We start from the raw sequence: 57,154 nt of genomic DNA, 5'->3' as shown, positions 1-57,154 counted from the left end.
GGCATTGCGCAAGCCTTGCTGGGCCAGGGCGATCACGTCCATATAGCCTTCAACCACGATGATTTCGTCGAGGTTGCGATTGTTCTTGCGCGCTTCAAACAGGCCGTACAGCTCCTGCCCTTTGTGAAACACCGGGGTTTCCGGTGAGTTCAGGTATTTGGGCTTGTCGTCCCCCAGCACCCGGCCGCCGAAAGCGATGATGCGGCCGCGACTGTCACGGATCGGGAACATCACTCGATCGCGGAAACGGTCATAGCGCTTGCCGGTCTCGGCGTTTTCCACCAACAGGCCGGCGTCGATCATGGCTTTTTGCTGCAGGGTGTCACTGCTCAGGTGCTTGTACAGATTGTCCCAGCCGGGCGGGGCGAAGCCGAGGCCGAAGTCGCGGGCGATTTCACCGGTCAGGCCGCGGCCCTTGAGGTAATCGACGGCGGCTTTGCGCTGCGGGTGGCTTTTCAGCGCCTGGCGGTAAAAGTCGGCGGCCGCGGTGAGCAGTGGGTACAGCGGCGAATCGGTGGGCTGCCGCGGTTTGTGCGGGCGGCCACTTTCTTCGCGGGGGATTTCCATGCCGGCGGCTTTCGCCAGTTCCTCGACGGCCTGGGGGAAGTCCAGGTTGTCGTGGTCCATGATGAAGCCGAGGGCGTTGCCGCCGGCGCCGCAGCCGAAGCAGTAGTAGAACTGCTTGTCGGGGCTGACGCTGAAGGACGGGGTCTTTTCCTTGTGGAACGGGCAGCAGGCGGTGTAGTTCTTGCCGGCCTTTTTCATTTGCAGGCGCGAGCTGACAACATCGACGATGTCGGTGCGGTTCAGAAGGTCGTCAATAAAGCTCTGGGGAATTAGCCCGGCCATGGCGTTCTCGTCATCACTGCGTGTAAAAGAGGGCCCGCAAAGTGCTCAAGGCGCGCGTATTGTGCGGCTCGATCAACTGTCGTCTGCTTGGTCTGTCAGGAAGTGTATCTGCCGAACATTCACTGACGTTAGTTCCGATCAGTGCCCGGCGTAGAAATGTTGCCCGGGAGTCCGGTCTTGGCCATGTGGGGGCCTCGGAAGCTCATCGGTGGGCGCAGCCGACCTGTTGATCGCCTGTTAAAAAATAAGTGTGCTCGTCAGTAGCCTTGTTAGGCTCGTCAGAAGAGACGTGCACCGCTGGCAAAAGAGCCAGTCCTGACGTGTGAAGCAGTTCGTTTCAGTCGCATGTGCGGCGTCAACGGTGAAGCATCAAGCGATATCCGCAAATGCCAACAGCCCGGCTGAGGGCCGGGCTTGGCAGAAGCTTGCTACGAACGTCTGTGTATTAGTACAGACGAACGGCGCGGCGCTGCTCGCGCTGAACTTTCTTGGCGTGACGCTTAACAGCGGCTGCTGCTTTACGCTTACGCTCAGAAGTTGGCTTCTCGTAAAATTCGCGGCTACGAACTTCAGCCAGAACACCGGCTTTTTCGCAGGAGCGCTTGAAACGACGCAGAGCTACGTCGAAGGGTTCGTTCTCTTTTACTTTGACGGCTGGCATCCAGAGCTACCTTCTTTCATTACCGGGAATCAACGTTCTCGTCGCAAAAAATTCGCGGCTGAGGTCGTCGGTTTTTAAGGGTTGCGGATGTTAACCCCTCATTGCCCGGAATGCAAAGCCTCTGATCGAAAACCGCTAGTCGGGAGGGGGAGTGGCGACTATTATGCGCGCCTTCGAATTCGGCCTCTACAAGGCGCAAACCCATGCTAGTTCTGGGATTAGAAACCTCGTGCGATGAAACCGGTGTCGCACTTTACGACAGTGAACGCGGGCTTTTGGCCGACGCACTGTTCAGTCAGATCGACCTGCATCGCGCCTATGGTGGCGTGGTGCCGGAGCTGGCCAGCCGTGATCATGTGAAACGCATGCTGCCATTGATTCGCCAGGTGTTGGACGAGGCCGGCTGCGTGCCGACCGAGATCGATGCCGTTGCCTATACCGCAGGCCCGGGATTGGTCGGAGCCCTGCTGGTTGGGGCCTCTTGCGCCCAAGCGCTGGCATTTGCCTGGGGCATTCCGGCCCTCGGTGTGCACCACATGGAAGGCCATTTACTGGCGCCGATGCTGGAAGAAAACCCGCCAGAGTTCCCGTTCGTCGCTTTGTTGGTTTCAGGTGGCCATACGCAGCTGGTTCAGGTCGACGCAATCGGTCAATACACGCTTCTGGGGGAAAGCCTGGACGACGCTGCCGGTGAAGCGTTCGACAAGACCGCGAAGATGATGGGCCTCAATTATCCCGGCGGTCCGGAAATTGCGCGGCTGGCGGAAAAAGGCGTGGCAGGGCGCTACACCTTCCCGCGTCCGATGTGCGATCGCCCTGGCCTGATGTTCAGCTTCAGCGGCTTGAAAACCTCTGCCCTGAATACCTGGCAGCAGAGCGTCAGCGCCGGAGACGACAGCGAGCAAGCCCGTTGCGACATCTCGCTGGCGTTCCAGCAGGCCGTGGTGGAGACTTTGACCATCAAGTGCAAGCGGGCCCTGAAGCAGGCGGGCATGAAGCGCCTGGTGATCGCGGGCGGCGTCAGTGCGAACAAGGCGTTGCGCAGCTCCCTGGAGAAAATGCTCGGCGACATGAAGGGCGACGTGTTTTACGCCCGCCCCGAATTCTGTACCGATAACGGCGCGATGATCGCTTATGCCGGTTGCCAGCGTTTGCAGGCCGGTCAGCATGAAAGCCTGGCAATCAGCGTGCAGGCACGCTGGCCGATGGAGCAACTGCCGCCGCTGTAACCGGCGAACGTGAACCGGGTTCACCGGGCGTATTTAAAAATGCCGTTCGCGCCCGGCAAACAGGTCGCGTAAATTGCCCCGGTGGCGCCAGACGATCAGCAGAGTGAGCACGCTCATCGGCACCAACGCCGCCGGCTCCTGCCAGGCCAGCAACGGCAGGGTCAGGGGCGTGGCGATCAATGCGGCCAGCGAGCTGGTGCGGGTCAGGTAGAACGTCAGCAGCCAGGCCAGGATGGCCAGCAGCGCCGCCGGTGGGTAGATCCCCAGCAGCATGCCGGCCGCCGTCGCAACGCCTTTGCCGCCGCGAAAGCGGAAGTACAGCGGGAACAGGTGGCCGAGCACCGCGCAGACACCGATCCAGGCTTGCTGTTGCAGCGACAGCCCGGAGAGATCGGCGATCAGCACCGGCAGCAGGCCCTTGCAGACGTCGCCGAACAACGTCAGTACGGCGAGTTTCTTGCCGGCCAGGCGCAACATATTGGTGGCGCCGGCATTGCCTGAGCCACTCATTCGCGGGTCGGGATTTCCCGTCAGGCGGCTGAGCAAAATGGCGAAGGACAGCGAGCCGAGCAGGTAGGCGAGAGTCGCCAGTAACCAAAACATGCTAACTATTCCGGGCGAGGACGCCCTGATTCTAACGGGGCATTGCGCCCTTGTCGTGCAGCGGAGAAGAGTGCTTGGACAGAGTGTTTATCGAAGGCCTGGAAGTCGACACCGTGATCGGGGCCTACGACTGGGAGCGCGGTATCCGGCAGTGCCTGCGTCTGGACCTGAGCTTCGCCTGGGATAATCGCCCGGCCGCCGCCGGTGATGACCTGACGCTGGCGCTGGATTACGCCAGCGTTTCCGCGCGCATCCAGGCCTTTTCCGAGCAGGCGCAGTTCCAACTGGTGGAAACCTTCGCCGAGCGCCTGGCTGAAGTGTTGATGAGTGAATTCCAGATTCCCTGGCTGCACCTCAAGCTGACCAAGCCTGGCGCCGTTCCGGCTGCCAAGGGCGTGGGCGTGGAGATCGAGCGCGGATGTCGCTAACTCAGGTTTACCTTGGTCTTGGCAGCAATATCGAGCGTGAGGCCCATTTACGCGCTGGCCTCGATGCGCTGGCGGGTTTCCTGACGGATCTGCGCTGTTCGCCGGTGTTTGAAAGTCAGCCGGTGGGCATCAAGAGCGGGCCGTTCTTCAATCTGGTGGTGTCGGCCTATACCGACCTGCCGTTGATGGAGCTGGACCGCCGACTGAAATTCATCGAGGCCGACAATGGCCGCTACGCCCCGGATCGCAAGGGCTTGCCGCTGGACATCGACGTGCTGCTGTATGGCGAGTTGGTGGGTAACTTCGATGGCCTGATTCTGCCCCGGGCCGAAATCCTGAAGAACGCGTTTGTGCTGTGGCCGCTGTCGTTGATGGCGCCGGGACGTGTGCATCCTGAAGCAGGCAAGACATTTGCCGCGCTTTGGCAGGATGCGCAAATCGATCAGGTACTGGCGCCGGTCGATTTCGAGTGGCGGAATCAGCCGTTAACGCCGGATGCGCTCTTGTAGGCTTTCAACGCCTTGAGCCGTTCGCGTTTCAGCGCTTCACCCAGCTCGGGGCCCTTGAATCCTTGCTCCAGTAGCGGTGCGACCGCGACACCCCGTGCGGCGAGCGCCGCGCCGCGCAAATAGTCCGCTTGTGGATAACTTCTCTGCTCAAGGCCTTTGCGGCCGCGGGCGTCCATCTCGCACGCCACCACAAACTCCTCAAAGCGCTGCGGGCGACGATAAACGTCAAAACTTTGCAGCAGCTCCAGCAGCGTCGAGGGCTTCAGCTCCAGCGCGCGATGGCCGTGGGTGTGATATTCGCCCACCAGTAACGCCAGTTCCTGGCAATCCCTTGGCACCTTGAAGCGCTCGTTCACCGCCTTGATCAGTGCCAGGCCGCGATGTTCATGAGCAATGTGCTGCGGCAATTTATCCACAGGCGTGAGGCCCTTGCCCAGGTCGTGCAGCAGGCAGGCCCAGCGCACGGTCAGTGGTTGGGCGTGGATGGCCGCCTGCTCCAGCACGCTCAGCGTGTGGATGCCGGTATCGATCTCGGGGTGATGGGCTTCTGGTTGTGGTACGCCGAACAGCGCGTCGATTTCAGGCATCAGGGTTTTCAACGCGCAGCAATCGCGTAGCACCTGGATAAATACCTGTGGCTGATCTTCCATCAGGGCGCGGGAAATTTCTTTCCAGCTGCGCTCAGGCGTCAGGGCTTCCAGCTCGCCTGAATTGCTGAGTTCGCGCATCAGTTCGAGGGTTTCTGGCGCAACGCGAAAACCAAGGCTGGCGTATCGCGCGGCAAAGCGAGCAACGCGTAGGACTCGGAGCGGGTCTTCGGCAAACGCGGGAGAAACGTGGCGCAGAATGCGTGCTTCCAGGTCGCGCTGACCGTGATAAGGATCGGTCAGGTTGCCCTCGTCATCTTCTGCCATTGCATTGATGGTCAGGTCGCGGCGGATCAGGTCTTCTTCCAGGGTGACTTCGGGACTGGCGTGAAACACAAACCCACCATAACCCCGGCCGCTCTTGCGCTCCGTGCGGGCGAGGGCGTACTCGTCACCATTTTTCGGGTCAAGAAATACCGGGAAGTCCGAACCCACAGGCTTGTAGCCCAGGGCGAGCATTTCTTCAGTGGTAGCGCCGACTACGACACGGTCGACATCGGTAACCGGGATGCCCAGCAGGCGATCACGCACCGCACCGCCGACTTTGTAGATTTGCATGAAAAAGCCTCCATTAGCGGCACAGGATAACGCCTGCGGCCCGCCAATGGAGGCTTTGCCGTTTCACAGATGGACGACGGCCAGGTCCAGGCGGCCGTAATCGTTGTCGCCGTGTTCGTTGCGGGGCGGAACGTGGTGGGTTTTCATCACCTGGTCGCCTTGCAGGGTTTCCAGGTGGATATCGAACCCCCACAACCGGTGCAGGTGCTTGAGGACCTCGTCAGTGGACTCTCCCAGCGGTTTACGGTCGTGCTGCTGGTGTCGCAGGGTCAGCGAGCGATCGCCGCGTACGTCGATGCTGTAGATCTGCACGTTGGGTTCACGGTTGCCCAAGTTGTACTGCGCTGCCAGGGTCTCGCGGATGGTGCGGTAACCCGGCTCATCATGAATCGCCGGTACCAGCAGGTCGTCCTTGAGGTCGTCATCCATGATGCTGAACAGCTTGAGGTCACGAATCACCTGAGGTGACAGGTACTGCAGAATGAAGCTTTCATCCTTGAAGCTGCTCATGGCGAACTTGATCGTCGACAACCAATCGCTGCCGGCAATCTCCGGGAACCAGCGCCGGTCTTCTTCGGTGGGGTGTTCGCACATGCGCCGGATGTCGCGGTACATGGCAAAGCCCAATGCATACGGGTTGATGCCGCTGTAGTACGGACTGTCGAAGCCCGGTTGATAGACCACGCTGGTATGAGACGTCAGGAACTCCATCATGAAGCCGTCGGTCACCAGGCCTTCATCGTAAAGGTCGTTCATCAGGGTGTAGTGCCAGAACGTGGCCCAGCCTTCGTTCATCACCTGGGTCTGGCGTTGTGGGTAGAAGTACTGGGCAATCTTGCGCACGATCCGCACGATTTCCCGCTGCCAGGGTTCCAGCAACGGCGCGTGCTTTTCGATGAAGTACAGGATGTTTTCCTGAGGTTCGGCGGGGAAGCGCGCATTGTCCTTGTCGCTGTTTTTGCCGGCGCGTTTCGGAATGGTGCGCCACAGGTCGTTGATCTGCTTTTGCAGATGCTCTTCACGGTCCTTCTGGCGTAGCCGTTCTTCCTCGGCGGAAATCGGGTACGGGCGTTTGTAACGGTCTACGCCGTAGTTCATCAGGGCATGGCAGGAGTCCAACAGGTCTTCCACCGCGTCGATGCCATGGCGCTCCTCGCACTGCATGATGTACTGCTTGGCGAACACCAGGTAATCGATGATCGAGCTGGCATCGGTCCAGGTGCGGAACAGGTAGTTACCCTTGAAAAAGCTGTTATGCCCGTAGCACGCGTGGGCCACCACCAGCGCCTGCATGCAGATGGTGTTTTCTTCCATCAGGTAGGCGATGCACGGGTCGGAGTTGATAACGATTTCGTAGGCCAGGCCCATCTGGCCGCGGGTGTAGGACTTTTCAGTGCTGAGGAAGTGTTTGCCGTAGGACCAGTGGTGATAGCCCAGGGGCATGCCCACGGACGCATAGGCATCCATCATCTGTTCGGCGGTGATCACTTCGATCTGGTTGGGGTAGGTATCCAGGGCATAACCCGCCGCGATGCGGCTGATTTCCCGGTCATAGGCCTGGATCAGTTCGAAGGTCCATTCGGACCCCGTGGATATGGGTTGGCGCTTATGCTCTTTGGCGGTCATGTCACTAACCTGCGCTGGAAGAGTTCACGGAAGACCGGATAGATATCGCCGGCCGAGACCAATTGTTGCTGGGCGAAGGTGTCAGCGAAGGCTTCGCTGATGCGCTCGTATTCGAACCACAGGGCCTGATGCTCACGCGGGGTGATTTCGACGTAGGTGTAGTACTGCACGAACGGCATGATCTGGTTGATCAGGATGTCGCGGCAAATGGGTGAGTCGTCATTCCAGTTGTCGCCGTCGGAGGCCTGGGCGGCGTAGATGTTCCACTCATTGGCCGGATAGCGTTCGGCCATGATTTCCTGCATCAGCTTCAAGGCGCTGGAAACGATGGTGCCGCCGGTTTCCCGCGAGTAGAAGAACTCCTCTTCGTCGACTTCCCGGGCGCTGGTGTGATGGCGGATGAACACCACATCGATCTTGTCGTAGTTACGCTTGAGGAACAGGTACAGCAGGATAAAGAAGCGCTTGGCGATGTCCTTGGTCGCCTGGGTCATGGAGCCGGACACGTCCATCAGGCAGAACATCACTGCCTTGGAGCTGGGATTGGGTTGCTTGACCAGCAGGTTGTACTTCAAGTCGAAGGTGTCGAGAAACGGCACGCGGTGAATTCGCGCGCTGAGTTTGGCAATTTCGGCTTCGATTTCCTGAATATCGCCGAAGTTGTCTGGCTCTTCCCGTTTCAGGCGCTCCAGTTCTGCCTTGGCATCCCGCAGTTTTGCCCGGCTGCTGCCAGACAGGGCAATACGCCGCGCATGGGCCGAACGCAGGGTGCGGATGATGTTGATCCGTGAGGGGTTGCCTTCGTTGCTGATCCCCGCGCGCACGGTCTTGAAGGTGTCGGTACCGGTCAGGTTGCGTTTGACCAGGTTGGGCAGTTCCAGGTCTTCGAACATGAATTCCAGGAACTCTTCCTGGGTGATCTGGAACACGAACTCGTCCATGCCTTCGCCGGAGTTACCAGCCTTGCCCGGGCCTTTGCCGCCCGCGCCGCCTTGGGGGCGCTGGATATGTTCGCCGCTGGTGAATTCCTTGTTGCCGGGATGCACGACAGTCTGTTTGCCGCCCCGGCCGTGATGCAGCACCGGTTCATCGATATCCCGTCCGGGAATGCTGATCTGTTCGCCATGTTCCATGTCAGTGATGGAGCGGCGGCTGACGGCCTCTTCGACGGCCTTTTTGATGTGGTCACGGTAACGCCGCAGGAACCGCTGGCGGTTTACCGTGCTCTTGTTCTTGCCATTGAGACGTCGGTCGATCACATAGCTCATGTAGGAGCCCTCCGGGCAGCTTCAAGTTACAAGCTTCAAGCGGCAAGCTGGAAGCTTAAAGACAAGCGGTCGATTGCCAGGCTGTCCGGCGTACCGGGAGCCTGGCATTGCACGCTTGTCGCTGCCTTACTGCGATTTGCGGACCCGCAGGTACCACTCGGAGAGCAGTCGTACCTGTTTGTCGGTGTAGCCACGCTCGACCATACGAGTGACGAAGTCGTTGTGTTTTTGCTGATCCTCCTTGCTGGCCTTGGCGTTGAAGCTGATGACCGGCAGCAGATCCTCGGTGTTGGAGAACATTTTCTTCTCGATGACCACCCGCAGCTTCTCGTAGCTGAGCCAGGTAGGGTTCTTGCCGTTGTTGTTGGCCCGGGCGCGCAGCACGAAGTTGACGATTTCGTTGCGGAAATCCTTCGGATTGCTGATGCCGGCGGGTTTTTCGATCTTTTCCAGTTCCTCGTTGAGGGCCACGCGGTTGAGGATCTCGCCGGTTTCCGGGTCGCGGTATTCCTGGTCCTGGATCCAGAAGTCTGCATACAGCACATAGCGGTCGAAGATGTTCTGGCCGTATTCGCTGTAGGACTCCAGGTACGCGGTCTGGATTTCCTTGCCGATGAACTCGATGTAGCGCGGTGCAAGGTATTCCTTGAGGAAGCGCAGGTAGCGCTCGCGGGTTTCAGCCTGGAACTGTTCCTGTTCGATCTGCTGTTCCAGCACGTAGAGCAGGTGCACCGGGTTGGCGGCGATTTCGTGGGGGTCGAAGTTGAAGACCTTGGACAGGATCTTGAACGCAAAGCGTGTCGACAGGCCGTTCATGCCCTCGTCAACGCCCGCGGTATCGCGGTATTCCTGGATCGACTTGGCCTTCGGATCGGTGTCCTTGAGGTTTTCGCCGTCGTACACCCGCATCTTCGAGTAGATGTTGGAGTTTTCCGGCTCCTTGAGGCGCGACAGCACGGTGAACTGGGCCAGCATCTTCAGGGTGTCAGGCGCGCAATGGGCCTTGGCCAGGGAGCTGTTGAACAGCAGCTTGTCGTAAATCTTGATTTCATCGCTGACCCGCAGGCAGTACGGCACCTTGACGATGTAGATCCGGTCGATGAAGGCTTCGTTGTTCTTGTTGTTGCGGAAGGTGTGCCACTCCGATTCGTTGGAGTGGGCCAGCAGGATCCCGGTAAACGGAATCGCCCCCAGGCCTTCGGTACTGTTGTAGTTACCCTCCTGTGTCGCGGTGAGCAGTGGGTGCAGCACCTTGATCGGTGCCTTGAACATCTCCACGAACTCCATCAGGCCCTGGTTGGCCCGGCATAGTGCGCCCGAGTAGCTGTAGGCGTCGGCATCGTTCTGCGGGAATTCTTCGAGTTTGCGGATATCGACCTTACCCACCAGCGCCGAGATGTCCTGGTTATTCTCGTCACCCGGTTCGGTCTTGGCCACGGCGATCTGGTTGAGGATCGATGGATAGAGTTTCACCACCCGGAACTGGCTGATGTCGCCGCCGAACTCGGCCAGGCGCTTGGTCGCCCAGGGCGACATGATGGTGTTGAGGTAGCGCCGTGGAATGCCGAAGTCCTCTTCGAGGATCGCGCCATCTTCCGTGGCGTTGAACAGCCCCAGGGGCGACTCGAACACAGGCGAGCCCTTGATTGCGTAGAACGGCACCTTTTCGATCAGTTGTTTGAGCTTCTCGGCCAGGGACGACTTGCCCCCGCCGACGGGACCGAGCAGATAGAGGATCTGTTTCTTCTCTTCCAGGCCTTGGGCGGCATGGCGGAAATACGAGACGATCTGGTCAATGCATTCTTCCATGCCGTGGAAGTCTTCAAAGGCCGGATAGCGACGGATCACCTTGTTCGAGAAAATTCGCGACAGGCGCGAATTGGCTGCGGTGTCCACCAGCTCCGGCTCGCCGATCGCCAACAGCAGGCGTTCAGCGGCAGACGCGTAGGCGCTGCGGTCCTTTTTGCACAGTTCGAGATACTCCTGAAGCGAGAGCTCTTCCTGGCGGGTGGACTCGAAGCGTTGTTGGAAGTGGCTAAAAATACTCATGACGTCGTCACCTCGCTCGATACGTGGAGCCGACGCCGGATCAATCAGTCGATGCTGGCAGCCATTGGTGGACACCAATGGCCGTTTTCCCCCCAGAACACCCTGAAACGCTACCGATGACCCGCACGCCGGTGTACCGGCTCTCCCCTGTTTTGGATGGCCTGCGCTTAAGGATAGTTCGGAATCCGGGAGTTCAAGGCGCGATACGAAATTAGTTTGGCCGCGCCGTTCGTCAGAAACGGCGCGAGGCCAAGCGTCACGCGGGGTAGCGGGGTTTGAAAAAAATTATTGCGCGTCGCCTGCGGCAATTTCTGCAGGATAGGTCGTACGCCATAGCTCAAAGCCGCCGTCGAGGCTATAGACGTCGGAGAAACCCTGGCTCACCAGATAGGCTGCTGCGCTTTGGCTGGAGTTGCCGTGGTAGCACGCCACGATCAGCGGCGCGTCGAGGTCGGCGGCGCGGATGAAATCGGCGATGTTGTGGTTGTCCAGGTGCTGGGCACCACTGATGTGGCCGGCGATGTAGGTCGGCTGGTCACGGATGTCGACAACCACTGCGCCTTTTTCGCGCAGCGCCTGGGCTTGCTCGGGAGGGATACGTTTGAATTCAGTCATGGCGGGCTCCTTTGGCCTGTGTGAAAGCGCAGCTCAGCGCTTTGCCGTGGCCTGCAGTTGTTCGGGAACGGGGGAGTCGCACTGGCAGCTCGAGCGCTCGCCGGTGTCGATGTTCATCAGGGTCATGGCGCCGCCCCACACGCAGCCGGTGTCGAGGGCGAATACACCGGGTTCATCGCATTTGCCTTCCAGGGCTGCCCAGTGGCCGAAGATGATCTTCGTTTCACGGGTCTTGCGTTCCTTGTGGGCAAACCAGGGCTTGTAGCCGGGCAGCGCGGTGTCGGCGCCTTCCTTGCTCTTGAGGTCCAGTTTGCCTTCGGCGGTGCAGAAGCGCATGCGCGTGAAGTAGTTGGTGATCACCCGCAAGCGCGCGACGCCGGTGAGTTCGTTGTCCCACTTCACCGGATCGTTGCCGTACATGCCATCCAGGTAAGCCGTGTACAGGTCGTCGTCGGCCAAGGCGGCTTCGACTTCGCCTGCACACTTGAGGGCTCTCTTCAGCGTCCACTGCGGTGGAATCCCTGCATGCACCAGCGCGGTGTCGCGGCTCTCGTCGTAGTGCATTATTTTTTGCCGACGCAACCAGTCAAGCAGTTCGGTGCGATCCGGCGCTTCGAGGATTTCCCGCAGGGTATCGCCCTTTTTCAGACGCTCGATGTTATTGCCTGCGGCCAGCAGGTGCAGGTCATGGTTGCCCAGTACACACACCAGGGAGTCGCGCATGCCATAAAGGAAGCGCAGGGTTTCCAGGGATTGCGGGCCACGGTTGACCAAGTCGCCTACCAGCCACAGGCGATCCTTGGCTGGATCGAAGGCCACACGGTCGAGCAGGCACTTGAGCGGTTCCAGGCAGCCTTGCAGGTCACCGACGGCATACGTCGCCATCAGTGCAGGGCTCCAGGTACCGCGAGGCGGAACGGGGCGATGATGGCGTCGAAGTGTTTACCGTCGTCGGCGAGCATCTGGTAGCTGCCTTGCATGTTGCCGACGCGGGAGGTCATGACGGTGCCGCTGCTGTAGGTGTGGCTCTTGCCGGGGGCGATCAGCGGTTGTTGGCCGACCACGCCGGCGCCGCGGACTTCCTCGACCTGGCCGTCACCGTCGGTGATGACCCAGTGGCGCGACAGCAGCTTGGCAGGCAGCTCGCCGTTGTTTTGCACGGTAATGGTGTAGGCGAACGCAAAACGGTTCTGCTCGGGTTGCGATTGTTCCGCCAGAAAGCGGGTGACGACGCTGACGTCGATCTGATAACGAGGATCGGACATGCAAGAGGCCTTAAAAGCAAAAGCGGGGGAACAGCGGATGCCGATCAGTCTAGGCCAAGTGGTGGGCACTAGGCCAGACATGCTGTCTGGCGGTGCCCGACTCTACTTTATTCGGCCGCTGGCGCAGGCTGAATGGCGAGCTGGTCAGCCAGGCGCACGAAGGCGGCCAGGTCAAGCTGCTCGGGGCGCAGGCTGCCGTCGACACCGGCTGCTTCGATTTCGGCGTTGCTGAGCAAAGCCTTCAGCGTATTGCGCAAGGTCTTGCGGCGTTGGTTGAACGCCTCGCGCACCACGCGCTCCAGCAATTTGTGGTCTTTGGCCGGGTGCGGCAGCACCGCGTGAGGCACCAGGCGCACGATGGCGGAGTCGACCTTCGGCGGCGGGTTGAACGCGCCCGGGCCGACGTTGAACAGGTGTTCTACGCGGCAATGGTACTGAACCATGATCGACAGACGACCCCAATCACCGCCGCCAGGGCCTGCGGCCAGACGCTCAACCACTTCCTTTTGCAGCATGAAGTGCATGTCGCGGATGATGCCGGCGTTGTTCAGCAGGTGAAAAATCAGCGGGGTGGAGATGTTGTAAGGCAGGTTGCCGACCACCCGCAGGCTGTTGGGCGCCGCATTGAGGCTGGTGAAGTCGAACTTCAGCGCATCGCCCTGGTGCAGGTTGAAGTTGGGCATGCCGGCGAACTGCTGGTTGAGGATCGGGATCAGGTCCTTGTCCAACTCAACCACGTCCAACTGGCCGCCGCTCTTCAGCAGGCCTTGGGTCAGGGCGCCTTGGCCCGGACCGATTTCCAGCAGGCGGTCTTCGGGCTTGGCATGGATGGAGCGCAGGATGCGGTCAATCACGCCAGCGTCGTGCAGGAAGTTTTGCCCGAAACGCTTGCGCGCCCGGTGTTGGTAATGCTCGGTCATATACGGGTCTCGGCCATCTGATAGGCGGTTTCCAGGGCCACGTGCAGGCTGCCGGTATCGATCTTGCCGCTGCCTGCGAGGTCCAGGGCGGTGCCATGGTCGACGGAGGTGCGGATGATCGGCAGGCCCAGCGTCACGTTGACGGCGGCGCCGAAGCCTTTGTACTTCAGCACGGGCAGCCCCTGGTCATGGTACATCGCCAGCACTGCGTCGCAGTGCTCCAGATATTTGGGGGTAAACAGAGTGTCGGCAGGCAATGGGCCGCGCAGGTCCATGCCCTCAAGGCGCAGACGCTCCAGGGTTGGTTCGATGATGTCGATTTCTTCATGGCCCAGGTGGCCACCTTCACCGGCGTGGGGGTTGAGCCCGCAGACCAGGATGCGTGGTTGGGCGATGCCGAATTTCTGTTGCAGGTCGGCGTGCAGGATGCGTGTGACACGCTCCAGGCGCTCGGGGGTAATGGCGTCGGCAATCTCCCGCAGGGGCAGGTGAGTGGTCACCAGCGCCACCCGCAGGTCGCCCGTTGCCAGCATCATCACCACTTGTTCGGTGTGGGTCAGTTCGGCGAGGAATTCGGTATGGCCGGAAAAGGCGATCCCCGATTCATTGATCACGCCCTTGTGTACGGGCGCGGTGATCATTCCGGCGAAATCCCCGTCGATGCAGCCCTGGCCGGCTCGGGTCAGGGTTTCCAGGACGAAGGCAGCGTTGGCCTTGTCCAGTTGCCCGGCGACGACCTTGGCCGCCAGCGGGGTATCCCATACGTACAGGCTGTTTGCCGGTGCCGGAAGGTCAGGCCAGTTGCCTGGGCCCACCGATAGCAGATCGACGGCCACGCCCAGCTGCGCGGCCCGCTCAAGGAGCAAGTCGCGGCTGGTGATGGCAATCAGGGGGTGTGGCTGGGTGTGCGAGGCGAGCAGCAGGCACAGGTCAGGACCAATGCCGGCCGGCTCGCCGGGTGTCAATGCGAAACGCTTGGGTTTCACTGGGCTGCCTGGTCGGTGCCTGTTTGGTCGGCGCCAGGAAGCTTGTTCTCTACGTAGGCTTCGTCACGGATCTGACGCAACCAGGTTTGCAGCTCTTCGTCGTATTTGCGGTTACGCAGCACGGTCAGGGCTTGTTGCTCGCGGGCTTGAGCGGTGTTGTCAGTGGCGCGACGGCCAAGGACTTCCAGCACATGCCAGCCATATTGGGTCTTGAACGGCTTGGACAGTACGCCTTGCGGAGTCTTGGCCATGACGTCCTGGAACTCGGGAACCAGTGCTTTCGGGTCGATCCAGTTCAGATCACCGCCGTTAAGCGCCGAACCCGGGTCTTCGGAATAGCTCTTCGCCAGCTCGCCGAAGTCTTCGCCCGCTTCGATGCGGTCATAGAGCTTCTGGGCCAGTTCCTTGGTTTGGGCTTCGGTACGGATCTCGCTTGGCTTGACCAGGATGTGACGAACGTGAACTTCGTCCTTCATCTGGGCTTCTTCGCCACCGCGCTTGCCGAGCAACTTGAGGATGATGAAGCCGCCTGGTGTACGCGCAGGCTGGGTGATGCCACCCACTTCCATGGCGCTCAGCTCGCGGTCGAACGGTGGTGGCAGTTGAGCGGCTTTACGCCAGCCCATGTCACCGCCCTCGAGGGCGTTGTCGCTGCCGGATTGGGCAATGGCCATCTGGGCAAAGTCAGCACCTTGCTTGAGACGGTCATAGATGGCCTGGGTTTTCGCCGCAGCAGCGTTGAGCTGTTCTGCGTTGGCGCTGTCTGGGGTAGGAACCAGGATGTTGGCCAGGTGCAGTTCTTCGGAAAGCTGCATCTTGCCAAGGTCAGAGGCCAGGAAGTTCTTCACTTCCTGCTCGGACACTTGAACCCGCTCGGCCACACGGCGCTGACGCACGCGGCTGATGATCATTTCGCGGCGAATCTGGTCACGGGCGTCCTCATAGGACAGACCGTCGTGAGCCAGGGCGGCGCGGAACTGATCAACACTCATGTTGTTGCGCTGGGCGATGGTGCCGACAGCCTGGTTCAATTCTTCGTCGCTGATACGGATGCCGGAACGATCGCCGATCTGCAATTGCAGGTTTTCAACGATCAGGCGCTCGAGCACCTGCTGGTCCAGCACGCTGGTCGGCGGTACGCCGCCACCACGCTTGGCGATGGTTTGCTGAACTTCCTTGACCCGCTGGTCCAGTTGGCTCTGCATGATCACGTCGTTATCGACGATGGCCACTACCTTGTCCAGCGGTTGAACCGCAGCGTGAGCTGCGGCAGTACCCAGGAACAGCGCGCCCAGCATCAGCGGGCGCAGACAATCAGAAAGCTTGGTCTTCACGTTCACGATAACCTTCAATGCCTTTGTCGAGGAAGCTCTCTACCTTGGCGCCGGTCAGGCCGCCGAGTCCTTTAAGGACGATCTGGAAGAAGAGCCCGTGGTCACCCTTTTCGTTCAGCGGGGCGATCTGGCTGTATTCGTCGTTGGAAACCCAGTAACGGTTGATGACGCGCAGTTTCCAGCAGCAGTTGTCGTACTCGAAACCACCGAAAGCTTCCAGGGTGCGGTTGCGGGCATAGTCATACTGCCAGCGGGTGATCAGGTTCCACTGCGGAACGATCGGCCACATCATCGAGAAGTCGTGTTGCTGGATTTTGTAGTAATCCTTCACGAAGCCTGGTTGGCCTTCGGTACCGAAGTCTCCGCCAAATTGCCATTTGCCGGTCAGTTGGTTGTAGACCACCTGGTCGTTACGATAGCGATAGCCGACGTTGATAACCTTGTTCGGGTTGTCTTCCGGCTGGTAGTGGAACATCGCACTGCCGGAGCGTGGGCTATGGGTTGTTGGATCCCAGTTGTAGTCCGCAGTGGCGCGCCAATCGCGGTTGAAGCGGAACGAGTAGTCCAGTGCGATTGGTGAAACATTTTCGTGGGCATCATCGCGGGTCGTAGCATCAATGCCTGGCAATTGCACTTCGCGGTCTTTGAAGTAAATGGCCTGGCCGATGGACACACGTTGGCGTTCAAACCCGTTTTCTTCGATCCACCGGCTGGTTACACCCAGCGACAGCTTGTTTTCATCACCAATGCGGTCTCCACCGACAAAGCGGTTGTCACGAAACAGCGACGCGTAGCTGAACGCTGTTTCCGCAGTGTCAAAGACTGGAATATCGGTTTGGTCTTTTTCGGGAACATAGAGATAAAAAAGACGCGGCTCGAGTGTCTGGCGATAGGGTTTTCCAAACCAGTCCGTGTTGCGGTCGAAATAAAGACCGCTGTCGATGCTTGCAATCGGAACTGCGCGGCTTTGAGAGCTCTTGAATGTTTCGCCCAGAGCAGAAGCACCCATACGGTTTGTGACCAGATCGTCCTTGCCCTGGCTATCCAGATCAAGATCGTATTTGGTGTACACGTACTTGAGTTTCGGAGTAAGGAACCCATAGCTCCACTCCAGAGGGAGCGAGACATTTGGCGCAGCAGTCAAGCGGGTACCGTTGGCGCGCGTGAGGCCGGCGACCAGTGTGTCCAGGCGTGCGGACGGGATGCCGTTCTCGTCCTTGAACGTTCCGCTCTCTAGATCCCGATCAAACCTTACCGCTTCGGTCTCGTAGGCGAAATTCAACCCACCTGGATGGTATGGCAACGTACCGTTAAAGGTGAGCTGCGGCAGCCGGTTATACGGGGTGATCTGCGAAATCGTAGCCAGTTGATAGGCCTGCAGGTTCAGCGCTGCCTGGTAGGTATCGCCACGATAGGTCACGGAACCTTGCTGGTTCACGTAGTCCTGAGTCTTGATCCCTTCCTGATAGGACTTCAAATCCTGGAAGTAATATGGATCGCTGATGTTGGTGTAGTCGACCTTGGTCAGGACACGCGTGTCCAACCCGCCCTTATGCTGCCAGTTGAGCATATAACGAGTTTTTTCGTAGTCGGTCTGCAGCTTGCGCTCGTCGCTATCGTCGTTCAGGTACGCCCCACCAAACTGTCCTTCGCTCGACTTGGTGAGGTAGCGGAATTCGCCTTCCATCAACATGCCGCGCTTGGTCATGTATTGCGGGTACAACGTGGCATCGTAGTTTGGCGCCAGGTTGAAGTAGTACGGCGTAACCAGCGTGAAGCCAGTCTCGCCACCGGTGCTGAAGCTCGGCGGCAGGAAGCCGGATTGACGGCGGTTGTCGATCGGGAAGTAGATGTACGGGGTGTAAAGGATCGGAATGTCCTTCACTCGCAACGTTACGTTGGTCGCCGTACCAAAACCCGTGGCCGGGTTGAGCGTGATGTTGTTGCCCTTGAGCTGCCAGGCGTTGCTGTTCGGCTCACAGGTGGTGTACGTACCGTCCTTGAGACGGATGATCGCGTTCTCGGCGCGCTTGGCGTACAGCGCGTTGCCGCGGATGCGCGATTTGTGCATCACGTATTCGGCGTTGTCGACCTTGGCGGCACCGGTGTCCAGTTGGACTTCAGCGTGGTCGCCCACCAGCAGGGCGCCGTTGTCGCGCAGACGGACGTTGCCGTTCAGCTCGCCACGGTTCTCGGCCTGGTAAAGGTTGGCCTCGTCGGCCTCGACCTGCATGCTGCCCTGGCGCATGACGACGTCACCGGCCAGGGAAGCAACCTGCTGTTCCTGCTCGTAACGAGAGACCTTGGCGCCGATGAAGGTCGGCGCGTCGCTCTTGTTCGTCTTGTCGTTCATGCCAGGACGGATCGGCTCGATGTACGCGCCGGAGCAGTACGGGCCGGTTTCGGCCAGTTGCGCAGCGGTGAGCTTCTCGCGAGGGACCCAGTCCAGATGGCTGTAGTCGGCGCTGCGCGAACGCAGGCCACGGCCCTTGGCCTCGGTGACCAGCGTGGTCTGCGGCACTGCCTCGGCACTGCCGCCGGACTCGCCTTGCGGCGTGCCACTGGCGGAGCTGACGGCACTGCCGTCATGCACCGGGCGCGGTGGCAGCGGGGCTGCGGCCGTCTTCGGCGCGCAATCCCAGGCACCCGAAGCAGAGACTGAGCAGTCATACTGTTCCGCGGCGACCACGAATGAGGTGGCGAAAGGTTGCATGGCCAGCAGACTGCCGGTTACCAGCAACGGAAATTTTCTACGAAACGCGGGGGATTTCAATGCCATCTTATTAGTCCGGGCTTCCTGCGTGCCATCTGCCCGCGGTGTGGGCCGCACGCCTCTCGATGGTCTGAAAAAGATGCGTGATAATAAAGCATGACCCGCTTGACGGCTAGCGCCGTCGGAGACCCTTGTAATGCCCGACCAAGATCTACGTTTGCAACAGCTGAAAGTCTGGCTTGATGAGCAATTGCCCAGCCTTTTTACCGCCCAGGGCTGGGGTGTCGTACCCCCGGCCACGTTGACTGCGGCCAGCAGTGACGCGAGTTTCAGGCGTTACTTCCGATGGGACGGAGGAGGTCGCAGTTTTGTCGTAATGGACGCTCCACCCCCCCAGGAAAACTGCAAACCTTTCGTCGATATCGCTCATTTGCTCGGTCAATCGGGAATAAATGTTCCGAAAATTTATGCGCAAGATCTGATTCGCGGCTTTCTTTTGCTTAACGACCTGGGGAAAAAAAACTATCTGGACGTGATTGACGAGCAAAATGCTGATCAATTGTTCGCCGATGCCATCGACGCGTTGCTGGCTTTCCAGCAATTGCCGATGGAGGCGCCATTGCCCAGCTATGACGTCGCGCTGTTACGTCGGGAGCTGGAATTGTTTCCTGAATGGTACGTTCGCCGGGAGTTGGGCATCGAGTTCGACGCCCGGCAACTTGGCCTGTGGCAGCGCGTCAGCGAACACCTGATCGACAGCGCGCTGGCCCAGCCCAAGGTGCTGGTGCATCGCGACTATATGCCGCGCAACCTGATGATCAGCGAGCCGAACCCCGGCGTGCTGGATTTCCAGGACGCGGTCTACGGCCCGGTGACCTACGACATCACGTGCCTGTTCAAGGATGCGTTCCTCAGTTGGCCGCAGGCCCGCGTGCGGGAATGGCAGCGGGGTTATTGGCAGCGTGCTGGCGAGTTGGGCATACCGGTGCAGGCAGACTTTGAAGAATTCCTGCGGGCCAGCGACCTGATGGGCGTGCAGCGTCACCTGAAGGTGATTGGCATCTTCGCGCGCATTTGCCATCGCGATGGCAAACCACGCTACCTGGCGGACGTGCCGCGCTTCTTTGCTTATATAGAGGCGGTACTCGCGGACCGGCCAGAGTTGAGCGAACTGGGTGAGTTGCTGGCGAGCCTGCGTGTCGAGGCGGCGGTATGAAGGCCATGATCCTGGCCGCCGGCAAAGGGGAGCGGATGCGCCCGCTCACCCTGCACACGCCCAAGCCGCTGATCCAGGCCGGCGGCAAGCGCCTGATCGAGTATCACCTCGAGGCGCTGGCGAAAGCCGGCTTCACCGATGTCGTCATCAACCATGCCTGGCTCGGCCAGCAGATCGAAGGCTACCTGGGGGACGGCGCGCAGTACGGCGTACGTATCCAGTACTCGGCCGAAGGCGAGCCGCTGGAAACCGGCGGCGGGATTTTCAAGGCCTTGCCGCTGCTGGGGGACGAACCGTTCCTGGTGGTCAATGGCGACATCTGGACCGACTATGACTTCGCCAGCCTGAACCAGCCGTTGAATGGCCTGGCCCACCTGGTAATGGTCGACAATCCGGCCCATCACCCGTCCGGCGGTGACTTCTACATAAAGGACGGAGCGCTTCATGATGCCGCTCCCGGTGCCGATAACCTGACCTTCAGTGGCATTTCCGTGCTCCATCCCAAGCTGTTCGCGGGTTGCAGTGCGGGTGCTTTCAAACTGGCGCCGCTGTTGCGTGACGCCATGGCGAAAGGGTTGGTGACGGGGGAACACATGAACGGACGCTGGATTGATGTCGGGACGCTGGAGCGCCTGGCGCAAGTCGAAACCCTGCTGGCAGCGGGGCACTAGGATGTTGTGGCCAGGGACTCTGATTGGAGCCGGGGCAGGCTTTGCCATTGCCAGCATTCCGGGGGCTATGTTGGGCGCGTTGCTGGGCCAGGCGTTGGACCGGCGTTTGGAACTGCAAAGCTGGGCGCAGCTACGTGAGCGCCTCGGCGGTCGGCCGGCGCTGCGTAATGACGAATTGCTGTTCGTGTTGCTCGGCCGCCTGGCCAAGAGTAATGGCCGGGTAGTGGACGGGCATATCCAGCAGGCGCGCCAGGAAATGCGCTCGCTGGACATGTCCGAGCCGGCTCAGCGCCGTGCGATTGCCGCGTTCAATCGCGGCAAATCCGGCTCGGACCGGGTGCGCGGTTATTTGGGCGTGCTCAAGGCCCAGCCTCATGCGGCGGAGGGTGTGCTGCGTGCCTGTTGGCGCATGGCCTGGGCGGACGGCAAGGCCAGTACTGCCGAGCGCGAGTTGATTGAGCAATGGGGCAAATGGCTGGGTTGGACGGTCCAGCAGGTCCAGGCGCTGGCGGCTGACTACGAGCCAGAGCGCAAACCGTTGGCCAATCGTGGCGGGGCCTATCAGGAGGCGCTGCGGATTCTGGGGGTGACCTCGACCACTGAGCCTTCGGTGATCAAACGCGCCTACCGGCGCCTGCTCAGCCGGCACCACCCGGACAAAATTGCTGGCAGTGGTGCCAGTCCAGCCCAGGTGCGGGAGGCGACCGAGCGTACCCGCGAGCTGCATAACGCCTATGCGCTGATTCGCGAAAGACGAGACTTTCGCTGACTGTGGGAGCTGGCTTACCTGCGATGGCGTCACCTCGGCGCATCAGTGAAACCGAGTTGCCTGTATCGCAGGCAAGCCAGCTCCCACAGTTGATCTTTATCAGTTTCAACAGCGGCGATCAGTCCTCCGGTTTTTGCGGGCTCAGCCAACCGCGAATCCTCCGGTACAGTTGCTCTTGTCCGGCCGGGCTGTTATCGGGGAAGGCCTTCAACGACACCTGCTTGTAGCTGCCGTTCTTCAAGCGCTTGCTGGCCTGGGAGCGCTCCTGGGCGGCTTTGCTTGCCTGGGCGCTGTCCTGGTAGAAGAAGTCTGCCGTGGGCAGTTTCAAGGTCGGAGCCAGTTGTAGCAGATCGGGTTGCCGACTTGCGGGCGTCTGCGCCGCGACCATGACAAATTTCTGCACCTGCGCCGGTTGTTTTTCACTCAGGTAACGCGCGGCCCACCATGCGCCGGTGCCGTGGCCGAGCAACACAATACTGCGGGCATTCTGGGTCTGGGCGAAGGCAAGGGCGGCGTCAATGCGCGCGAAGATTCGCGTGGCGTCGGTCTTGTCTTGTTCATCGTTGCCCGGAACCACAGCCGGGTCGGTGCCTTCAGCTTCGGCGCTGGCGGCTTGCTCCACAGGTTTGGCGACGGTGCTCGCGTCTTTGCTGCTGGTGTCCACGGCCGCCTTGGGCGATTCGATGACCCGGGGTGGCAGCGTGTCCAGGGTCAGGTCCGGCAGTGACAAGCTCAGGGTGCCCCAGGCAGCGTCCGGCAATTTTTTGCGCAACGGCCCGATTGCTTGAGGCCAGTCAGCACTTTCGCCATTGCCCGGGACGATAATCACCACGCCTTCAGGCTCGCCAGTGTTGGCCGGCTTCCACAGGGCCAGGAAAGAATCGCTGCCTGCCTGCAACTGTTGCTGTTCCTGTTGTGGGATTTGTCGCTCCAGGGCGTTGGCTTCTTCCTGGCTGCGCTCGGGCAAGGGCTGGCGTGCTACCGGTTTTTCCGGGGCGGGAGCGGGAGTGTCGGCAGCCTCGACACAAAAGGCGCTGGTAAACAGCAGCGACAGGCACAATGCTGGCAGTGCCGAGCGGTGGGAAAGTGGCATCGTTGATTTCCGGCCAGAAGTGATTCCGGCAGCCTAATGGGTTGGTCAGTATTTGTCAGTGATATGAGACGTGGATCATGGGTTTTCGCTACCTGCTGGTTATCGGCTGTTTATGCTTTCCCTTGATCGCGGGCGCCGTGCCTGCGCCTGCCGCTCACCAGGCGCAGCTTGATGCCGGCGAACGTGAATGGCTCGGCCAGCATCCCGACTTGCGGGTCGGCCTGGTGTTACAGGCGCCTTATGCACAATACGATCGGCGCTTGCAGCGGCTTTCCGGGGCCAACGTCGAATTGATGCAGTGGCTGGCCAAGGCGCTGAACATCGAGCTGACCTGGCGCAACTTTCCCAATCAGGAGCAACTGGAGGCGGCGGTGCGTGACGGCGAGGTCGACCTCGCCCCCGGTCTGCTGCAAACCCCGGCCGGCCTGCGCCTGTGGTTATTCTCCGATCCGTATATGCGGGTGCCCCAGCACATCGTCGGGGTTCGCGATGGCAGCACCGCTGTCGACCTGGAAAAACTCGACGACCAATCCCGCGTCGCCGTGCGCATGCCCAGCGCCGTGGCGGATTACCTGCGCAGCACCTATCCGAGTCTCAACCTGCAAGGCGTGCCCATGGAGCGCCAGGCCCTGCAATTACTGGTGAGCCAGCAGGCGCGGTATGCGGTGGTGGATGAGGCGCAATTGAGCCGGTTGTCTGGGGAAACCGAGTTCGCCGGCCTCGCCGTGGTGGGCGATATCGGCCTGCCGCAATTGTTGCGGGTGGCGACGCGCCGCGACTGGCCAGAGCTGGCCGACATCATGCAAAGCGCCTTGCGTTCGATTCCCGCCCGCGATCTGGACCAGTTGCACACACGCTGGCTGCAGCCCAAATATCCTCGTGTGACCGAGTCGCCTGGGTTCTGGCAAAACCTCACCTTGCTTCTCGGCCTTCTCTTGCTCGCCAGCCTGGCCGTGGTGTTCTGGCAGCGCCGCCAGCAACGCGGCCTGGAACACAACCTGCTGGCCGCCCGGGAAGAAAGTGCCGCCCGGGCCGCCGGTGCCGAAGCCTTGCGCCTGACCCAATTCTCCATCGACCAAAGCACCGTCGGCATCCTCTGGGTCAATTGGGACAGCCATGTGCGCTACGCCAACCAGGCGGCGGAAACCATGCTCGGCTACGTTCCCGGCGCCCTGATCGAGCGACCGCTGATCGAATTCGACCCGACGCTGACCATGGACCGCTGGCTCAACCTGTGGAAACGCGCCCGGGCCAGCGAAGACGGGCCGCAGAGTTTTGCGACCAACTGCCTGCGCGCCGATGGCAGCGTATTGCCGGCCGACGTGTCCCTGAGTTTCCTGCGCTTTGCCGACGGCGAATACCTGGTGGTTTACCTCAACGACGTCACCGAGCGTCGCCGGGCCCTTGCGGCGTTGCAGGAAAGCGAAGCGCGGCTGCAAGGGATCGCCGCCAATGTGCCAGGTCTGGTGTTTCGCCTGGAGCGCTTGCCGCGCAGCGAGGCGATCGAGTTCGCCTACATCAGCCAGGGCAGCGAGGGGCTGGTGGGTTACGCGCCGGAAGTGCTCAGCCATCCGGCCATGGGCATTCGCAGCCTGGTGCATCCCGACGACCGCGCCAGTTATCACCGCACCCAGGACCAGGCCATCGAGACCGAGAGTAACTGGGCCTGGCAGGGCCGCATCCTGACCCGCCTGGGCGAGCAGCGCTGGGCCGATATCAAGGCTGTGACCCGGCGCCTGGAAGACGGCGCCGTGGTCTGGGACGGAATTGTCTGGGACATCAGCGAGAGCAAACGCATCGAGCTGGAGCTGGACGCCTCCCGCGCGCAACTGCGGGAATTGTCGGCCCACCTGGAAACCGTGCGCGAGGAAGAGAAGGCCCGCATCGCCCGGGAAGTGCACGACGAACTGGGGCAGATGCTCACCGTGCTCAAGCTGGAAACCTCGATGTGCGAACTGACCTACGCGCAACTGGATCCCGGCCTGCACGAGCGGCTGAACAGTATGAAGCGCCTGATCGCCCAACTGTTCCAACTGGTACGCGATGTGGCCACCGCCTTGCGTCCGCCGATTCTCGATGCCGGGATTGCCTCGGCGATCGAATGGCAGGCCCGGCGTTTCGAAGCCCGTACGCAGATTCCGTGCCTGGTGCAGGTGCCGGATAACCTGCCGCTACTGAGCGACGCCAAGGCCATCGGCCTGTTCCGCATCCTGCAGGAGGCACTGACCAATGTGATGCGCCATGCCCAGGCGCATACTGTCGAACTGACGCTGGTGGTGGAGGGCGCGCACTTGCGGCTGACCATCAGCGACGATGGCATTGGTTTCGTCCAGGCCCCCGGTCGACCAGTGTCGTTTGGCCTGGTGGGCATGCGCGAACGGGTGCTGATCATGGGCGGGCAGTTGAGCCTGGACAGCGCATTGGGCGAAGGCACCACCCTGAGTGTGACGGTGCCGCTGGATTGATAACCAAAAGAAGAGGACATCCACAGTGATCCGTGTACTGGTAGCCGAAGACCACACCATCGTTCGCGAAGGTATCAAGCAACTGATCGGCCTGGCCAAGGACCTGCTGGTGGTGGGCGAGGCGAGCAATGGCGAGCAGTTGCTGGAGACCCTGCGCCACGTGCCCTGCGAGGTGGTGTTGCTGGACATCTCGATGCCTGGCGTCAATGGCCTGGAAGCCATTCCGCGGATTCGTGCGCTGAACAATCCCCCGGCGATCCTGGTGCTATCGATGCACGACGAAGCGCAAATGGCCGCTCGTGCGCTGAAGGTCGGCGCCGCCGGTTATGCCACCAAGGACAGTGACCCGGCGCTGCTGCTGACGGCGATCCGCAAGGTTGCGGCGGGCGGGCGGTATATCGACCCGGACCTGGCGGACCGCATGGTCTTCGAGGTCGGCCTGACCGACTCCCGGCCGCTGCATTCGCTGTTGTCGGAGCGCGAGTTCTCGGTATTCGAGCGCCTGGCCCAGGGCGCCAACGTCAACGACATCGCCCAGCAGTTGGCGTTGAGCAGCAAAACCATCAGCACCCACAAGGCGCGCCTGATGCAAAAGCTCAACATCACCTCCCTGGCGGAACTGGTGAAGTACGCCATGGAGCACAAGCTTCTATAGTCGCCTATCTATTTGCGACCACCCTGTGCCGCTAGAAAACCCATTCCTGCCACCTGCAGCTGTCGCACTGTTCTGTGCCCGCCATCCGTGTAGGGCGATCCCTACCCCAAACCTTCCATCCTGCTGATGCCAATCTCTCCGGGCCCCCGATTTCCGCGGGCTTGCAGCTGGACTACGCTGGGTCCATGGCAGTCCAAAACAAAAAGGTGCGGGTATGAGCGAGGTGGATTCAAATGATGTACTGGTCAGCTTTCGTGGCGTGCAAAAGAGCTACGACGGCGAGAACCTGATCGTCAAAGACCTCAACCTGGAGATTCGCAAGGGCGAGTTCCTGACCCTGCTCGGGCCGTCCGGGTCGGGCAAGACCACCAGCCTGATGATGCTCGCCGGCTTTGAGACCCCCACCGCCGGCGAGATCCAGCTGGCCGGTCGTTCCATCAACAACGTGCCGCCCCACAAGCGTGACATCGGCATGGTGTTCCAGAACTACGCGCTGTTCCCGCACATGACTGTCTCCGAGAACCTGGCGTTTCCGCTCTCTGTACGCGGCCTGAGCAAGACCGACATCAGCGAGCGGGTCAAGCGTGTACTGAGCATGGTCCAGCTCGATGCCTTCGCCCAGCGCTACCCGGCGCAACTCTCCGGCGGTCAGCAACAGCGTGTGGCCCTGGCCCGGGCGCTGGTGTTCGAGCCACAGCTGGTGCTGATGGACGAACCCCTCGGCGCCCTCGACAAGCAGCTGCGCGAGCACATGCAGATGGAGATCAAGCATCTGCACCAGCGCCTTGGCGTGACCGTGGTGTACGTGACCCACGACCAGGGCGAAGCGCTGACCATGTCCGACCGGGTGGCGGTTTTCCACCAGGGCGAGATCCAGCAGATCGCTGCCCCACGCACCTTGTACGAAGAACCGAAAAACACCTTCGTCGCCAACTTCATCGGCGAGAACAACCGCCTCAATGGCCGCCTGCATAGCCATACCGGCGACCGCTGCGTGGTCGAGCTGGCGCGTGGCGAAAAGGTCGAGGCGCTGGCGGTGAACGTTGGCCAGGTCGGCGGTCCGGTGACCCTGTCGGTACGCCCGGAGCGCGTCAGCCTGAATGGTTCCAGCGAGAGCTGCGTCAACCGCTTTTCCGGGCGCGTGGCCGAATTCATCTACCTGGGCGACCACGTGCGAGTGCGCCTGGAAGTCTGCGGCAAGTCCGATTTTTTTGTGAAACAACCGATCGCCGAGCTGGACACAGCCCTGGCGGTCGGCGACGTGGTACCGATTGGCTGGCAAGTCGAGCACGTTCGCGCACTCGACCCACTTCTAGAGGCGAATTGATCGCCCCCTTGCTTCACCAACCTCGCACGTGGAGAGAACAACAATGTTGAGATCCCTGAAATATTCAGCCTTGGCTTTGAGCCTGATGGGCGCGACACAGGCCATGGCGGGCCCTGATTTGACGGTCGTGTCCTTCGGTGGCGCGAACAAGGCGGCACAGGTCAAGGCCTTCTACGCACCGTGGGAAAGCGCGGGCAACGGCAAGATCGTCGCCGGCGAGTACAACGGTGAAATGGCCAAGGTCAAGGCCATGGTCGACACCAAGAGCGTGTCCTGGGACCTGGTGGAAGTAGAGTCGCCGGAACTGTCCCGTGGTTGTGACGAAGACATGTTCGAACCCCTGGACCCGAAGCTGTTCGGCAACCCGGGCGACTACGTGAAGGGCGCGATCCAGCCGTGCGGCGTGGGCTTCTTCGTATGGTCCACCGTGCTGGCCTACAACGCCGACAAACTCAAAGCTCCACCAGGCGGCTGGGCAGATTTCTGGGACACCAAGAAATTCCCGGGCAAGCGCGGCCTGCGCAAGGGCGCCAAGTACACCCTGGAATTCGCCTTGATGGCTGACGGTGTGGCGCCGAAGGATGTGTACAAAGTGCTGGCCGGCAAAGATGGCCAGGACCGCGCGTTCAAGAAACTCGATGAACTCAAGCCGTATATCCAGTGGTGGGAAGCGGGCGCCCAACCGCCGCAGTACCTCGCTTCTGGCGACGTCGTGATGAGTTCTGCCTACAACGGTCGGATCGCCGCCGTGCAGAAAGAAAGCAATCTGAAAGTGGTGTGGAACGGCGGGATCTACGATTTCGACGCCTGGGCCATTCCAAAAGGCCTGGCCAAGGACCGTGCTGACGCGGCGAAGAAATTCATCGCCTTCTCGGTGCAGCCGCAGCAGCAGAAGACCTATTCGGAAAACATCGCCTACGGCCCGGCTAATACCCAAGCCGTACCGTTGCTGGCCAAGGACATCCTGAAGGACATGCCGACTACCCCGGAAAACATCGCCAATCAGGTGCAGATCGACGTGAGCTTCTGGGCGGATAACGGTGAGCAACTGGAGCAGCGCTTTAATGCGTGGGCGGCCAAATAACCCGGTCGCCAATGTGACACCAACGTTTTGCATTCATGTTTAAGAACCCGGAGTTCGCCATGGCCCTCGCCATTCCCAGCCCCACCCTGAAACAGCGCCTGGCGCGTGCCGAACGGCTCAACCGCTGGAAGGCCCAGGCCTTGATCGCGCCGCTGGTGGTGTTTTTGCTGCTGGTGTTCCTGGTGCCGATTGTGGCGCTGCTGTACAAAAGCGTCGGCAACCCGGAAGTGGTGGGCGGCCTGCCGCGCACGGTGGTAGCGGTAACCGCCTGGGACGGTCGTGGCCTGCCCGGCGAGCCGGTGTACCAGGCCATCAGCGAGGACTTGGGCGAAGCCCGGAAAAACTCGACCCTGGGCGACCTCTCAAAACGCTTGAACATGGAACTGGCGGGCTATCGCAGCCTGCTGACGAAAACCGCGCGGGCGCTGCCGTTTACCGAAGCGCCTGCCTCTTATAAAGAAGCGCTGGAAAACCTCGACGAACGCTGGGGTGACCCGGCGTACTGGCAGGCGATCCGGCGTAACACCAGCAGCCTGACGCCGTACTACCTGCTGGCGGCCGTGGATCATCGCATCGACGACCTCGGCGAAATCGCCCCGGCCACTCCAGACCAGGCGATCTACCTCGATATCTTCGCCCGTACGTTCTGGATGGGTCTGGTCATCACCGTGTGCTGCCTGCTATTGGCCTATCCACTGGCTTACCTGCTGGCCAACCTGCCGGCGCGGCAAAGCAACCTGCTGATGATCCTGGTGCTGCTGCCGTTCTGGACCTCGGTGCTGGTGCGCGTAGCGGCCTGGATCGTGTTGCTGCAGTCCGGCGGCTTGATCAACAGCGCGTTGATGGGCATGGGCCTGATCGATAAACCGGTGGAACTGGTGTTCAACCGGCTCGGCGTTTACATCTCCATGGTGCACATCCTGCTGCCGTTCATGATTCTGCCGATCTACAGCGTGATGAAAGGCATCTCGCCGACTTACATGCGGGCGGCGATTTCCCTGGGTTGTCACCCATTCGCCAGCTTCTGGCGCGTGTACTTCCCGCAGACCTACGCAGGCGTTGGTGCCGGCTGCCTGTTGGTGTTCATTTTGGCGATCGGCTACTACATCACCCCGGCCTTGCTGGGCAGCCCGAACGACCAGATGGTCAGCTACTTCGTGGCCTTCTACACCAACACCAGCATCAACTGGGGCATGGCCACGGCCTTGGGCGGCTTGTTGCTGCTGGCCACCGTGGTGCTGTACCTGATCTACAACTGGCTGGTGGGCGCCAGCCGCCTGCGCCTGAGCTAAGGAGACCGTTGCGATGCTGAGCCCTTATATGTCGCCCGTGGAACGGGTCTGGTTCTACAGCTTGCGGATTCTCTGCGGCCTGATCCTGTTGTTCCTGATCTTGCCGGTGCTGGTGATCATCCCGCTGTCGTTCAACAGCGGAAGTTTCCTGGTTTACCCGCTGCAAGGTTTTTCGCTGCACTGGTACCAGGACTTCTTCGGCTCGGCGGAATGGATGCGGGCGCTGAAGAACAGCATCATCGTGGCCCCGGCGGCGACGGTGCTGGCGATGGTGTTCGGCACCTTGGCAGCGATCGGCCTGACCCGTGGGCATTTCCCCGGCAAGGCGCTGGTCATGGCCCTGGTGATTTCGCCGATGGTGGTGCCGGTGGTGATTATCGGCGTGGCCAGTTACCTGTTCTTCGCACCGCTGGGCCTGGGCAACAGCTTCTTCTCGCTGATCGTGGTACACGCGGTGCTGGGCGTGCCGTTCGTGATCATCACGGTGTCGGCGACCTTGCAAGGGTTCAACCATAACCTGGTGCGGGCGGCGGCCAGCCTGGGCGCATCACCGCTGACGGCGTTTCGCCGGGTGACCTTGCCGCTGATTGCGCCGGGGGTGATTTCCGGGGCGCTGTTTGCGTTTGCCACCTCGTTTGATGAAGTGGTGGTGACGCTGTTCCTCGCCGGGCCCGAACAGGCGACCTTGCCCCGCCAGATGTTCAGCGGCATCCGCGAAAACCTCAGCCCCACCATTGCCGCAGCGGCGACCTTGCTGATCGCCTTCTCGGTGGTGCTGTTGCTGACCTTGGAATGGCTGCGGGGGCGCAGTGAAAAGCTGCGTACTGCGCAGGTCTAAAGGCCGGCTCTCGGTCAAATGTGGGAGCTGGCTTGCCTGCGATGCGGGCGACTCGGTTTTTCAGTTGCACCGAGTTGATGCTATCGCAGGCAAGCCAGCTCCCACAGGGAACGTGCCATTCAGCGGCTGAATGGCAGACAACCCGTAATCAGACGCTATCCTTGTGCCAGCCCATAACTGATAAGAGGCCGCGCACATGAGTAATTCCTCATTCAAGATCGCCCATAAACTGCTCACCGGCCCAGGCGCCATTGAGCAACTGGCCGCCGAGCTGACGCGGCTGGATGTCGACAACCCGCTGATTGTCACCGACGCGGCGCTGGTCAAGTCCGGCACGGTGGCGCTGGCGCTGGAGCACCTGGGTGAGCGGGCCTATGAAATTTTCGACCGCGTGCTGCCCGACCCGGAAATCGCCATCGTCGAGGACTGCATGCGCGTTTACCGAGAAGGCGGGCATGACGGCCTGATCGGCGTCGGCGGTGGCAGTGCCATCGACATTGCCAAGAGCGTGGCGGCCTACGCCGGTTATCACGGCGCCCTGGCCGACCTGTTCGGCGTCGACCAGGTGCCGCGCAAAGGTCCGCCGTTGATCGCGATCCCCACCACCGCCGGCACCGGCTCTGAAGTGACCAACGTGGCGATTCTGTCGGACAAGGTCGCGCAACTGAAAAAAGGCATCGTCAGCGATTTCCTGCTGCCGGACGTGGCCCTGATCAGCCCGCAAATGACCCTGACCTGCCCCCGCAGCGTGACTGCCGCCAGTGGCGTGGATGCGCTGGTGCATGCCATCGAGTCCTACTTGTCGCTGAATGCCTCGCCGATCACTGATGCGCTGGCCATTGGTGCGATCAAACTGATCGCCAAGGCGTTGCCCAAGGCCTACGCCAATCCGCTCAACCTGCAAGCCCGTGACGACATGGCCACCGCCAGCCTGATGGCCGGGATGGCGTTCGGGAATGCCGGCGTGGGCGCGGTGCATGCGTTGGCCTACCCACTGGGCGGGCGCTTCAACATCGCCCACGGCGTGAGCAATGCCTTGCTGCTGCCCTACGTGATGCATTGGAACAAGCTGGCGTGTGTGGAGCGCATGCAGGAGATTGCCGAGGCCATGGGTGTGAATGTCACGGGGCTGAGCGCCGTGGATGCGGCGGATCAGGCCGTCGAGGCGATGACGCGACTGTGTGCCGCAGTGGAGATCCCGTCCGGCCTGCGCAGCTTTGGTGTGCCCGAAGACGCGATCCCGGCCATGGCCATAGAGGCCGCGGGGATCGAACGCCTGATGCGCAACAATCCGCGCAAGCTCAGCGCCGCTGATATCGAGAAAATCTACCGGGCTGCGTTCTAACCATTGAGCGAGGTCACGGTGCGCGCGGCAAAGCATGAGGTATACAATGCGCGCCATCGTGATTTAGCTCAAAAAGGTGCGTCATGCAGCCCTTCGTCATTGCTCCATCGATTCTCTCCGCCGACTTCGCCCGCCTGGGTGAGGAAGTGGACAACGTGTTGGCCGCCGGTGCCGACTTCGTTCACTTCGATGTCATGGACAACCACTATGTGCCGAACCTGACCATTGGTCCGATGGTCTGCGCCGCCCTGCGCAAATACGGCGTGACCGCGCCCATCGATGCGCACTTGATGGTCAGCCCGGTGGACCGCATCGTCGGCGACTTCATCGAAGCCGGTGCGACCTACATCACCTTCCACCCGGAAGCCACGCTGCACGTGGACCGCACCCTGCAACTGATCCGCGAGGGCGGTTGCAAGGCGGGCCTGGTGTTCAACCCGGCCACCCCGTTGAGCGTGCTTGAGTACGTGATGGACAAGGTCGACATGGTCCTGTTGATGAGCGTCAACCCGGGCTTCGGCGGGCAGAAATTCATCCCCGGCACCCTCAACAAGCTGCGTGAAGCGCGGGCGCTGATCGATGCATCGGGCCGTGATATCCGCCTGGAGATCGACGGTGGCGTCAACGTCAACAACATCCGCGAAATCGCCGCAGCGGGTGCCGACACCTTTGTGGCCGGCTCGGCGATCTTCAATGCCCCGGACTATCAGGAAGTGATCGCCAAGATGCGTGCAGAACTGGCGCTGGCGCGTCCATGAGCGGCTTTGAGCAGCTGTTCCCCGGCAAACTGCCACGGTTGGTGATGTTCGATCTGGACGGTACGTTGATCGATTCGGTGCCGGACCTGGCGGCGGCGGTGGACCAGATGCTGCTCAAGCTGGGGCGCAAGCCAGCGGGCATCGAGTCGGTGCGCGAGTGGGTTGGCAACGGCGTGCAGATGCTGGTGCGCCGGGCCCTGGCCAACAACATCGAAGCCGAGGGTGTCGATGAGGTGGAGGCCGAGCACGCCCTTGAGTTGTTCAACGTGGCCTATGAAAACGGCCACGAGCTGACCGTGGTTTATCCCGGCGTGCGCGACACCCTGAAATGGCTGCACAAGCAGGGCGTGGAAATGGCCCTGATCACCAACAAACCGGAGCGCTTTGTCGCGCCTTTGTTGGACCAGATGAAGATCGGCCGGTATTTCCGCTGGATCATCGGTGGCGATACCTTGCCGCAGAAGAAGCCAGATCCGGCGGCACTGTTTTTCGTGATGAAAATGGCCAATATCCCGGCGTCTCAATCGCTGTTTGTCGGCGATTCGCGCAGTGATGTGCTGGCGGCGAAAGCGGCGGGGGTCAAGTGTGTGGCCTTGAGTTACGGCTACAACCATGGCCGGCCGATTGCCGAGGAATCCCCGGCGCTGGTGATTGATGACCTGCGCCTGTTAATCCCCGGTTGCTTGGGAACGGGCGCTGAGATAACGTTGCCCGACGCTGTTCCATCCCCTTCTGGAAATCCCATCGTGGTGGTCACTCGCAAACTCTGGATGAAAGTCATCAAGGCCCTGGCCCGCTGGCGTTGGCGCGCCTGACTGATCCTGCCGCGCTGCGGCACGTTTGCACACCTGACCGTTAGACCCTCAAGCCACGAGGCACCCCATGATCCGCGAAGAATTCCTGCGTTTGGCCGCTGCCGGCTACAACCGTATCCCCATGGCCTGCGAAACCCTGGCCGACTTCGACACGCCATTGTCGATCTACCTGAAACTGGCCGACGAGCCCAACTCCTATCTGCTGGAGTCGGTGCAGGGCGGCGAGAAATGGGGCCGTTATTCGATCATCGGGCTGCCGTGCCGCACGGTGCTGCGGGTACATGATCACCATGTCAGCATCACCCTGGACGGCGTCGAGATTGAAAGCCACGACGTGGAAGATCCGCTGGCCTTCGTCGAGGCGTTCAAGGCGCGCTACAACGTGCCGACCATCGCCGGCCTGCCGCGCTTCAACGGCGGCCTGGTGGGTTACTTCGGCTACGACTGCGTGCGCTACGTAGAAAAACGCCTGGGCAAATCCCCGAACCCCGATCCGTTGGGCGTGCCGGACATTCTGCTGATGGTTTCCGACGCGGTGGTGGTGTTCGACAACCTCGCGGGCAAGATGCACGCGATTGTGTTGGCCGACCCTTCCCAGGCCGACGCGTTCGAGCAAGGCCAGGCCAGCCTCGAAGCGCTGCTGGAAAAGCTGCGCCAGCCGATCACTCCGCGCCGTGGCCTGGACCTTAGCCGTCCACCGGCGGCCGACCCGGTGTTCCGCTCCAGCTTTACCCAGGCTGACTACGAGCGTGCCGTCGATACCATCAAGGAATATATCCTTGCCGGTGACTGCATGCAGGTGGTGCCGTCGCAACGCATGTCCATCGACTTCAAGGCTGCGCCCATCGATTTGTACCGGGCGCTGCGCTGCTTCAACCCGACGCCGTACATGTACTTCTTCAACTTTGGCGACTTCCATGTGGTAGGCAGTTCGCCGGAAGTGCTGGTGCGTGTGGAAGACAACCTGATCACCGTGCGCCCGATTGCTGGCACGCGCCCTCGCGGTGCGACCGAGGAGGCGGACCTGGCGCTGGAGCAGGACCTGCTGAGCGACGACAAGGAAATCGCCGAGCACTTGATGCTGATCGACCTGGGCCGCAACGACACCGGGCGTGTTTCGGAAATCGGTTCGGTGAAGCTCACCGAGAAGATGGTGATCGAGCGTTATTCCAACGTGATGCACATCGTGTCCAACGTCACCGGCGAGCTGAAGGCCGGATTGACCGCGATGGATGCACTGCGGGCGATCCTGCCGGCGGGCACCTTGTCGGGTGCGCCGAAGATTCGTGCGATGGAAATCATCGACGAGCTGGAGCCGGTCAAGCGTGGTGTGTATGGCGGCGCGGTGGGGTATTTCGCCTGGAACGGCAATATGGACACTGCGATCGCGATCCGTACGGCGGTGATCAAGGACGGCGAACTGCACGTGCAGGCAGGCGGCGGGATCGTGGCCGACTCGGTGCCGGCGCTGGAGTGGGAAGAGACGCTGAACAAGCGCCGGGCGATGTTCCGTGCGGTGGCGTTGGCTGAGCAGACCCCGCAGGACTAACTGCTGATCTAGATCCAAATGTGGGAGCCGGGCTTGCCCGCGATGGCGGTGTGTCAGTCGACAGATTAGTTGACTGATTTACCGGCATCGCAGGCAAGCCAGCTCCCACAGTTGTTTTGTGAGGGGTTTGAGATCGCCTCAGAAATCCAGACTCACCCCGACACTCACCCCCTGCTGGGTAAAGTTGTCATCCTTTCTCACGTTATAGGCCGCGTTCAACGCCAGGTCCTTGGTCACCTTGTGGGTAATCCCCAGGTTCAAGCGATCCGAATTGCTGCGTGGCGTGTAGCCGTCCAGTTTGAAATCAATCCCCGGCACGCTGTTGAGGGACATGCCCACTCGCTGCGTATCGTTTTCAAACTCGTGTTCGTGGGCCACTTCACCAAACACCAGGGTTTGCGGAGTGAAGCGGTAGTTGGCTTGTAATCCGATTCCCAGGCGCTTGGAGTCGCGCTGTTGGTCATCAAAGGTCAGCGCGGTGGAACGGGCATCTTTCTCCGAATAACCATTCACCTCGACCCGTGAGTAATCGGCGCTGATGAAGGGCGAGAAGTGCCATTCACTATTCGGCTCGGCGATGTCATACCCCACGCGTGCGCTCAAGGCCCATAGCCAGCCGTCAGTGTCGCCTTTCTCGGTGCCTTCGCTGATGCCCAGGGCGAACTTGCGTTTGAGGTTGTCGAAGTCCAGCTTGCCGCCGGTCAATGCGGCGTCGGCCCACCAGTGATCTTCCTGATACTGGGCGAACACGGTGCCCAGGTAACTGTTGAGCTTGTAGTCCGAATCGCTCGCGCCGGCCTCAAGACTCTGGCGGTAGAAGCCTGCCGCCACACCCACGCGCCATTCGTCATTGAGCCTGTAGCTGCCACCGATGTTCAGGTTGTAGCCGCTGCCGTCACCGCTGGCCGAGCTGTTTTGATCATCGAAGTCCAGGTGCTGGCCGCCAGCGTCGACAATCGCCCGCCACTGGCCTACGGCCTGCCAGCTACCCGAGTCGGCTTGCCATTGGTTGCGCAATGAATCCTGATGGGCGCGCAAGGTACCTTGGGCCATTTCCGGAAGCAGGGTGATTTCCCAAGGGGCCGCGAGCAGCGAATACGCGTAGTCGGCGATCAACACCTGGCCGGCCTCGGTCGGGTGGACGGTGTCGTTGTAAATCAGCTTGGTCGGGTCCGGGCTGGTCCCGCCGACGCCATACACGGGGTTCCGGCAGGTGGTGCCGCTGAAGCAGGTCTGGTTGAGGTTCTGGTTGGTGGCAAAGCCAAAGCGGCCGGGATCGGCGAAGGTTTCCTTGAGCAGCAACGGAATGTTCAGTGGGATGATCTGCGCATCGATTTGCGACAGACGCTGCACCAGAGTCTGGTTGAACACGCCGGCCAGGGCGCTGACGGTCCCTTGGAGCGGCGTGCCATTGACGGCAGGCGTCAGGCCCAGGTCCGGCAGCATCCACACCATGACATATCGGGCGCCAGCCTGTTGCAGAGCCTGGGCGCTGTCGGCCAGGCGACCGGCTGCGGCCGAGGCTTGACCGGGGCTGAGGACCAGGCCGTCGAGGAAGTCATTCCCGCCGCCGGAGAGAAAGTACAACGCGTTGGGGTCGGCTCGGCCGCCCGTGGATGTCAGGTATCCGGGGCGGGTACGCAACACCTGCCCGGTGTCGCTATCGGTGACGGTGGAGTTGCCGGTGATGGCATCGTAGATCTGCTGGGTGGTGTAGCCGCCGACGGCCCAGTTGTTGCCATCTGCCTGGCCTTGCGCGGCGCGCTGCGGCGAGGTGGATGCGTTCAGGTCGCCTGCCGCCACTCCCAGCTTGCCGCCCAATAATGTCGAGGAAATCAGCGAAGTGCTTTCGCCGCTGCCGTCGAAGTACTGCGGGCCGGTACGGTTGGTGAAGCGATAGGTTGAACCCGGCGCCCCAGGGTCGGCGAATGTCCCGGCGTCAGCCAGGCTGTCGCCGAATACGATCATGGTCGAGTAGGGCGACGGCGCGGCGAACGCTTGGGAGCAAGCCAGGCTTAGCAGGCAGCCGACGAGTGGAGCGAAATAAGGGGTCTTGGTCATGAGTCCGTCCATGCTTTTGTTTTTTTATCAGCACTGTGACTGTAGCGACCTTTCAAGGGTTCTGAAAAAATTGACGCCAATTATCGGTCGGGCACTTCGCCCCGTATTTGCGGCGCCATATTGCACCGCTGGCGAGGCTACGTTACTGTGCCTGAACGTATGAATGAGACCCTCCCCGTGTTGATCATCAGCAAACTCTTGATGCGAGTAGTCAAGGCACACGCCCGTTGGCGTTGGCGCGCCTAACTTTTCTCTACCGGCCCCGCCGGACCTGTACCGATTTGCCTTCTTCACCCTTTGTTCGACGCCCCTTGCCGGCCAACCCCGGCAACCGGAAAGTGCGTCTGGCAGCGGGTCACTCCCTTGGAAGGCCGTCATTAGAAGTCAGTGAATTCAAGAGGTTTTAACCCACATGTTGCTGATGATTGATAACTACGACTCCTTTACCTACAACGTTGTGCAGTACCTGGGCGAGCTCGGCGCCGAGGTCAAGGTCGTGCGCAACGACGAATTGACCGTGGCGCAAATCGCCGCGTTGAACCCTGAACGCATCGTTGTTTCCCCAGGGCCGTGCACCCCGACCGAAGCGGGCATCTCCCTCGAAGCCATCCAATACTTTGCCGGCAAGCTGCCGATCCTGGGCGTGTGCCTGGGCCATCAGTCCATCGGCCAGGCCTTCGGCGGCGACGTAGTGCGCGCCCGCCAGGTGATGCACGGCAAGACCAGCCCGGTGTTCCACAAGGACCAGGGCGTATTCCACGGTTTGAACCTGCCGGTGACGGTTACCCGCTACCACTCGCTGGTGGTCAAGCGTGAAACCCTGCCCGAATGCCTTGAGCTGACGGCCTGGACCCAACTGGAAGACGGCTCCGTCGACGAGATCATGGGCCTGCGTCACAAGACACTGAACGTCGAAGGGGTGCAATTTCACCCGGAATCGATTTTGACCGAGCAGGGCTACGAGCTGTTCGCTAACTTTCTCAAGCAGAGCGGCGGCACGCGCTAAGGACTTTTCATGGATATCAAGACTGCCCTGAGCCGTATCGTCGGCCATCTGGACCTGAGCACCGCAGAAATGAGCGATGTGATGCGCGAGATCATGACCGGTCAATGCACCGACGCACAGATCGGCGCGTTCATGATGGCCATGCGCATGAAGAGCGAGAGCATCGACGAAATCGTCGGCGCCGTGTCGGTGATGCGTGAGCTGGCGGACAAGGTCGAACTCAAGACCCTCGACGGCGTGGTCGACGTGGTCGGCACCGGAGGCGACGGTGCGAACATTTTCAACGTGTCGACGGCCTCCTCCTTTGTAGTGGCGGCCGCCGGCTGCACCGTGGCCAAACACGGTAACCGCGCGGTGTCGGGTAAAAGCGGCAGTGCCGATTTGCTGGAGGCAGCAGGCATCTACCTGAACCTGACCCCGGTACAAGTGGCGCGCTGCATCGATAACGTCGGCATCGGCTTCATGTTTGCTCAGTCCCATCACGGCGCAATGAAGCACGCCGCCGGCCCGCGCAAGGACTTGGGCCTGCGCACCCTGTTCAACATGCTCGGCCCGCTTACGAATCCGGCCGGTGTGAAGCATCAGGTGGTGGGCGTGTTCAGCCAGGCGCTGTGCCGGCCGTTGGCCGAAGTCCTGCAGCGCCTGGGCAGCAAGCATGTGCTGGTGGTGCACTCCAAGGATGGCCTGGACGAGTTCAGCCTGGCCGCACCGACCTTCGTGGCGGAGCTGAAGGATGACCAGGTCACCGAATATTGGGTCGAACCTGAAGACCTCGGCATGAAAAGCCAGAGCCTGCACGGCCTGGCGGTGGAAAGCCCGGCGGCCTCCCTTGAATTGATTCGCGATGCCCTGGGGCGTCGCAAGACCGAAAACGGCCAGAAAGCCGCAGAAATGATTGTGCTCAATGCCGGTGCGGCGCTGTATGCCGCGGATCACGCCTACAGTCTTAAAGAGGGTGTTGCCCTCGCTCATGATGCATTGCATACCGGGCTGGCGCGCGAAAAGCTCGAAGAACTGGGTGCGTTTACTGCGGTGTTCAAAGTGGAGAATGAAGGATGAGTGTTCCGACCGTTCTGGAAAAAATCCTGGCCCGCAAGGCAGAAGAAGTCGCCGAACGCCGTGCCCGGGTCAGCCTGGCTGAGCTGGAAGGCCTGGCGAAAAGCGCCGATGCACCGCGCGGGTTTGCCAATGCGCTGATCAAGCAGGCCAAGGAAAAGCAGCCGGCCGTTATCGCTGAAATCAAAAAGGCTTCGCCAAGCAAGGGCGTGATTCGCGAGATCTTTATCCCTGAAGACATTGCCAAGAGCTACGAGAAGGGCGGTGCGACGTGCCTCTCGGTGTTGACCGATATCGACTTCTTCCAGGGTTCCGACCTGTACCTGCAGCAAGCGCGTGCGGCGTGCTCGCTGCCGGTGATCCGCAAGGACTTCATGGTCGACCCCTACCAGATCGTCGAAGCTCGTGCCTTGGGCGCCGATTGCGTGCTGTTGATCGTCTCCGCACTGGATGACGTGAAGATGGCCGAACTGGCGGCCGTGGCCAAAAGCGTCGGCCTCGACGTGCTGGTGGAAGTGCACGACGGTGATGAACTGGAACGCGCGTTGAAAACCCTCGACACACCGTTGGTGGGCGTCAACAACCGCAACCTGCACACGTTTGAAGTCAGCCTGGAAAACACCCTCGACCTGTTGCCGCGTATCCCGCGTGACCGGTTGGTGATTACCGAAAGTGGCATCGTCAATCGTGCAGATGTCGAACTGATGGAAATCAGCGGCGTGTACTCGTTCCTCGTCGGCGAAACCTTCATGCGTGCGGAGAACCCGGGGGCTGAATTGCAGCGCCTGTTCTTCCCGGAGCGTGGCGTTGCTGTCAGTGGTTCGACCCTGGATTGATGATGACCCAGCCGGTGGCGATGACGGTCGAGGCAGGCCTTAAGGCCGAGCAGGATTTGCTCGCCGCTGTCTGCGCGGGGGAGCAGCCGTTCGGCCTGCTGTTCTGGCAGCCCAGCGATCAAGCGTTGGTGATGCCTCGTCGTTTGAGCCGCCTTCCGGCATTCGAGACCGCCAGCCAGGTATCGGCAGATGCCGGTTGGCCGGTGCTGCTGCGGGAAACCGGCGGTGAGCCGGTTCCGCAATCGGCAGCCACGGTCAATATTGCGCTGGTCTACGCGCCACCACGCAGTGAAGGTGACCAAGGGCGCATCGAAACCGGCTACCAGCGTTTGTGCCAGCCGATTTGCGACCTGCTTATCGAGCTGGGTGGCAATGCATCGGTGGGCGAGATTGACGGGGCTTTTTGCGACGGTCGCTACAACGTCAACCTGGATGGCCGCAAAATGGTCGGTACTGCCCAACGCTGGCGCCAGAGTGGCGGACGCCCGGTGGGGTTGGTGCATGGTGCGTTGTTGCTGGATGACGATCGCGTCGAGTTGATCGCCGCGGTCAATCGCTTCAATGAAGCGTGTGGCCTGGAACAACGGGTGCGCGCTGAAAGCCATATCGCCCTGCACGAAGCCTTTGCTGCGCCAGACGCGATTGCCCGGCTCGACACGTTGTACCGGCAGATGCTTGCGAGCTTTCTGCCGGTTTAACGCGTTCCGAAGACCACCATGGTCTTGCCTTTGACATGCACCAGGTTGCGTTCTTCCAGGTCCTTCAGCACCCGCCCAACCATTTCCCTTGAGCAACCGACGATCCGCCCGATTTCCTGGCGGGTGATCTTGATCTGCATCCCGTCGGGATGGGTCATGGCATCCGGCTGCTTGCACAGTTCCAGCAGGCAGCGGGCAACCCGGCCGGTGACGTCGAAAAATGCCAGGTCGCCGACTTTGCGCGTGGTGTCTCTCAGGCGCTGGGCGATCTGGCCGCTCAAGGCGTACAGAATGTCGGGGTCCTGCTGGGCCAATTCGCGAAACTTGGCATAGCTGATCTCGGCGACTTCGCATTCGACCTTGGCCCGCACCCAGGCGCTGCGTTCCTGTTCCTTGCCGGCTTGTTCGAAAAGCCCGAGTTCGCCGAAGAAGTCACCGGTATTGAGGTAGGCGATGATCATTTCGCGACCATCGTCATCCTCGATCAGGATGGTGACTGAGCCTTTGATAATGAAGAACAGGGTTTCCGAACGCTCGCCCGCGCAGATGATGTTGTGCTTGGCCGGATGACGCCGGCGCTGACAATGCATCAGCAGTTTGTCGAGGTTCTTGATCTTGGGTGTGGGAGTAATCGCAACCATGGTTGTATCCCGAAAAGACTGCACGGTGTTGTTGAGCTTGTTTTTTTGTTCAGCGCGATCAACGGTTAAGCCATGTCATCCAGTGGATGGCAATGCGCCATTGATTTGGCGCCAGCTTAACAGACACATTCCGCCTTCATTAGGGAATTTACCCCGTAATCACTGCTGTTGATCGCTTTGATGGGAAACGCTGACGGCCCAAAGCCCTGTGCTAAGCTGGCGACCCTTTTTTAGCAGTGGAGTCTGGGCGATGAAGGCACGCATCCAATGGGCGGGCGAAGCCATGTTCCTCGGTGAGTCGGGCAGTGGCCATGTCGTGGTCATGGACGGCCCGCCGGAGGCTGGTGGCCGCAACCTGGGCGTACGCCCGATGGAAATGCTCCTGCTCGGTGTAGGCGGTTGCAGCAATTTCGACGTGGTCAGCATCCTGAAGAAGTCCCGCCAGGCGGTGGAAAGCTGCGAGGCCTTCCTGGAAGCAGAGCGTGCGACCGAAGACCCGAAGGTGTTTACCAAGATCCACATGCACTTTGTCGTCAAGGGCCGGGCGCTGAAAGAAGCTCAGGTCAAACGTGCCATCGAGCTGTCGGCAGAGAAGTACTGCTCGGCCTCGATCATGTTGGGCGCCGCAGGCGTTGCCATCACTCATGATTACGAGATCATTGAGCTGGGCTGATCGCTTATCCACAGGCAAAAAGAAAGGGCGCTTAAAGAGCGCCCTTTCTGCGTTATGCGGGATTGTCAGATGCGGTAAGTGCTCTTGGTCATGACCTTGGCCAGCAGGCTCATGCCAAATTTCACCGGTGCCGGGAAGCGGAAGCCGCCCGCGTCCAGCGCGCTTTCGGCGTGATGTTCTTCATCAATGCGCATCTGCTCAAGAATCGCCCGGGACTTTTCGTCTTCAGCCGGCAGTTGCTCAAGGTGTTCATTGAGGTGCTTGCACACCTGATGCTCGGTGGCGGCCACAAAACCCAGGCTGACTTTGTCGCTGATCAGCCCGGCTACCGCGCCAATACCAAACGATAAACCGTAGAACAGCGGGTTCAGCACGCTTGGGTGGCTGTTCAACTGGCGGATGCGTTGCTCACACCAGGCCAGGTGGTCGATTTCTTCTTCGGCGGCGTGCTCCATGGCGGCGCGCACTTGCGGCAGCTTGGCGGTCAGGGCCTGGCCTTGATACAGAGCCTGGGCACAGACTTCGCCGGTATGGTTGATGCGCATCAGGCCGGCGACGTGGCGGGTGTCGGTCTCGCTCATCTGCGCTTCGGGCTGCACGATGGCGGGCGACGGACGCTGCGGTTGGCCACTGAATGGCAACAGCGTGCGCATGGCCGTGTCGGCTTGCAGCAACAGGCGATCAATCGGCGAGTAGTGACGTTGGGTAGTCATGCTGACCTCCGGGAAGAATCTCGGCGGCCAGTTTACCGCAAGAGAGGGGGAAGCGTTTGCGCTGGGTCAAATTGCTTGTGTGGCGAGGGAGCTTGCTCCCGCTGGAGCACGCAGCGCTCCTGGTTTTGTGCGGCCGCTACGCGACCGAGCGGGAGCAAGCTCCCTCGCCACAGGTAGTGCTCAGCCCGGCGGCCAGTTCATCTGGCGCTGACCCAGCACATGCATATGGATGTGATAAACGGTCTGCCCGCCATCTTCATTGCAGTTCATCACCACGCGGAAGCCCTTTTCACAGCCTTGCTCCACCGCCAGGCGCTGGGCGGTGAACAGGATATGCCCGGCCAGTGCCTTGTCTTCCTCGGTGAGGTCGTTAAGGGTGCGGATCGGCTTTTTCGGGATCACCAGGAAATGCACGGGGGCCATTGGCGCGATGTCGTGGAAGGCCAGGACCTGGTCATCCTCGTAGATGATCTTCGCGGGTATTTCTCTGTTGATGATCTTGGTGAACAGAGTATCCACAGCTGTTTCTCCATTGTGAAAGTGCAGGGTGAGTGTACTCACGCGATCAGCGCGGGCAATAGGCCTTGTTGATCGCGCCGGCGATTTTGCGGGTCAGCCAGCGCGGGCTCAGGCGTGGGCTGAACGCCAGCCAGCGATTACGCCGGCCGGGAATGATGATGGCTTTGTTCTTGGCCAGGGCGCGCACGGTGTAGAGCGCGACTTCTTCCGGGCTCATCAGCTGTTGGCTGCGGTCCAGCTTGGCGGTGTCCATTTGTGCGGTGCCGAAGAATGCGGTGCGGGTCGGGCCCGGGCAGAGTACGGAAACCTTGATGCCGCAGGTCTTCAGTTCCTCGCGCAAGCCTTCGGAAAAGTGCAGCACGTAGGCCTTGCTGGCGTAGTAGGTGCTCATCCACGGCCCCGGCTGGAACGCGGCAACCGACGCCACGTTGAGAATCTGCCCGCCGCCGTGCAGGGCCATGGCGTTGCCGAGGGCGTGGCACATACGGGTCAGGGCCAGGATGTTGACTTCCATCAGGTCCTGTTCTGTCATCCAGTCCTGTGCCAGGAATGGGCCGCTGGTGCCGATACCGGCGCAGTTGACCAGCAGGTCGATCTGCCGCTCGCCTTCCTCAAGCTCCAGTAGAAAGCCGGAGAGCCGCAAGGGCTCGCCCAGGTCGCAGGCACGGAACAGCACTTCGACGCCGAAGCGCTGATTCAATTCGATTGCAATGCTTTCCAACTGATCACGCTGGCGGGCCACCAGAATCAAGCTGCGGCCGCGACGGGCCAGTGCTTCGGCCAAGGCCAGGCCGATGCCGCTGGAGGCACCGGTGATCAGAGCGTAACGGGTCATGCGTTTCTCCATCGCAACGCTACCGGGCCTGTGACAGAGGCGTCACAGGCGTCGGGCGTTTTTCACTGTTGCGTAGAGTCTACAGGTTCGGCTGCGTCGTCAGCACTTTGCACATCGACTTCATCGACGGTGGTGGCCTGGTCGCTGTCGTCATCGGAGTTGATGGAGCTGCTTTCGTAGCTGCCGCCTACGTCGCTTTCCAGCTGATCCAGGTAGCCACTCATGCCCAGCATCACACCGCCGGCAAGCATCAGCGGAATGAATGCGAGCCACAGAGCGGACAGGATTTTTACGGCGGTAGAGTTGCGCGGTGGCGGCGCGCCGTACTGGTTGGCGCCGGTATTGCCCGGGAGGGCCATCAGCAGGATCGGGAAGATGCTGCCTACGAACGGCACCAGGTGAAGGAACCACAGCCACCCGGACCAACCCAGGTCATGCAGGCGTTGCACGGTGATCTGCACGCTGACCCATACAGCGGCCACGAGCAGGGCAATCCCTACCAGGAAGCCAATGACCATGGCAATCGTTGGAGACACCGCGGCGATGCCCAGCCCGACAGTGAAGAACACGCCTGAGATAAGGAGCATCACCACGCTCAGTACCAGTGTCCACGCCAGGAAGCGCAGGCGTCCGATACGCCCGTTGACGGTGAATACCTTGAGGGTGGAAAACTCCGGCAGGTTCTCGCCAACGGTTGCCCGGGGCGGGGCGTAAGGCGAAGCGGCGGAGCCGGCGTAATCAGTTGAGCTGCCGGAGTCCGTCTCGTGTGTTTCGGCAAGGCTGAAGGCGACGGGCTGCTCTTCTTCTATGCGCGCATCGACCCCGGCGTTTTTCAGCGCTTGCAGATAGGTCTCTGCATCGGCGCGGGAAAGGTCACGCTTCAGGGCGACCGGACGGCCGGTGAAGAGTTTTTCGATCGCTTCAACGTCGCTTTTGAACAGTTCGGCGAGATTCAGCTTGGCGGTGGTGCTCTCGACACCCGGGAGCAATGCGCCATCAAACACAATCTTGAAACGGTTGTCGCTCATGCGGGCATCCTTGTCACTTGAATAAGGGGGGCTGCTTCGGTCAGCAGGCGATACATCACGGATCAGCGTGGCCAGCGTTTAGGCAATTGTGCCGCATGCTCGAGCGCCTTGCGGTATTCGGCATCCAGGCGGGCCACGAGTTCATCGACGCTGGGCAAATCATCAATCTCACCGACGCCCTGGCCGGCGGACCACACGGTCTTCCAGGCTTTTGCTTCGTCGTTGAGTGGCTTGAGCTTGGAGCCGAAATTGACTTCGCCCTTGCCTTGCAGCGCGGCGAGGTCGAAACCGGCGTTTTCCAGGCTCTGGCGCATAAAGCTTGCGGGAACACCGGAGACGGCTGGAGTGTGCACGATGTCGGCGGCGCGCGATGTGAGCAGCATCTCTTTATAGGCATCCGGGGCATGGCTTTCGGTGGTGCCGATAAAACGCGTGCCGAAATAGGCCAGGTCGGCGCCGAGCAGCTGTGCCGCGAGGATCTCGTGGCCGTGGTTGAGGCAGCCAGCCAGCAGCAGTGTCTTGTCGAAGAACTGACGGATTTCTGCAATCAGCGAGAACGGGCTCCAGGTGCCGGCGTGACCACCGGCGCCCGCCGCAACGGCGATCAGGCCATCGACGCCGGCTTCAGCGGCTTTTTCGGCGTGGCGCCGGGTCGTGACATCGTGGAATACCAGGCCGCCGTAGCTATGCACCGCGTCTACCAATTCTTTCACCGCGCCCAGGCTGGTGATGACGATCGGCACCTTGTGCTCGACGCAGATCGCCAGGTCAGCTTCCACCCGCGGGTTACTGTTGTGCACGATCAGGTTGACCGCATAGGGTGCCGGGTTATCCAGCAGCGCCAGGCCCGCTTCGATTTCTTCCAGCCACGCCTTGAAGCCGCTGCTTTCCCGCTGGTTGAGGGCAGGGAAGCTGCCGACGATTCCGTTGCGGCAGCAGGCCAGCACCAGTTGCGGGTTGGAAATCAGAAACATCGGCGCGGCCACGACGGGCAGGCGCAGACTTTGTTCGAGCGAAGCGGGCAGCGACATTGGAAGTACCCCGAGTAATAGAGATTAGAACGGTTTGACCACGACCAAAATTACGATAGCCAGCAATATCAGAACTGGCACTTCATTGAACCAGCGATAAAAGACATGGCTGCGGGTGTTTTCGCCACGGGCAAAACGTTTTACCTGCGCACCGCACATGTGGTGGTAGCCAATCAGCAGTACTACCAGGGTCAACTTGGCGTGAATCCACGCCCCGGATTGAAAGATGGCCGGGTTGAGGTAGATCAGCCAGCCGCCGAACACCAGGCTGGCAATCATCGCCGGCCCCATGATGCCGCGGTAGAGCTTGCGCTCCATTACGCTGAAGCGTTCCTTGCTGACAGTGTCCTCGCTTTGCGCGTGGTAGACGAACAGGCGCGGAAGGTAGAACAGTGCGGCAAACCAGCAGACGATGCTGACGATATGGAAGGCTTTGACCCATAGATAAAGCATTTTTAGTTATTCCCAGGTTCACGGTAGCTGAAGATAGTAGTGGCTCAAGCGTCTACACGTCACGTTGACGGTTGTCGCAGGACGATACGGACCCTATTATCGACGGCTTTCCAGTGGGTTCGTTGAGGGCAGGTTTATGGTCAAGGTCGGTATCGTCGGCGGCACGGGTTACACCGGTGTCGAATTGCTGCGTCTGCTGGCTCAGCATCCGCAAGCTGAGGTGGTGGTGATCACTTCCCGATCCGAGGCCGGCCTGGCGGTGGCGGACATGTATCCGAACCTGCGAGGCCACTACGATGGCCTGGCGTTCAGCGTGCCGGACATCAAGACCCTGGGTGCCTGTGATGTGGTGTTCTTCGCCACGCCCCACGGTGTTGCCCATGCCCTGGCGGGCGAGTTGCTGGCAGCGGGCACCAAGGTGATCGATTTGTCGGCGGACTTCCGCCTGCAGGACGCCGATGAGTGGGCCAAGTGGTACGGCCAGCCTCACGGCGCGCCGGAGTTACTGGAAGAGGCGGTGTATGGCCTGCCGGAGGTCAATCGCGAGCAGATCAAACAAGCGCGCCTGATCGCCGTACCAGGTTGCTATCCAACCGCTACACAGCTGGGTTTCCTGCCATTGCTGGAAGCCGGGCTGGCGGACGCATCGCGGCTGATTGCTGACTGCAAGTCGGGTGTCAGCGGTGCTGGCCGTGGTGCTGCTGTAGGCTCGCTTTACTCCGAGACGTCGGAAAGCATGAAAGCCTATGCGGTGAAAGGTCATCGTCACTTGCCGGAAATTCGCCAGGGGCTGCGTCGCGCAGCAGGTAAAGATATCGGCCTGACGTTTGTGCCTCACCTGACGCCGATGATCCGCGGGATCCACTCCACGCTGTATGCGACAGTCGTTGATCGTTCGGTGGACCTGCAGGCGCTGTTTGAAAAGCGTTATGCCGAAGAGCCGTTCGTCGATGTGATGCCGGCGGGCAGCCACCCGGAAACCCGCAGCGTGCGTGGCGCCAACGTGTGCCGTATCGCGGTGCACCGTCCACAGGATGGTGATCTGGTGGTGGTGCTGTCGGTGATCGATAACCTGGTCAAGGGCGCCTCGGGCCAGGCTGTGCAGAACATGAACATCCTGTTTGGTCTGGATGAGAAGCTGGGCCTGTCCCATGCGGGCATGCTGCCGTAAGTTTTCTGCTATTGCGCAAAGGCCCGTTGATCGGGCCTTTCGTGTTTTTAATGGCCACTGCGCAGATTGATATACCGTAACAATAGTTGACCGCTTTTCTAGGAGAAGCGGATAATGCCCGCCATCACGCATATGGCGGCGCTACGCCGGGAGATTATCAGCATGAGCGTTGAATCCTTCACCCCCACGGCTTTGCAATTCACCCACGGTGCTGCGCACAAGGTGAAGAGCCTGGTCGATGAAGAGGGTAATGATCGCTTGAAGCTGCGCGTATTTGTTACGGGCGGCGGTTGTTCAGGGTTTCAGTACGGTTTCACCTTCGATGAAGACGTGGCCGATGACGACACCATCGTTGAGCGCGAGGGTGTAAGCCTGGTCGTCGATCCGATGAGCTTCCAGTACCTGGCAGGAGCCGAGGTGGACTATCAGGAAGGTCTGGAAGGTTCGCGCTTCGTGATCAAGAACCCGAATGCCACTACTACGTGTGGTTGCGGGTCTTCGTTCTCGATCTGATCGAAAGCGGATGTAAAAACGCCGCTTGGCCTTGATAGGGTCAAGCGGCGTTTTGCTGTGTGGGGGTCAGGCCGGGTAGATCGCGCCGAGTACCCGAAGGCCGCGGGCGCCGGTGACGCTGGGGCGATTGGCGGCGATGCCTTCAAGGCAGCAATGGGCAAGCCAGGCGAAGGCCATGGCTTCGACCCAGTCGGGGTCCACGCCGTAAGTGGCGGTACTGCTGACTTGGGTGGCTGGTAGCAGTGCGCTGAGGCGGCTCATCAAGGTTGCGTTATGGGCGCCGCCGCCGCAGACCAGCAGGGTTTCGGTCTGCGGTTGTGCGGTTTGCAGGGATTCGACGATGGTCAGGGCGGTCAGCTCAAGCAGTGTGGCTTGCACGTCCTGGGCTGCGAATGGCGGTAGCCGTCCCAGGTGATGCTCAAGCCATCCCAGGTTGAAGACTTCACGTCCGGTGCTTTTTGGCCCTTTGGTCACGAAGAACGGGTCGCTGAGTAACGCCTTGAGTAGCAGGGGTTCAACTTTCCCGCTGGCAGCCCACAGGCCATCGCGGTCGAAGTTCTCGCCGCGTTGCTGGTGAATCCAGGCATCCAGCAGGACGTTGCCCGGGCCGCAATCAAAGCCGGCGACTGGCTTGTCTGTCTCGATCAAGCTGAGGTTGCTGAAGCCGCCGATGTTCAGTACGGCACGGTTGCGCGTACGCTCGCCAAACAATGCCTCATGAAATGCAGGAACCAGCGGGGCGCCTTGGCCACCTGCGGCGACATCGCGGCTGCGGAAATCACTGACAACGGTGATTCCGGTCAATTCGGTGAGCAGCGCCGGGTTGCCGATCTGCACGGTAAAGCCCCGGGCAGGTTCGTGGCGAATGGTTTGGCCGTGGCTGCCAATTGCTCGAATGTCCTGGGGTTTGAGTTTCTGCTGATCCATTAGGGCGTGAATGCCTTGGGCGGCGAGTGTCACCCAGTTCTGCTGGGCAATCGCCGAACGGGCAATCTCGTCCGGGCCACTGGCGCACAGGCCAAGCAGCTCGGAACGCAGGGAGTCAGGCATAGGGATGTAATGGGTGGCGATCAGCTTGATCGCCGGTGCCAACTCGATCAGCGCAATGTCCAGGCCATCAAGGCTGGTCCCGGACATCACGCCTATATAGAGCGACATGGCTTAGCGTTTCGCCGAGGCCAGGAGGGTGGAGCGCTCCTGGTCCATGCGGGCCATGAGTGGCTGGCTCTGCTGCAGGAAGCGTGCGCGCTCGGCCTTGGCGATTGGATCAGCCATTGGCAGCTTTTGACCCAGTGGGTCGACGTGCACACCGTTGACCTGGAACTCGTAGTGCAGGTGTGGTCCGGTGGACAGGCCAGTGGTGCCGATATAGCCGATCACCTGGCCTTGCTTGACGTTGCCGCCAGTCTGGATGCCTTTAGCAAAGCCTTGCATGTGGCCATACAGCGTACGGTAGGTATTGCCGTGCTGGATGATCACAGTATTGCCGTAGCCGCCACGGCGACCGGCCAGCAAAACCTTGCCGTCACCAGCCGCCTTGATTGGCGTGCCGCGCGGAGCTGCGTAGTCGACGCCTTTATGGGCGCGAATTTTGTTCAGAATTGGATGCTTGCGACCCATCGAGAAACGCGAGCTAATACGGGCGAAGTCAACCGGAGTACGGATGAACGCCTTGCGCATGCTGTTGCCGTCGGCGGTGTAGTAGCTGCTGTTGCCTTGTTTGTTGGTGTAGCGCACGGCGGTGTAGGTCTTGCCACGGTTGGTGAACCGCGCAGAAAGGATGTTGCCGGTGCCGACGACCTTGCCGTTGGCGACCTTTTGCTCGTAGATCACGTCGAATTCGTCGCCCTGGCGAATGTCCTGGGCAAAGTCGATGTCGTAGCCAAACACGCTGGCCATGTCCATGGTCATGCTGTGTGACAACCCGGCGCGGGCGGCGGATTGCGACAACGAGCTGTTGATCACGCCGTGTACATAGGCGGAGCGCATCACTGGCTTGGTGGTGATGCGGTTGAACGCAAAGCCCTTGGCGCCTTTGGTCAGCGTGATGCTTTCCAGGTCGCTGATATTGCTGTGCAGGTTGTGTAGTTGCCCGTCGGCTGTCAGTTCGAATTCGAGCTTCTGGCCATGCTTGAGCTGGGTGAACTGCTTGGCTTGCTTGTCGCTTGCCAACACATCGTTGACCGTCGCGGCTGGGAGGCCGACCTTTTCGAACAGGGTCGAAAGGGTGTCGCCTTTGGCAACAATGACTTCCCGGTGTAGCGGGTTCTTGGGTGTTTCTACCGCAGGCTTGGCCTGCGCGGTCTCTTTAGTGTCTTCGGCGCTGTTTTCAATCTGGGCAAACGGCGACTCTGTTGCGCCATTTGTGGCTTGCAGTGCGTCGGAAGCGTCTTGATCTTGTGTCAGTTGCTCAACCGGACTTTCCAGGTCAAGGCTCAGTGTCGTTCGTTTGGCTTCCACATCGCTGGAAGGAAATACCAGGAGTGCCAGGCTCAGAAGGGCGGCGATCCCACTTGCGGCGAGCAGGTGGGTCTTCGGGTAAAGCGGCGGCGCTTTAGACGGTTCTGTGGTCATAATTAATTTTGACTTTGAAAAGATGAATTGGAAAAGATGAATGACATGATGAAGATGAAATAACTGTATAAAATATAACCAAATCATCTGTGGTGCAAGCTTGCGAACGCTGGGCTTGCTGAACGGTGTCCGTGCGCAGGGCAAAACTTGTAATTAGTCCCTGATCTTGTATGGTTGGTTCCCTTTTGAATCTGAGCCTTGCGGGTCTGTTATGAAGTCGGTTGAAGAGCAGCTAGCGCTGATCAAACGTGGTGCGGAAGAACTGTTGGTCGAAGCTGAGCTGATCGAAAAGCTCAAGCGTGGCCAGCCCCTGCGTATTAAGGCCGGCTTTGATCCGACAGCGCCGGATCTGCACCTTGGGCATACAGTGCTTATTAATAAGCTGCGCCAGTTCCAGGAGCTGGGGCATCAGGTGATCTTCCTTATAGGTGACTTCACCGGGATGATCGGCGATCCGAGCGGCAAGAGCGCTACGCGTCCGCCGCTGACCCGTGAGCAGGTCCTCGATAATGCCGAGACCTACAAGACCCAGGTCTTCAAGATCCTCGATCCGGCCAAGACCGAGGTGGCATTCAACTCCACCTGGATGGATCAGATGGGGCCGGCGGACTTCATTCGTCTGACGTCCCAGTACACCGTTGCTCGCATGCTCGAGCGCGATGACTTCGATAAGCGCTACTCCACCAATCAGCCGATCGCGATCCATGAGTTCCTGTACCCGTTGGTCCAAGGGTATGACTCGGTGGCATTGCGTGCCGATGTCGAGTTGGGCGGTACCGATCAGAAGTTCAACCTGCTGATGGGGCGTGAGTTGCAGCGCGCGTATGGGCAAGAGGCTCAATGCATTCTGACCATGCCGTTGCTGGAGGGGTTGGATGGCGTCAAGAAGATGTCCAAGTCCTTGGGTAACTATGTAGGTATCCAGGAGGCGCCGGGTGTGATGTACGGCAAGCTGGTTTCGATTCCGGATGCGCTGATGTGGCGTTACTTCGAACTGTTGAGCTTCCGCTCGATGGATGAGATCAATGCATTGCGTGCTGAGGTAGAGGCTGGTGCGAATCCGCGGGATGTGAAGATCAAGCTGGCGGAAGAGATTGTTGCGCGCTTCCATGGTGAGGAGGCTGCTGCCAGCGCTCACCGTGCTGCGGGTAACCGCATGAAGGATGGCGAGCTGCCGGACGATCTGCCGGAGGTTGAGTTGACTGCTGCCGAGGCAATGCCGATTGCTGCGGTCCTTAATAAGGCGGGCCTGGTGAAGAACTCGGCTGTGGCGCGCGACCTTCTGGGTTCCGGCGGCGTGCGTATAGATGGTGAGGTTGTTGATCGCACCTTTATATACGAGCTGGGCGCGACTCACGTTTGCCAGGCGGGTAAGAAGGCATTTGCGCGTATTACGCTTAAATTCGAATAAACCTGAAATTAACTGTTGACGGCGATTTATATCTGTCTATAATTCGCCCCACTTCCGGCGCAGTCGAAACGGAAAACTCCTTGGTAAACAAAGAGTTATGTAGGTTTCGACAGCGAGCTGCTTCAGATCATCGAAGCCCAGAAGGAGTTAGTAAGGCAGTGTTGTTTAGCCCTATTAACGGTTCGATCTTCTCGGTCGAAAGCGGAGAAAAAGAGGTGTTGACAGCAGCGTGTAACGCTGTAGAATTCGCCTCCCGCTAACGAGAGATCGGAAGCGCAAGTGGTTGAAGTTACAAAGGAAACTTTGAAAACTTCTTAAAAAAACCGCTTGACAGCAACAGAGGCTGCTGTAGAGTGCGCGCCTCGGTTGAGACGAAAGATCTTAACCAACCGCTCTTTAACAACTGAATCAAGCAATTCGTGTGGGTGCTTGTGGAGTCAGACTGATAGTCAACAAGATTATCAGCATCACAAGTTACTCCGCGAGAAATCAAAGATGTAACCAACGATTGCTGAGCCAAGTTTAGGGTTTCTTAAAAACCCAAAGATGTTTGAACTGAAGAGTTTGATCATGGCTCAGATTGAACGCTGGCGGCAGGCCTAACACATGCAAGTCGAGCGGTAGAGAGAAGCTTGCTTCTCTTGAGAGCGGCGGACGGGTGAGTAATGCCTAGGAATCTGCCTGGTAGTGGGGGATAACGTTCGGAAACGGACGCTAATACCGCATACGTCCTACGGGAGAAAGCAGGGGACCTTCGGGCCTTGCGCTATCAGATGAGCCTAGGTCGGATTAGCTAGTTGGTGGGGTAATGGCTCACCAAGGCGACGATCCGTAACTGGTCTGAGAGGATGATCAGTCACACTGGAACTGAGACACGGTCCAGACTCCTACGGGAGGCAGCAGTGGGGAATATTGGACAATGGGCGAAAGCCTGATCCAGCCATGCCGCGTGTGTGAAGAAGGTCTTCGGATTGTAAAGCACTTTAAGTTGGGAGGAAGGGCAGTAAATTAATACTTTGCTGTTTTGACGTTACCGACAGAATAAGCACCGGCTAACTCTGTGCCAGCAGCCGCGGTAATACAGAGGGTGCAAGCGTTAATCGGAATTACTGGGCGTAAAGCGCGCGTAGGTGGTTCGTTAAGTTGGATGTGAAATCCCCGGGCTCAACCTGGGAACTGCATTCAAAACTGACGAGCTAGAGTATGGTAGAGGGTGGTGGAATTTCCTGTGTAGCGGTGAAATGCGTAGATATAGGAAGGAACACCAGTGGCGAAGGCGACCACCTGGACTGATACTGACACTGAGGTGCGAAAGCGTGGGGAGCAAACAGGATTAGATACCCTGGTAGTCCACGCCGTAAACGATGTCAACTAGCCGTTGGGAGCCTTGAGCTCTTAGTGGCGCAGCTAACGCATTAAGTTGACCGCCTGGGGAGTACGGCCGCAAGGTTAAAACTCAAATGAATTGACGGGGGCCCGCACAAGCGGTGGAGCATGTGGTTTAATTCGAAGCAACGCGAAGAACCTTACCAGGCCTTGACATCCAATGAACTTTCTAGAGATAGATTGGTGCCTTCGGGAACATTGAGACAGGTGCTGCATGGCTGTCGTCAGCTCGTGTCGTGAGATGTTGGGTTAAGTCCCGTAACGAGCGCAACCCTTGTCCTTAGTTACCAGCACGTCATGGTGGGCACTCTAAGGAGACTGCCGGTGACAAACCGGAGGAAGGTGGGGATGACGTCAAGTCATCATGGCCCTTACGGCCTGGGCTACACACGTGCTACAATGGTCGGTACAGAGGGTTGCCAAGCCGCGAGGTGGAGCTAATCCCAGAAAACCGATCGTAGTCCGGATCGCAGTCTGCAACTCGACTGCGTGAAGTCGGAATCGCTAGTAATCGCGAATCAGAATGTCGCGGTGAATACGTTCCCGGGCCTTGTACACACCGCCCGTCACACCATGGGAGTGGGTTGCACCAGAAGTAGCTAGTCTAACCTTCGGGAGGACGGTTACCACGGTGTGATTCATGACTGGGGTGAAGTCGTAACAAGGTAGCCGTAGGGGAACCTGCGGCTGGATCACCTCCTTAATCGACGACATCAGCTGCTCCATAAGTTCCCACACGAATTGCTTGATTCATTGAAGAAGACGATAAGAAGCAGCCCGAAATTGGGTCTGTAGCTCAGTTGGTTAGAGCGCACCCCTGATAAGGGTGAGGTCGGCAGTTCGAATCTGCCCAGACCCACCAATTTTGTGTGGGAAACGCCTGTAGAAATACGGGGCCATAGCTCAGCTGGGAGAGCGCCTGCCTTGCACGCAGGAGGTCAACGGTTCGATCCCGTTTGGCTCCACCACTACTGCTTCTACGTTATGAAAGCTTAGAAATGAGCATTCCATCGTTGTGATGGTGAATGTTGATTTCTAGTCTTTGATTAGATCGTTCTTTAAAAATTTGGGTATGTGATAGAAAGATAGACTGAACGTTACTTTCACTGGTAACGGATCAGGCTAAGGTAAAATTTGTGAGTAATTGCGAATTTTCGGCGAATGTCGTCTTCACAGTATAACCAGATTGCTTGGGGTTATATGGTCAAGTGAAGAAGCGCATACGGTGGATGCCTTGGCAGTCAGAGGCGATGAAAGACGTGGTAGCCTGCGAAAAGCTTCGGGGAGTCGGCAAACAGACTTTGATCCGGAGATGTCTGAATGGGGGAACCCAGCCATCATAAGATGGTTACCTTACACTGAATACATAGGTGTATGGAGCGAACCAGGGGAACTGAAACATCTAAGTACCCTGAGGAAAAGAAATCAACCGAGATTCCCTTAGTAGTGGCGAGCGAACGGGGACTAGCCCTTAAGTGGCTTTGAGATTAGCGGAACGCTCTGGAAAGTGCGGCCATAGTGGGTGATAGCCCTGTACGCGAAAATCTCTTAGTCATGAAATCGAGTAGGACGGAGCACGAGAAACTTTGTCTGAATATGGGGGGACCATCCTCCAAGGCTAAATACTACTGACTGACCGATAGTGAACTAGTACCGTGAGGGAAAGGCGAAAAGAACCCCGGAGAGGGGAGTGAAATAGATCCTGAAACCGTATGCGTACAAGCAGTGGGAGCAGACTTTGTTCTGTGACTGCGTACCTTTTGTATAATGGGTCAGCGACTTATTTTCAGTGGCGAGCTTAACCGAATAGGGGAGGCGTAGCGAAAGCGAGTCTTAATAGGGCGTCTAGTCGCTGGGAATAGACCCGAAACCGGGCGATCTATCCATGGGCAGGTTGAAGGTTGGGTAACACTAACTGGAGGACCGAACCGACTACCGTTGAAAAGTTAGCGGATGACCTGTGGATCGGAGTGAAAGGCTAATCAAGCTCGGAGATAGCTGGTTCTCCTCGAAAGCTATTTAGGTAGCGCCTCATGTATCACTGTAGGGGGTAGAGCACTGTTTCGGCTAGGGGGTCATCCCGACTTACCAAACCGATGCAAACTCCGAATACCTACAAGTGCCGAGCATGGGAGACACACGGCGGGTGCTAACGTCCGTCGTGAAAAGGGAAACAACCCAGACCGTCAGCTAAGGTCCCAAAGTTATGGTTAAGTGGGAAACGATGTGGGAAGGCTTAGACAGCTAGGAGGTTGGCTTAGAAGCAGCCACCCTTTAAAGAAAGCGTAATAGCTCACTAGTCGAGTCGGCCTGCGCGGAAGATGTAACGGGGCTCAAACCATACACCGAAGCTACGGGTATCATCTTCGGATGATGCGGTAGAGGAGCGTTCTGTAAGCCTGTGAAGGTGAGTTGAGAAGCTTGCTGGAGGTATCAGAAGTGCGAATGCTGACATGAGTAACGATAATGGGTGTGAAAAACACCCACGCCGAAAGACCAAGGTTTCCTGCGCAACGTTAATCGACGCAGGGTTAGTCGGTCCCTAAGGCGAGGCTGAAAAGCGTAGTCGATGGAAAACAGGTTAATATTCCTGTACTTCTGGTTATTGCGATGGAGGGACGGAGAAGGCTAGGCCAGCTTGGCGTTGGTTGTCCAAGTTTAAGGTGGTAGGCTGGAATCTTAGGTAAATCCGGGATTCTAAGGCCGAGAGCTGATGACGAGTTATCTTTTAGATGACGAAGTGGTTGATGCCATGCTTCCAAGAAAAGCTTCTAAGCTTCAGGTAACCAGGAACCGTACCCCAAACCGACACAGGTGGTTGGGTAGAGAATACCAAGGCGCTTGAGAGAACTCGGGTGAAGGAACTAGGCAAAATGGCACCGTAACTTCGGGAGAAGGTGCGCCGGTGAGGGTGAAGGACTTGCTCCGTAAGCTCATGCCGGTCGAAGATACCAGGCCGCTGCGACTGTTTATTAAAAACACAGCACTCTGCAAACACGAAAGTGGACGTATAGGGTGTGACGCCTGCCCGGTGCCGGAAGGTTAATTGATGGGGTTAGCTAACGCGAAGCTCTTGATCGAAGCCCCGGTAAACGGCGGCCGTAACTATAACGGTCCTAAGGTAGCGAAATTCCTTGTCGGGTAAGTTCCGACCTGCACGAATGGCGTAACGATGGCGGCGCTGTCTCCACCCGAGACTCAGTGAAATTGAAATCGCTGTGAAGATGCAGTGTATCCGCGGCTAGACGGAAAGACCCCGTGAACCTTTACTATAGCTTTGCACTGGACTTTGAATTTGCTTGTGTAGGATAGGTGGGAGGCTTTGAAGCGTGGACGCCAGTTCGCGTGGAGCCAACCTTGAAATACCACCCTGGCAACTTTGAGGTTCTAACTCAGGTCCGTTATCCGGATCGAGGACAGTGTATGGTGGGTAGTTTGACTGGGGCGGTCTCCTCCTAAAGAGTAACGGAGGAGTACGAAGGTGCGCTCAGACCGGTCGGAAATCGGTCGTAGAGTATAAAGGCAAAAGCGCGCTTGACTGCGAGACAGACACGTCGAGCAGGTACGAAAGTAGGTCTTAGTGATCCGGTGGTTCTGTATGGAAGGGCCATCGCTCAACGGATAAAAGGTACTCCGGGGATAACAGGCTGATACCGCCCAAGAGTTCATATCGACGGCGGTGTTTGGCACCTCGATGTCGGCTCATCACATCCTGGGGCTGAAGCCGGTCCCAAGGGTATGGCTGTTCGCCATTTAAAGTGGTACGCGAGCTGGGTTTAGAACGTCGTGAGACAGTTCGGTCCCTATCTGCCGTGGACGTTTGAGATTTGAGAGGGGCTGCTCCTAGTACGAGAGGACCGGAGTGGACGAACCTCTGGTGTTCCGGTTGTCACGCCAGTGGCATTGCCGGGTAGCTATGTTCGGAATAGATAACCGCTGAAAGCATCTAAGCGGGAAACTAGCCTCAAGATGAGATCTCACTGGAACCTTGAGTTCCCTGAAGGGCCGTCGAAGACTACGACGTTGATAGGTTGGGTGTGTAAGCGCTGTGAGGCGTTGAGCTAACCAATACTAATTGCCCGTGAGGCTTGACCATATAACACCCAAGCAATTTGAGTCGAAGAGACCAGATTGCGGTGTGTGAAGACGAAACGAACCGAAAGTTCGAGAAACTCACAAAACACCGAAGCTATCACATACCCAATTTGCTGAAGCGAGGCCAACTGGTCACGACTCAGTACCCGAATTTCTTGACGACCATAGAGCATTGGAACCACCTGATCCCATCCCGAACTCAGCAGTGAAACGATGCATCGCCGATGGTAGTGTGGGGTTTCCCCATGTGAGAGTAGGTCATCGTCAAGATTAAATTCCGAAACCCCTGATTGCTAACGCAATCAGGGGTTTTGTTT

The 57,154-nt window shown here is 59.6% G+C and carries 49 protein-coding genes, 2 tRNA genes and 3 rRNA genes (1 of these 54 cut by a window edge); 29 read left to right on the top strand and 25 right to left on the bottom strand.

Annotated features, from left to right (window positions below):
- Both dnaG and rpsU read right to left on the bottom strand, forming a co-directional pair.
- Positions 1-849, bottom strand: the start of a protein-coding gene (gene dnaG / locus JFU58_RS21310) for a DNA primase (protein ID WP_003211012.1). It extends 1,113 nt beyond the left edge of the window; 849 of the gene's 1,962 nt are visible here — the first part of the coding sequence; its start codon is at positions 847-849; its stop codon lies off the left edge, out of view.
- A gap of 445 nt (positions 850-1,294) precedes the next feature.
- The gene (gene rpsU, locus JFU58_RS21305) at positions 1,295-1,510 is read right to left on the bottom strand and encodes a 30S ribosomal protein S21 (RefSeq protein ID WP_002551877.1); all 216 of its coding nucleotides are present in this window, start codon (positions 1,508-1,510) and stop codon (positions 1,295-1,297) included.
- A 203-nt stretch (positions 1,511-1,713) separates the two neighbouring features.
- Here rpsU and tsaD point away from each other — a divergent pair, with 203 nt between their 5' ends.
- Positions 1,714-2,739: a tRNA (adenosine(37)-N6)-threonylcarbamoyltransferase complex transferase subunit TsaD gene (gene tsaD, locus JFU58_RS21300; RefSeq protein ID WP_201142130.1), complete on the top strand. Its 1,026-nt coding sequence runs from the start codon at positions 1,714-1,716 to the stop codon at positions 2,737-2,739.
- Between the two features lie 33 nt (positions 2,740-2,772).
- Here tsaD and plsY read toward each other — a convergent pair whose 3' ends face one another.
- A complete protein-coding gene (plsY, locus tag JFU58_RS21295) occupies positions 2,773-3,342 on the bottom strand; it encodes a glycerol-3-phosphate 1-O-acyltransferase PlsY (RefSeq protein WP_177070828.1) in 570 nt (189 codons plus the stop codon).
- A 74-nt stretch (positions 3,343-3,416) separates the two neighbouring features.
- On the opposite strand from plsY, the gene folB reads away from it, so the two are divergent.
- Both folB and folK read left to right on the top strand, forming a co-directional pair.
- Positions 3,417-3,770 (top strand): dihydroneopterin aldolase, encoded by a 354-nt coding sequence (gene folB / locus JFU58_RS21290; RefSeq protein ID WP_201142128.1) that lies wholly within the window; start codon positions 3,417-3,419, stop codon positions 3,768-3,770.
- A complete protein-coding gene (gene folK, locus JFU58_RS21285) occupies positions 3,761-4,279 on the top strand; it encodes a 2-amino-4-hydroxy-6-hydroxymethyldihydropteridine diphosphokinase (protein ID WP_201142126.1) in 519 nt (172 codons plus the stop codon). The genes folB and folK overlap by 10 nt, the downstream gene beginning before the upstream one ends.
- Here the strand turns inward: folK and JFU58_RS21280 are convergent.
- From JFU58_RS21280 to JFU58_RS21230, 11 genes are all read right to left on the bottom strand, one after another.
- Positions 4,249-5,484, bottom strand: coding sequence for a multifunctional CCA addition/repair protein (locus tag JFU58_RS21280; protein ID WP_177070826.1), 1,236 nt, complete (start codon positions 5,482-5,484; stop codon positions 4,249-4,251). The two genes, folK and JFU58_RS21280, sit on opposite strands and share 31 nt — an antisense overlap.
- A 63-nt stretch (positions 5,485-5,547) precedes the next feature.
- Entirely contained in the window at positions 5,548-7,110 is a 1,563-nt protein-coding gene (locus tag JFU58_RS21275) for a SpoVR family protein (RefSeq protein ID WP_201142124.1), read from the bottom strand.
- Positions 7,107-8,378, bottom strand: a complete 1,272-nt coding sequence (locus tag JFU58_RS21270; RefSeq protein WP_003211000.1) for a YeaH/YhbH family protein — start codon at positions 8,376-8,378, stop codon at positions 7,107-7,109. Before JFU58_RS21270 ends, JFU58_RS21275 begins: the two co-directional genes overlap by 4 nt.
- A 126-nt stretch (positions 8,379-8,504) precedes the next feature.
- Positions 8,505-10,427 carry a PrkA family serine protein kinase gene (locus JFU58_RS21265; protein ID WP_003210999.1) on the bottom strand — a complete coding sequence of 641 codons (1,923 nt, stop codon included), beginning with the start codon at positions 10,425-10,427 and terminating at the stop codon, positions 8,505-8,507.
- Between the two features lie 285 nt (positions 10,428-10,712).
- Entirely contained in the window at positions 10,713-11,042 is a 330-nt protein-coding gene (glpE, locus tag JFU58_RS21260; protein ID WP_201142122.1) for a thiosulfate sulfurtransferase GlpE, read from the bottom strand.
- Positions 11,043-11,075: 33 nt separating this feature from the next.
- Positions 11,076-11,927 carry a symmetrical bis(5'-nucleosyl)-tetraphosphatase gene (locus tag JFU58_RS21255; RefSeq protein ID WP_201142120.1) on the bottom strand — a complete coding sequence of 284 codons (852 nt, stop codon included), beginning with the start codon at positions 11,925-11,927 and terminating at the stop codon, positions 11,076-11,078.
- Entirely contained in the window at positions 11,927-12,307 is a 381-nt protein-coding gene (gene apaG, locus JFU58_RS21250; RefSeq protein ID WP_003210996.1) for a Co2+/Mg2+ efflux protein ApaG, read from the bottom strand. The genes JFU58_RS21255 and apaG overlap by 1 nt, the downstream gene beginning before the upstream one ends.
- Before the next feature lie 107 nt (positions 12,308-12,414).
- Entirely contained in the window at positions 12,415-13,227 is an 813-nt protein-coding gene (rsmA, locus tag JFU58_RS21245; RefSeq protein WP_076017896.1) for a 16S rRNA (adenine(1518)-N(6)/adenine(1519)-N(6))-dimethyltransferase RsmA, read from the bottom strand.
- Entirely contained in the window at positions 13,224-14,213 is a 990-nt protein-coding gene (pdxA, locus tag JFU58_RS21240) for a 4-hydroxythreonine-4-phosphate dehydrogenase PdxA (protein ID WP_093204434.1), read from the bottom strand. Before pdxA ends, rsmA begins: the two co-directional genes overlap by 4 nt.
- On the bottom strand, positions 14,210-15,547 hold the full coding sequence (locus JFU58_RS21235) for a peptidylprolyl isomerase (RefSeq protein WP_371103567.1): 1,338 nt from the start codon (positions 15,545-15,547) through the stop codon (positions 14,210-14,212). The genes pdxA and JFU58_RS21235 overlap by 4 nt, the downstream gene beginning before the upstream one ends.
- Positions 15,528-18,326, bottom strand: a complete 2,799-nt coding sequence (locus tag JFU58_RS21230) for an LPS-assembly protein LptD (protein WP_201142118.1) — start codon at positions 18,324-18,326, stop codon at positions 15,528-15,530. Before JFU58_RS21230 ends, JFU58_RS21235 begins: the two co-directional genes overlap by 20 nt.
- A 130-nt stretch (positions 18,327-18,456) precedes the next feature.
- Here JFU58_RS21230 and JFU58_RS21225 point away from each other — a divergent pair, with 130 nt between their 5' ends.
- The 3 genes from JFU58_RS21225 to JFU58_RS21215 are packed head-to-tail and all read left to right on the top strand — an operon-like array spanning position 18,457 to position 20,916.
- Complete coding sequence (locus JFU58_RS21225; RefSeq protein ID WP_201142116.1) at positions 18,457-19,476, top strand: aminoglycoside phosphotransferase family protein; 1,020 nt, start codon at positions 18,457-18,459, stop codon at positions 19,474-19,476.
- Positions 19,473-20,147, top strand: coding sequence for an N-acetylmuramate alpha-1-phosphate uridylyltransferase MurU (gene murU, locus JFU58_RS21220; protein WP_201142113.1), 675 nt, complete (start codon positions 19,473-19,475; stop codon positions 20,145-20,147). The genes JFU58_RS21225 and murU overlap by 4 nt, the downstream gene beginning before the upstream one ends.
- A 1-nt stretch (position 20,148) precedes the next feature.
- On the top strand, positions 20,149-20,916 hold the full coding sequence (locus JFU58_RS21215; RefSeq protein WP_201142111.1) for a TerB family tellurite resistance protein: 768 nt from the start codon (positions 20,149-20,151) through the stop codon (positions 20,914-20,916).
- A 118-nt stretch (positions 20,917-21,034) separates the two neighbouring features.
- Here the strand turns inward: JFU58_RS21215 and JFU58_RS21210 are convergent, their stop codons facing one another.
- Positions 21,035-22,009 carry an alpha/beta hydrolase family protein gene (locus JFU58_RS21210; protein ID WP_201142109.1) on the bottom strand — a complete coding sequence of 325 codons (975 nt, stop codon included), beginning with the start codon at positions 22,007-22,009 and terminating at the stop codon, positions 21,035-21,037.
- Positions 22,010-22,086: 77 nt separating this feature from the next.
- Between JFU58_RS21210 and JFU58_RS21205 the strand changes: the two genes are divergently transcribed.
- The 10 genes from JFU58_RS21205 (at position 22,087) to trpE (ending at position 34,137) form a co-directional block, all read left to right on the top strand.
- Positions 22,087-24,474 carry a PAS domain-containing sensor histidine kinase gene (locus JFU58_RS21205; RefSeq protein WP_201142107.1) on the top strand — a complete coding sequence of 796 codons (2,388 nt, stop codon included), beginning with the start codon at positions 22,087-22,089 and terminating at the stop codon, positions 24,472-24,474.
- A 25-nt stretch (positions 24,475-24,499) separates the two neighbouring features.
- Positions 24,500-25,129: a response regulator gene (locus JFU58_RS21200; RefSeq protein ID WP_003210977.1), complete on the top strand. Its 630-nt coding sequence runs from the start codon at positions 24,500-24,502 to the stop codon at positions 25,127-25,129.
- 214 nt (positions 25,130-25,343) lie between these two features.
- Positions 25,344-26,456, top strand: a complete 1,113-nt coding sequence (locus JFU58_RS21195; protein ID WP_063026781.1) for an ABC transporter ATP-binding protein — start codon at positions 25,344-25,346, stop codon at positions 26,454-26,456.
- A 43-nt stretch (positions 26,457-26,499) separates the two neighbouring features.
- Positions 26,500-27,540, top strand: a complete 1,041-nt coding sequence (locus JFU58_RS21190; RefSeq protein WP_010167251.1) for an ABC transporter substrate-binding protein — start codon at positions 26,500-26,502, stop codon at positions 27,538-27,540.
- A gap of 59 nt (positions 27,541-27,599) precedes the next feature.
- A complete protein-coding gene (locus JFU58_RS21185; RefSeq protein WP_003210972.1) occupies positions 27,600-28,832 on the top strand; it encodes an ABC transporter permease in 1,233 nt (410 codons plus the stop codon).
- Positions 28,833-28,845: 13 nt separating this feature from the next.
- Positions 28,846-29,670: an ABC transporter permease gene (locus JFU58_RS21180; protein WP_003210970.1), complete on the top strand. Its 825-nt coding sequence runs from the start codon at positions 28,846-28,848 to the stop codon at positions 29,668-29,670.
- A gap of 196 nt (positions 29,671-29,866) precedes the next feature.
- A complete protein-coding gene (locus JFU58_RS21175) occupies positions 29,867-31,015 on the top strand; it encodes an iron-containing alcohol dehydrogenase (protein WP_201142105.1) in 1,149 nt (382 codons plus the stop codon).
- A gap of 83 nt (positions 31,016-31,098) precedes the next feature.
- Positions 31,099-31,773, top strand: a complete 675-nt coding sequence (gene rpe / locus JFU58_RS21170; RefSeq protein ID WP_008434441.1) for a ribulose-phosphate 3-epimerase — start codon at positions 31,099-31,101, stop codon at positions 31,771-31,773.
- Entirely contained in the window at positions 31,770-32,588 is an 819-nt protein-coding gene (locus JFU58_RS21165; RefSeq protein WP_201142103.1) for a phosphoglycolate phosphatase, read from the top strand. Before rpe ends, JFU58_RS21165 begins: the two co-directional genes overlap by 4 nt.
- 67 nt (positions 32,589-32,655) lie before the next feature.
- Positions 32,656-34,137 carry an anthranilate synthase component I gene (gene trpE, locus JFU58_RS21160; protein WP_093204481.1) on the top strand — a complete coding sequence of 494 codons (1,482 nt, stop codon included), beginning with the start codon at positions 32,656-32,658 and terminating at the stop codon, positions 34,135-34,137.
- Positions 34,138-34,275: 138 nt separating this feature from the next.
- On the opposite strand, the gene estP is transcribed toward trpE, so the two are convergent.
- On the bottom strand, positions 34,276-36,198 hold the full coding sequence (gene estP, locus JFU58_RS21155; protein WP_201142101.1) for an esterase EstP: 1,923 nt from the start codon (positions 36,196-36,198) through the stop codon (positions 34,276-34,278).
- 412 nt (positions 36,199-36,610) lie between these two features.
- On the opposite strand from estP, the gene JFU58_RS21150 reads away from it, so the two are divergent.
- From JFU58_RS21150 to JFU58_RS21135, 4 genes are read left to right on the top strand one after another with little or no spacing between them, the layout of a single operon-like run.
- A complete protein-coding gene (locus tag JFU58_RS21150) occupies positions 36,611-37,204 on the top strand; it encodes an aminodeoxychorismate/anthranilate synthase component II (protein WP_017476336.1) in 594 nt (197 codons plus the stop codon).
- A 9-nt stretch (positions 37,205-37,213) separates the two neighbouring features.
- Positions 37,214-38,263, top strand: a complete 1,050-nt coding sequence (gene trpD, locus JFU58_RS21145) for an anthranilate phosphoribosyltransferase (RefSeq protein ID WP_017476335.1) — start codon at positions 37,214-37,216, stop codon at positions 38,261-38,263.
- The gene (gene trpC / locus JFU58_RS21140) at positions 38,260-39,096 is read left to right on the top strand and encodes an indole-3-glycerol phosphate synthase TrpC (RefSeq protein WP_177025531.1); all 837 of its coding nucleotides are present in this window, start codon (positions 38,260-38,262) and stop codon (positions 39,094-39,096) included. The genes trpD and trpC overlap by 4 nt, the downstream gene beginning before the upstream one ends.
- A 2-nt stretch (positions 39,097-39,098) precedes the next feature.
- A complete protein-coding gene (locus JFU58_RS21135) occupies positions 39,099-39,794 on the top strand; it encodes a lipoate--protein ligase family protein (RefSeq protein ID WP_093204494.1) in 696 nt (231 codons plus the stop codon).
- Here JFU58_RS21135 and crp read toward each other — a convergent pair.
- Positions 39,791-40,435, bottom strand: a complete 645-nt coding sequence (gene crp, locus JFU58_RS21130; RefSeq protein ID WP_017476332.1) for a cAMP-activated global transcriptional regulator CRP — start codon at positions 40,433-40,435, stop codon at positions 39,791-39,793. The genes JFU58_RS21135 and crp overlap by 4 nt on opposite strands.
- 250 nt (positions 40,436-40,685) lie before the next feature.
- Between crp and JFU58_RS21125 the strand changes: the two genes are divergently transcribed.
- A complete protein-coding gene (locus JFU58_RS21125) occupies positions 40,686-41,108 on the top strand; it encodes an OsmC family protein (RefSeq protein WP_005792019.1) in 423 nt (140 codons plus the stop codon).
- Between the two features lie 65 nt (positions 41,109-41,173).
- On the opposite strand, the gene coq7 is transcribed toward JFU58_RS21125, so the two are convergent.
- From coq7 to hemJ, 6 genes are all read right to left on the bottom strand, one after another.
- Positions 41,174-41,821, bottom strand: coding sequence for a 2-polyprenyl-3-methyl-6-methoxy-1,4-benzoquinone monooxygenase (coq7, locus tag JFU58_RS21120; RefSeq protein WP_017476331.1), 648 nt, complete (start codon positions 41,819-41,821; stop codon positions 41,174-41,176).
- Between the two features lie 180 nt (positions 41,822-42,001).
- The gene (locus JFU58_RS21115) at positions 42,002-42,340 is read right to left on the bottom strand and encodes a histidine triad nucleotide-binding protein (protein WP_003210943.1); all 339 of its coding nucleotides are present in this window, start codon (positions 42,338-42,340) and stop codon (positions 42,002-42,004) included.
- A 46-nt stretch (positions 42,341-42,386) separates the two neighbouring features.
- Positions 42,387-43,175 carry an SDR family NAD(P)-dependent oxidoreductase gene (locus JFU58_RS21110; protein ID WP_201142099.1) on the bottom strand — a complete coding sequence of 263 codons (789 nt, stop codon included), beginning with the start codon at positions 43,173-43,175 and terminating at the stop codon, positions 42,387-42,389.
- 62 nt (positions 43,176-43,237) lie between these two features.
- Entirely contained in the window at positions 43,238-44,203 is a 966-nt protein-coding gene (locus JFU58_RS21105) for a DUF805 domain-containing protein (protein WP_201142097.1), read from the bottom strand.
- A gap of 62 nt (positions 44,204-44,265) precedes the next feature.
- Positions 44,266-45,234, bottom strand: a complete 969-nt coding sequence (locus tag JFU58_RS21100; RefSeq protein ID WP_093204504.1) for an NAD(P)H-dependent flavin oxidoreductase — start codon at positions 45,232-45,234, stop codon at positions 44,266-44,268.
- Between the two features lie 24 nt (positions 45,235-45,258).
- A complete protein-coding gene (gene hemJ, locus JFU58_RS21095) occupies positions 45,259-45,687 on the bottom strand; it encodes a protoporphyrinogen oxidase HemJ (protein ID WP_017476328.1) in 429 nt (142 codons plus the stop codon).
- A gap of 136 nt (positions 45,688-45,823) precedes the next feature.
- On the opposite strand from hemJ, the gene argC reads away from it, so the two are divergent.
- Positions 45,824-46,858, top strand: coding sequence for an N-acetyl-gamma-glutamyl-phosphate reductase (gene argC, locus JFU58_RS21090; RefSeq protein WP_063026803.1), 1,035 nt, complete (start codon positions 45,824-45,826; stop codon positions 46,856-46,858).
- A 162-nt stretch (positions 46,859-47,020) separates the two neighbouring features.
- On the top strand, positions 47,021-47,371 hold the full coding sequence (gene erpA, locus JFU58_RS21085) for an iron-sulfur cluster insertion protein ErpA (protein ID WP_003176443.1): 351 nt from the start codon (positions 47,021-47,023) through the stop codon (positions 47,369-47,371).
- A gap of 66 nt (positions 47,372-47,437) precedes the next feature.
- On the opposite strand, the gene JFU58_RS21080 is transcribed toward erpA, so the two are convergent.
- Positions 47,438-48,529, bottom strand: a complete 1,092-nt coding sequence (locus JFU58_RS21080; RefSeq protein WP_201142095.1) for an anhydro-N-acetylmuramic acid kinase — start codon at positions 48,527-48,529, stop codon at positions 47,438-47,440.
- Positions 48,530-48,532: 3 nt separating this feature from the next.
- Positions 48,533-49,945 carry a peptidoglycan DD-metalloendopeptidase family protein gene (locus JFU58_RS21075; RefSeq protein ID WP_093204514.1) on the bottom strand — a complete coding sequence of 471 codons (1,413 nt, stop codon included), beginning with the start codon at positions 49,943-49,945 and terminating at the stop codon, positions 48,533-48,535.
- 211 nt (positions 49,946-50,156) lie between these two features.
- On the opposite strand from JFU58_RS21075, the gene tyrS reads away from it, so the two are divergent.
- From tyrS to rrf, 6 genes are all read left to right on the top strand, one after another.
- Complete coding sequence (gene tyrS / locus JFU58_RS21070; RefSeq protein WP_201142093.1) at positions 50,157-51,356, top strand: tyrosine--tRNA ligase; 1,200 nt, start codon at positions 50,157-50,159, stop codon at positions 51,354-51,356.
- Positions 51,357-51,908: 552 nt separating this feature from the next.
- Positions 51,909-53,445, top strand: a 16S ribosomal RNA gene (locus tag JFU58_RS21065).
- 82 nt (positions 53,446-53,527) lie between these two features.
- Positions 53,528-53,604: transfer RNA gene (locus tag JFU58_RS21060), tRNA-Ile, on the top strand.
- Between the two features lie 30 nt (positions 53,605-53,634).
- A tRNA-Ala gene (locus JFU58_RS21055) sits at positions 53,635-53,710 on the top strand.
- Between the two features lie 234 nt (positions 53,711-53,944).
- Positions 53,945-56,838, top strand: a 23S ribosomal RNA gene (locus JFU58_RS21050).
- A 153-nt stretch (positions 56,839-56,991) separates the two neighbouring features.
- Positions 56,992-57,107, top strand: a 5S ribosomal RNA gene (rrf, locus tag JFU58_RS21045).
- The 16S, 23S and 5S rRNA genes sit together here with 2 tRNA genes alongside, the layout of an rRNA operon.
- The last annotated feature ends 47 nt before the right edge of the window (positions 57,108-57,154 follow it).

This window comes from Pseudomonas sp. TH34, from assembly GCF_016650865.1.
Lineage (GTDB): Bacteria > Pseudomonadota > Gammaproteobacteria > Pseudomonadales > Pseudomonadaceae > Aquipseudomonas > Aquipseudomonas yamanorum.
This window is presented reverse-complemented; position numbering and strand designations above follow the sequence as displayed.

Excerpts from the sequence above, each read along its gene's own strand:
- rpsU (WP_002551877.1), bottom strand. The coding sequence starts at position 1,510 with ATGCCAGCCGTCAAAGTAAAAGAGAACGAACCCTTCGACGTAGCTCTG.
- tsaD (WP_201142130.1), top strand. The coding sequence starts at position 1,714 with ATGCTAGTTCTGGGATTAGAAACCTCGTGCGATGAAACCGGTGTCGCA.
- plsY (WP_177070828.1), bottom strand. The coding sequence starts at position 3,342 with ATGTTTTGGTTACTGGCGACTCTCGCCTACCTGCTCGGCTCGCTGTCC.
- folK (WP_201142126.1), top strand. The coding sequence starts at position 3,761 with ATGTCGCTAACTCAGGTTTACCTTGGTCTTGGCAGCAATATCGAGCGT.
- JFU58_RS21280 (WP_177070826.1), bottom strand. The coding sequence starts at position 5,484 with ATGCAAATCTACAAAGTCGGCGGTGCGGTGCGTGATCGCCTGCTGGGC.
- JFU58_RS21275 (WP_201142124.1), bottom strand. The coding sequence starts at position 7,110 with ATGACCGCCAAAGAGCATAAGCGCCAACCCATATCCACGGGGTCCGAA.
- JFU58_RS21270 (WP_003211000.1), bottom strand. The coding sequence starts at position 8,378 with ATGAGCTATGTGATCGACCGACGTCTCAATGGCAAGAACAAGAGCACG.
- JFU58_RS21265 (WP_003210999.1), bottom strand. The coding sequence starts at position 10,427 with ATGAGTATTTTTAGCCACTTCCAACAACGCTTCGAGTCCACCCGCCAG.
- glpE (WP_201142122.1), bottom strand. The coding sequence starts at position 11,042 with ATGACTGAATTCAAACGTATCCCTCCCGAGCAAGCCCAGGCGCTGCGC.
- JFU58_RS21255 (WP_201142120.1), bottom strand. The coding sequence starts at position 11,927 with ATGGCGACGTATGCCGTCGGTGACCTGCAAGGCTGCCTGGAACCGCTC.
- apaG (WP_003210996.1), bottom strand. The coding sequence starts at position 12,307 with ATGTCCGATCCTCGTTATCAGATCGACGTCAGCGTCGTCACCCGCTTT.
- rsmA (WP_076017896.1), bottom strand. The coding sequence starts at position 13,227 with ATGACCGAGCATTACCAACACCGGGCGCGCAAGCGTTTCGGGCAAAAC.
- JFU58_RS21230 (WP_201142118.1), bottom strand. The coding sequence starts at position 18,326 with ATGGCATTGAAATCCCCCGCGTTTCGTAGAAAATTTCCGTTGCTGGTA.
- JFU58_RS21225 (WP_201142116.1), top strand. The coding sequence starts at position 18,457 with ATGCCCGACCAAGATCTACGTTTGCAACAGCTGAAAGTCTGGCTTGAT.
- murU (WP_201142113.1), top strand. The coding sequence starts at position 19,473 with ATGAAGGCCATGATCCTGGCCGCCGGCAAAGGGGAGCGGATGCGCCCG.
- JFU58_RS21215 (WP_201142111.1), top strand. The coding sequence starts at position 20,149 with ATGTTGTGGCCAGGGACTCTGATTGGAGCCGGGGCAGGCTTTGCCATT.
- JFU58_RS21210 (WP_201142109.1), bottom strand. The coding sequence starts at position 22,009 with ATGCCACTTTCCCACCGCTCGGCACTGCCAGCATTGTGCCTGTCGCTG.
- JFU58_RS21205 (WP_201142107.1), top strand. The coding sequence starts at position 22,087 with ATGGGTTTTCGCTACCTGCTGGTTATCGGCTGTTTATGCTTTCCCTTG.
- JFU58_RS21195 (WP_063026781.1), top strand. The coding sequence starts at position 25,344 with ATGAGCGAGGTGGATTCAAATGATGTACTGGTCAGCTTTCGTGGCGTG.
- JFU58_RS21190 (WP_010167251.1), top strand. The coding sequence starts at position 26,500 with ATGTTGAGATCCCTGAAATATTCAGCCTTGGCTTTGAGCCTGATGGGC.
- JFU58_RS21185 (WP_003210972.1), top strand. The coding sequence starts at position 27,600 with ATGGCCCTCGCCATTCCCAGCCCCACCCTGAAACAGCGCCTGGCGCGT.
- JFU58_RS21180 (WP_003210970.1), top strand. The coding sequence starts at position 28,846 with ATGCTGAGCCCTTATATGTCGCCCGTGGAACGGGTCTGGTTCTACAGC.
- JFU58_RS21175 (WP_201142105.1), top strand. The coding sequence starts at position 29,867 with ATGAGTAATTCCTCATTCAAGATCGCCCATAAACTGCTCACCGGCCCA.
- rpe (WP_008434441.1), top strand. The coding sequence starts at position 31,099 with ATGCAGCCCTTCGTCATTGCTCCATCGATTCTCTCCGCCGACTTCGCC.
- JFU58_RS21165 (WP_201142103.1), top strand. The coding sequence starts at position 31,770 with ATGAGCGGCTTTGAGCAGCTGTTCCCCGGCAAACTGCCACGGTTGGTG.
- trpE (WP_093204481.1), top strand. The coding sequence starts at position 32,656 with ATGATCCGCGAAGAATTCCTGCGTTTGGCCGCTGCCGGCTACAACCGT.
- estP (WP_201142101.1), bottom strand. The coding sequence starts at position 36,198 with ATGACCAAGACCCCTTATTTCGCTCCACTCGTCGGCTGCCTGCTAAGC.
- JFU58_RS21150 (WP_017476336.1), top strand. The coding sequence starts at position 36,611 with ATGTTGCTGATGATTGATAACTACGACTCCTTTACCTACAACGTTGTG.
- trpD (WP_017476335.1), top strand. The coding sequence starts at position 37,214 with ATGGATATCAAGACTGCCCTGAGCCGTATCGTCGGCCATCTGGACCTG.
- trpC (WP_177025531.1), top strand. The coding sequence starts at position 38,260 with ATGAGTGTTCCGACCGTTCTGGAAAAAATCCTGGCCCGCAAGGCAGAA.
- JFU58_RS21135 (WP_093204494.1), top strand. The coding sequence starts at position 39,099 with ATGACCCAGCCGGTGGCGATGACGGTCGAGGCAGGCCTTAAGGCCGAG.
- crp (WP_017476332.1), bottom strand. The coding sequence starts at position 40,435 with ATGGTTGCGATTACTCCCACACCCAAGATCAAGAACCTCGACAAACTG.
- JFU58_RS21125 (WP_005792019.1), top strand. The coding sequence starts at position 40,686 with ATGAAGGCACGCATCCAATGGGCGGGCGAAGCCATGTTCCTCGGTGAG.
- coq7 (WP_017476331.1), bottom strand. The coding sequence starts at position 41,821 with ATGACTACCCAACGTCACTACTCGCCGATTGATCGCCTGTTGCTGCAA.
- JFU58_RS21110 (WP_201142099.1), bottom strand. The coding sequence starts at position 43,175 with ATGACCCGTTACGCTCTGATCACCGGTGCCTCCAGCGGCATCGGCCTG.
- JFU58_RS21105 (WP_201142097.1), bottom strand. The coding sequence starts at position 44,203 with ATGAGCGACAACCGTTTCAAGATTGTGTTTGATGGCGCATTGCTCCCG.
- JFU58_RS21100 (WP_093204504.1), bottom strand. The coding sequence starts at position 45,234 with ATGTCGCTGCCCGCTTCGCTCGAACAAAGTCTGCGCCTGCCCGTCGTG.
- hemJ (WP_017476328.1), bottom strand. The coding sequence starts at position 45,687 with ATGCTTTATCTATGGGTCAAAGCCTTCCATATCGTCAGCATCGTCTGC.
- argC (WP_063026803.1), top strand. The coding sequence starts at position 45,824 with ATGGTCAAGGTCGGTATCGTCGGCGGCACGGGTTACACCGGTGTCGAA.
- erpA (WP_003176443.1), top strand. The coding sequence starts at position 47,021 with ATGAGCGTTGAATCCTTCACCCCCACGGCTTTGCAATTCACCCACGGT.
- JFU58_RS21080 (WP_201142095.1), bottom strand. The coding sequence starts at position 48,529 with ATGTCGCTCTATATAGGCGTGATGTCCGGGACCAGCCTTGATGGCCTG.
- JFU58_RS21075 (WP_093204514.1), bottom strand. The coding sequence starts at position 49,945 with ATGACCACAGAACCGTCTAAAGCGCCGCCGCTTTACCCGAAGACCCAC.
- tyrS (WP_201142093.1), top strand. The coding sequence starts at position 50,157 with ATGAAGTCGGTTGAAGAGCAGCTAGCGCTGATCAAACGTGGTGCGGAA.